Annotated in this window: 47 protein-coding genes, 2 tRNA genes and 1 other RNA gene (1 of these 50 running past the window's edge); 31 read left to right on the forward strand and 19 right to left on the reverse strand. The window is 67.8% G+C overall.

What is annotated here, in order from left to right:
• Positions 1-42: 42 nt before the first annotated feature.
• A complete protein-coding gene (locus tag NN2_RS05070) occupies positions 43-1,185 on the reverse strand; it encodes a DNA cytosine methyltransferase (RefSeq protein WP_063010933.1) in 1,143 nt (380 codons plus the stop codon).
• Positions 1,186-1,544: 359 nt separating this feature from the next.
• Between NN2_RS05070 and NN2_RS05075 the strand changes: the two genes are divergently transcribed.
• The 3 genes from NN2_RS05075 to NN2_RS05085 all read left to right on the forward strand — a co-directional run bounded on the left by NN2_RS05075 (position 1,545) and on the right by NN2_RS05085 (position 6,028).
• Complete coding sequence (locus NN2_RS05075; protein WP_082856749.1) at positions 1,545-3,416, forward strand: ABC transporter ATP-binding protein; 1,872 nt, start codon at positions 1,545-1,547, stop codon at positions 3,414-3,416.
• Entirely contained in the window at positions 3,370-5,343 is a 1,974-nt protein-coding gene (locus NN2_RS05080) for an ABC transporter ATP-binding protein (protein ID WP_082856751.1), read from the forward strand. The genes NN2_RS05075 and NN2_RS05080 overlap by 47 nt, the downstream gene beginning before the upstream one ends.
• Before the next feature lie 64 nt (positions 5,344-5,407).
• Positions 5,408-6,028 (forward strand): putative glycolipid-binding domain-containing protein, encoded by a 621-nt coding sequence (locus NN2_RS05085; RefSeq protein ID WP_030516859.1) that lies wholly within the window; start codon positions 5,408-5,410, stop codon positions 6,026-6,028.
• A 14-nt stretch (positions 6,029-6,042) separates the two neighbouring features.
• Here NN2_RS05085 and NN2_RS05090 read toward each other — a convergent pair whose 3' ends face one another.
• On the reverse strand, positions 6,043-6,993 hold the full coding sequence (locus NN2_RS05090) for a prephenate dehydrogenase (protein WP_063010855.1): 951 nt from the start codon (positions 6,991-6,993) through the stop codon (positions 6,043-6,045).
• A gap of 58 nt (positions 6,994-7,051) precedes the next feature.
• Between NN2_RS05090 and NN2_RS05095 the strand changes: the two genes are divergently transcribed.
• The 3 genes from NN2_RS05095 (at position 7,052) to NN2_RS05105 (ending at position 8,192) form a co-directional block, all read left to right on the forward strand.
• Entirely contained in the window at positions 7,052-7,588 is a 537-nt protein-coding gene (locus NN2_RS05095) for a tRNA adenosine deaminase-associated protein (RefSeq protein WP_030516861.1), read from the forward strand.
• On the forward strand, positions 7,585-8,055 hold the full coding sequence (locus NN2_RS05100; protein ID WP_063010857.1) for a nucleoside deaminase: 471 nt from the start codon (positions 7,585-7,587) through the stop codon (positions 8,053-8,055). Before NN2_RS05095 ends, NN2_RS05100 begins: the two co-directional genes overlap by 4 nt.
• A gap of 46 nt (positions 8,056-8,101) precedes the next feature.
• A tRNA-Ser gene (locus tag NN2_RS05105) sits at positions 8,102-8,192 on the forward strand.
• A 117-nt stretch (positions 8,193-8,309) separates the two neighbouring features.
• On the opposite strand, the gene NN2_RS05110 is transcribed toward NN2_RS05105, so the two are convergent.
• Positions 8,310-8,645 carry a hypothetical protein gene (locus tag NN2_RS05110; RefSeq protein WP_063010859.1) on the reverse strand — a complete coding sequence of 112 codons (336 nt, stop codon included), beginning with the start codon at positions 8,643-8,645 and terminating at the stop codon, positions 8,310-8,312.
• A gap of 84 nt (positions 8,646-8,729) precedes the next feature.
• Between NN2_RS05110 and NN2_RS05115 the strand changes: the two genes are divergently transcribed.
• Complete coding sequence (locus NN2_RS05115; protein WP_063010861.1) at positions 8,730-9,320, forward strand: TetR/AcrR family transcriptional regulator; 591 nt, start codon at positions 8,730-8,732, stop codon at positions 9,318-9,320.
• 17 nt (positions 9,321-9,337) lie between these two features.
• Here the strand turns inward: NN2_RS05115 and NN2_RS05120 are convergent, their stop codons facing one another.
• Positions 9,338-9,745 carry a hypothetical protein gene (locus tag NN2_RS05120; RefSeq protein WP_156511220.1) on the reverse strand — a complete coding sequence of 136 codons (408 nt, stop codon included), beginning with the start codon at positions 9,743-9,745 and terminating at the stop codon, positions 9,338-9,340.
• A gap of 504 nt (positions 9,746-10,249) precedes the next feature.
• On the opposite strand from NN2_RS05120, the gene NN2_RS05130 reads away from it, so the two are divergent.
• From NN2_RS05130 to NN2_RS05145, 4 genes are all read left to right on the forward strand, one after another.
• Positions 10,250-10,846 (forward strand): GNAT family N-acetyltransferase, encoded by a 597-nt coding sequence (locus NN2_RS05130; RefSeq protein WP_245658563.1) that lies wholly within the window; start codon positions 10,250-10,252, stop codon positions 10,844-10,846.
• A gap of 120 nt (positions 10,847-10,966) precedes the next feature.
• Complete coding sequence (locus NN2_RS05135; RefSeq protein ID WP_063010869.1) at positions 10,967-17,293, forward strand: type I polyketide synthase; 6,327 nt, start codon at positions 10,967-10,969, stop codon at positions 17,291-17,293.
• Between the two features lie 40 nt (positions 17,294-17,333).
• The gene (locus NN2_RS05140) at positions 17,334-18,731 is read left to right on the forward strand and encodes an aminotransferase class I/II-fold pyridoxal phosphate-dependent enzyme (RefSeq protein WP_063010871.1); all 1,398 of its coding nucleotides are present in this window, start codon (positions 17,334-17,336) and stop codon (positions 18,729-18,731) included.
• Between the two features lie 113 nt (positions 18,732-18,844).
• Positions 18,845-19,780 (forward strand): LLM class F420-dependent oxidoreductase, encoded by a 936-nt coding sequence (locus tag NN2_RS05145; protein WP_063010939.1) that lies wholly within the window; start codon positions 18,845-18,847, stop codon positions 19,778-19,780.
• A 25-nt stretch (positions 19,781-19,805) separates the two neighbouring features.
• On the opposite strand, the gene NN2_RS05150 is transcribed toward NN2_RS05145, so the two are convergent.
• A complete protein-coding gene (locus NN2_RS05150; protein WP_063010872.1) occupies positions 19,806-22,115 on the reverse strand; it encodes an MMPL family transporter in 2,310 nt (769 codons plus the stop codon).
• 257 nt (positions 22,116-22,372) lie between these two features.
• On the reverse strand, positions 22,373-24,754 hold the full coding sequence (locus tag NN2_RS05155; protein WP_063010874.1) for an MMPL family transporter: 2,382 nt from the start codon (positions 24,752-24,754) through the stop codon (positions 22,373-22,375).
• A gap of 206 nt (positions 24,755-24,960) precedes the next feature.
• Between NN2_RS05155 and NN2_RS05160 the strand changes: the two genes are divergently transcribed.
• The 5 genes from NN2_RS05160 (at position 24,961) to tgt (ending at position 31,287) form a co-directional block, all read left to right on the forward strand.
• On the forward strand, positions 24,961-25,557 hold the full coding sequence (locus NN2_RS05160) for a TetR/AcrR family transcriptional regulator (protein WP_030516871.1): 597 nt from the start codon (positions 24,961-24,963) through the stop codon (positions 25,555-25,557).
• Complete coding sequence (locus NN2_RS05165; protein WP_063010877.1) at positions 25,557-26,042, forward strand: RrF2 family transcriptional regulator; 486 nt, start codon at positions 25,557-25,559, stop codon at positions 26,040-26,042. Before NN2_RS05160 ends, NN2_RS05165 begins: the two co-directional genes overlap by 1 nt.
• Positions 26,043-26,156: 114 nt before the next feature.
• Positions 26,157-27,893, forward strand: coding sequence for an ABC transporter ATP-binding protein (locus tag NN2_RS05170; RefSeq protein ID WP_063010879.1), 1,737 nt, complete (start codon positions 26,157-26,159; stop codon positions 27,891-27,893).
• A gap of 145 nt (positions 27,894-28,038) precedes the next feature.
• Complete coding sequence (locus tag NN2_RS05175) at positions 28,039-29,985, forward strand: ABC transporter ATP-binding protein (RefSeq protein WP_063010881.1); 1,947 nt, start codon at positions 28,039-28,041, stop codon at positions 29,983-29,985.
• 33 nt (positions 29,986-30,018) lie between these two features.
• Positions 30,019-31,287, forward strand: a complete 1,269-nt coding sequence (gene tgt, locus NN2_RS05180) for a tRNA guanosine(34) transglycosylase Tgt (RefSeq protein ID WP_063010883.1) — start codon at positions 30,019-30,021, stop codon at positions 31,285-31,287.
• A gap of 34 nt (positions 31,288-31,321) precedes the next feature.
• On the opposite strand, the gene NN2_RS05185 is transcribed toward tgt, so the two are convergent.
• Positions 31,322-32,095, reverse strand: coding sequence for a queuosine precursor transporter (locus tag NN2_RS05185; protein ID WP_030516876.1), 774 nt, complete (start codon positions 32,093-32,095; stop codon positions 31,322-31,324).
• A gap of 49 nt (positions 32,096-32,144) precedes the next feature.
• Between NN2_RS05185 and NN2_RS05190 the strand changes: the two genes are divergently transcribed.
• Positions 32,145-32,681 (forward strand): DUF4190 domain-containing protein, encoded by a 537-nt coding sequence (locus NN2_RS05190; RefSeq protein WP_030516877.1) that lies wholly within the window; start codon positions 32,145-32,147, stop codon positions 32,679-32,681.
• A 53-nt stretch (positions 32,682-32,734) separates the two neighbouring features.
• Here NN2_RS05190 and gluQRS read toward each other — a convergent pair whose 3' ends face one another.
• Positions 32,735-33,655: a tRNA glutamyl-Q(34) synthetase GluQRS gene (gluQRS, locus tag NN2_RS05195; RefSeq protein ID WP_063010885.1), complete on the reverse strand. Its 921-nt coding sequence runs from the start codon at positions 33,653-33,655 to the stop codon at positions 32,735-32,737.
• Positions 33,652-34,137, reverse strand: a complete 486-nt coding sequence (locus NN2_RS05200) for a DUF309 domain-containing protein (protein ID WP_063010941.1) — start codon at positions 34,135-34,137, stop codon at positions 33,652-33,654. Before NN2_RS05200 ends, gluQRS begins: the two co-directional genes overlap by 4 nt.
• A 381-nt stretch (positions 34,138-34,518) precedes the next feature.
• Here NN2_RS05200 and NN2_RS36080 point away from each other — a divergent pair, with 381 nt between their 5' ends.
• The 3 genes from NN2_RS36080 to helR all read left to right on the forward strand — a co-directional run bounded on the left by NN2_RS36080 (position 34,519) and on the right by helR (position 38,688).
• The gene (locus NN2_RS36080) at positions 34,519-34,728 is read left to right on the forward strand and encodes a DUF397 domain-containing protein (RefSeq protein WP_030516880.1); all 210 of its coding nucleotides are present in this window, start codon (positions 34,519-34,521) and stop codon (positions 34,726-34,728) included.
• 136 nt (positions 34,729-34,864) lie between these two features.
• Positions 34,865-36,292: a WS/DGAT/MGAT family O-acyltransferase gene (locus tag NN2_RS05205; protein WP_156511221.1), complete on the forward strand. Its 1,428-nt coding sequence runs from the start codon at positions 34,865-34,867 to the stop codon at positions 36,290-36,292.
• A gap of 194 nt (positions 36,293-36,486) precedes the next feature.
• A complete protein-coding gene (gene helR, locus NN2_RS05210; RefSeq protein WP_063010889.1) occupies positions 36,487-38,688 on the forward strand; it encodes an RNA polymerase recycling motor ATPase HelR in 2,202 nt (733 codons plus the stop codon).
• 15 nt (positions 38,689-38,703) lie between these two features.
• Here helR and NN2_RS05215 read toward each other — a convergent pair whose 3' ends face one another.
• From NN2_RS05215 to NN2_RS05230, 4 genes are all read right to left on the reverse strand, one after another.
• The gene (locus NN2_RS05215) at positions 38,704-39,039 is read right to left on the reverse strand and encodes a hypothetical protein (protein ID WP_245658564.1); all 336 of its coding nucleotides are present in this window, start codon (positions 39,037-39,039) and stop codon (positions 38,704-38,706) included.
• 63 nt (positions 39,040-39,102) lie between these two features.
• Positions 39,103-40,104 carry a methyltransferase gene (locus NN2_RS05220; protein ID WP_218021995.1) on the reverse strand — a complete coding sequence of 334 codons (1,002 nt, stop codon included), beginning with the start codon at positions 40,102-40,104 and terminating at the stop codon, positions 39,103-39,105.
• 74 nt (positions 40,105-40,178) lie between these two features.
• Positions 40,179-41,069: an RNA polymerase sigma-70 factor gene (locus NN2_RS05225; protein WP_063010891.1), complete on the reverse strand. Its 891-nt coding sequence runs from the start codon at positions 41,067-41,069 to the stop codon at positions 40,179-40,181.
• An 88-nt stretch (positions 41,070-41,157) separates the two neighbouring features.
• Positions 41,158-41,766 (reverse strand): TetR/AcrR family transcriptional regulator, encoded by a 609-nt coding sequence (locus tag NN2_RS05230; protein ID WP_063010947.1) that lies wholly within the window; start codon positions 41,764-41,766, stop codon positions 41,158-41,160.
• Positions 41,767-41,891: 125 nt separating this feature from the next.
• Between NN2_RS05230 and NN2_RS05235 the strand changes: the two genes are divergently transcribed.
• Positions 41,892-42,389: a nitroreductase family deazaflavin-dependent oxidoreductase gene (locus tag NN2_RS05235; protein WP_063010893.1), complete on the forward strand. Its 498-nt coding sequence runs from the start codon at positions 41,892-41,894 to the stop codon at positions 42,387-42,389.
• Between the two features lie 59 nt (positions 42,390-42,448).
• Here NN2_RS05235 and NN2_RS05240 read toward each other — a convergent pair.
• A tRNA-Ser gene (locus NN2_RS05240) sits at positions 42,449-42,536 on the reverse strand.
• A 44-nt stretch (positions 42,537-42,580) separates the two neighbouring features.
• Positions 42,581-43,552, reverse strand: coding sequence for a hypothetical protein (locus NN2_RS05245; RefSeq protein ID WP_146098706.1), 972 nt, complete (start codon positions 43,550-43,552; stop codon positions 42,581-42,583).
• 107 nt (positions 43,553-43,659) lie between these two features.
• On the opposite strand from NN2_RS05245, the gene ffs reads away from it, so the two are divergent.
• An RNA gene (ffs, locus tag NN2_RS05250) (signal recognition particle sRNA small type) lies at positions 43,660-43,754 on the forward strand.
• 129 nt (positions 43,755-43,883) lie between these two features.
• Positions 43,884-45,170, forward strand: coding sequence for an aspartate aminotransferase type Ic (locus NN2_RS05255; protein WP_030516553.1), 1,287 nt, complete (start codon positions 43,884-43,886; stop codon positions 45,168-45,170).
• 99 nt (positions 45,171-45,269) lie between these two features.
• Here the strand turns inward: NN2_RS05255 and NN2_RS05260 are convergent, their stop codons facing one another.
• Positions 45,270-46,109: a methyltransferase domain-containing protein gene (locus tag NN2_RS05260; RefSeq protein ID WP_063010897.1), complete on the reverse strand. Its 840-nt coding sequence runs from the start codon at positions 46,107-46,109 to the stop codon at positions 45,270-45,272.
• A 140-nt stretch (positions 46,110-46,249) separates the two neighbouring features.
• On the opposite strand from NN2_RS05260, the gene NN2_RS05265 reads away from it, so the two are divergent.
• A complete protein-coding gene (locus NN2_RS05265) occupies positions 46,250-46,837 on the forward strand; it encodes an HhH-GPD-type base excision DNA repair protein (RefSeq protein WP_030516551.1) in 588 nt (195 codons plus the stop codon).
• Between the two features lie 21 nt (positions 46,838-46,858).
• Here the strand turns inward: NN2_RS05265 and NN2_RS05270 are convergent, their stop codons facing one another.
• Entirely contained in the window at positions 46,859-47,614 is a 756-nt protein-coding gene (locus NN2_RS05270) for an SDR family NAD(P)-dependent oxidoreductase (protein ID WP_063010948.1), read from the reverse strand.
• Positions 47,615-47,768: 154 nt separating this feature from the next.
• Entirely contained in the window at positions 47,769-48,920 is a 1,152-nt protein-coding gene (locus NN2_RS05275; RefSeq protein WP_063010949.1) for an LLM class flavin-dependent oxidoreductase, read from the reverse strand.
• Positions 48,921-49,094: 174 nt separating this feature from the next.
• Between NN2_RS05275 and NN2_RS05280 the strand changes: the two genes are divergently transcribed.
• Together NN2_RS05280 and NN2_RS05285 are read left to right on the forward strand one after the other, a co-directional pair.
• Entirely contained in the window at positions 49,095-49,790 is a 696-nt protein-coding gene (locus NN2_RS05280; RefSeq protein WP_030516548.1) for a DUF8020 domain-containing protein, read from the forward strand.
• A gap of 234 nt (positions 49,791-50,024) precedes the next feature.
• Positions 50,025-50,738, forward strand: coding sequence for a DUF8020 domain-containing protein (locus NN2_RS05285; RefSeq protein ID WP_104407186.1), 714 nt, complete (start codon positions 50,025-50,027; stop codon positions 50,736-50,738).
• 100 nt (positions 50,739-50,838) lie between these two features.
• Here the strand turns inward: NN2_RS05285 and bla are convergent, their stop codons facing one another.
• A complete protein-coding gene (gene bla / locus NN2_RS05290) occupies positions 50,839-51,789 on the reverse strand; it encodes a class A beta-lactamase (RefSeq protein ID WP_063010950.1) in 951 nt (316 codons plus the stop codon).
• A gap of 127 nt (positions 51,790-51,916) precedes the next feature.
• On the opposite strand from bla, the gene NN2_RS05295 reads away from it, so the two are divergent.
• The 5 genes from NN2_RS05295 to NN2_RS05315 all read left to right on the forward strand — a co-directional run.
• Positions 51,917-52,813 carry a LysR family transcriptional regulator gene (locus tag NN2_RS05295; protein WP_245007257.1) on the forward strand — a complete coding sequence of 299 codons (897 nt, stop codon included), beginning with the start codon at positions 51,917-51,919 and terminating at the stop codon, positions 52,811-52,813.
• 2 nt (positions 52,814-52,815) lie between these two features.
• The gene (locus tag NN2_RS05300) at positions 52,816-53,724 is read left to right on the forward strand and encodes a serine hydrolase (protein WP_063010904.1); all 909 of its coding nucleotides are present in this window, start codon (positions 52,816-52,818) and stop codon (positions 53,722-53,724) included.
• 73 nt (positions 53,725-53,797) lie between these two features.
• Positions 53,798-55,018: an acyl-CoA dehydrogenase family protein gene (locus NN2_RS05305; RefSeq protein WP_063010906.1), complete on the forward strand. Its 1,221-nt coding sequence runs from the start codon at positions 53,798-53,800 to the stop codon at positions 55,016-55,018.
• Complete coding sequence (locus NN2_RS05310) at positions 55,015-56,436, forward strand: LLM class flavin-dependent oxidoreductase (protein WP_063010952.1); 1,422 nt, start codon at positions 55,015-55,017, stop codon at positions 56,434-56,436. Before NN2_RS05305 ends, NN2_RS05310 begins: the two co-directional genes overlap by 4 nt.
• Before the next feature lie 80 nt (positions 56,437-56,516).
• On the forward strand, positions 56,517-57,671 hold the 5' portion of the coding sequence (locus NN2_RS05315; protein ID WP_063010908.1) for a styrene monooxygenase/indole monooxygenase family protein. It continues 225 nt past the right edge of the window; 1,155 of the gene's 1,380 nt are visible here — the first part of the coding sequence; the start codon lies at positions 56,517-56,519; the stop codon falls past the right edge of the window.

A 57,671-nucleotide genomic window follows, 5' to 3' on the forward strand; every position in this document is an offset into this window, starting at 1 on the left:
CCCGCGCCCGGTCGGCCGCGCGAGTGGGCTGCGCATTATCACTCACGCCGCCTCCTGTGGCAGGCCTCCCATGCGGATCAGGTGGTTCTCCACATCGGCGAGGAAACCGGGCGGGAAGCGCAGCGTGCCGCGGGCGGCGCGGCGCAGGAAACCGGCGGTCGCGCGGGCCGACAGCAAGCGGGCGTCGTCGAGGAACCAGCGCAGGTCCTCGTACGGCTCGTGCACCGGCCACGTCGAGACCGGGACCCGATAGGCCGTGCCGGCATGACCCCAGGCCGCCGTCGGCCAGCGATGCGCGGTCAGCGGCGCGTACTCCGCGGCCACGCCGTCGGAGGGAGACGCCAAGCGGGAGCCGATCCACGACGCCATTCGCACACTCACCGCGTTGCCGACCAGCTTCCACCGATGTCCGGGGCGGACCCCGGCGGCGGAGAGTGCGGGCGCGGTCCAATCGTGGGAAAACCCTTGCAGCCGTTCGGCATCGGTGATTCCCGGAGTGACGATCTCACCGGCCGGCAACCGGACCGCGGGCGGACTGGCGATCCCGAGCCCGGACCCGCCTTTCAGCGTCGGCACCGCGTTCACCGCCCAGCCCAGCCCGCGCACCCCCTCGGTCCAGTAGAAGCCGCACGGATCCACCTCCGGATCGCCGATCGTGCGTGGCCCCGCATCGGTTCCGAACAGCACCGGCCGCGGATCCTCCGACCGCGACGCCAGCATCAGCACCCGCTGCCGCCGCTGTGGCAGCCCGAAGGCGCGTGCGTCGACCACCCGGTAGGCCCAGGTGTAGCCCAGCTCCTCCAACGCGGCCGTGATGTGCCGCATCGCCTGTCCACGCCCCAGCTGCAACATGAACGGGACGTTCTCGATCAGCAGCCAGCGCGGGCCGCGTTTGCGCCGGACCAGCCGGAACACCTCGTCGACCAGACCCGAGCGCTCGCCGGTGATGCCCGCCGTCCGTCCCGCCTGCGACAGGTCCTGACAGGGAAATCCGGCGGCGACCAGCTCCGTCCCGGCGGGCAGCCCGCGCAGGCGGGTCACATCGGCGTGGGTCTCGACATCGGGGAAGCGGGCGGAGAGGACCGCGCGTGCGCCCGGGTCGATCTCGCAGAGCAGCTCGGTACGCCAACCGTGGGCGCTGAGCCCGAGCTCCAAACCCCCGATCCCGGCGAACAACCCGACCATCCGCGTGTTGTTCACAGCCGGTGGTCCTTTCGCCCGAATCCCCGTCGGGCACCGGCGCGGTCGCGAAGGGCCCGGGTGTGGAGGTTACTCGAGCAGGTCGAGGGCGTCAGCAATCAGTGGGTGGTGTTCTTCGGATGTGCACGGGCCCGTGGGGAAATGAGAGGCGGAGCGGGCGAGCCCAGCATGCCGGTTCCCAGCTGTGCGGTTCGGAGAGGTCGGGCGGCCCAGCGACCGAAAATCGGTTGGCGGGCGGGGGCGGCGCTGGCAATCTGGAAGGTCGTACGGGCGCTCGGTCGGGGGCCGGGGCGGTGCGGTAGTGAGCGATTCGGCGAAAGACGACCTGGCGAAGGGGGATTGTTGTGTCCGTCGCTACGACGGAGACCGTATCCGATTCGGAGGACGACAGAACCGGAACGGTCGACGAAAATCACACCACCCGAGTGACGGGTGCGGGTTCATTGCGGCGTCTGTGGCCGGAGATCCGGCCCTATCGCGCGGCGCTGTTCGGCAGCGCCGTGCTGTCGGGGCTCGGCATGCTGTGCGATATCGCGTTGCCGTTCGTCACCGCGCGGATCGTCGACGGGCCGGTCGCGCAGCGGGATTTCGGCGGCATCTGGGTGCCGATCGGCCTGGTGGTGGGGCTGGCGGTGCTCAGCACGGTCACCTCGTGGTGGCGGCGGTGGATTATCGCGGCGCCCGCGAGCCGGCTGGAGGTGTCGTTGCGCGGCAAGCTTTTCCAGCGATTGCAGGTGCTGTCGGTCGGCGTGCACGACGGGATGGAGTCCGGCCAGCTCACCTCGCGGGCGATCACCGACATGTCCACCCTGCGGCGCTTCTTCGCCTTTGTCGCGCCGTCGCTGCTGTCGCTGAGTGCGACGCTGGGCGTGGGTGTGGCGCTGCTGTTCGTCTTGAGCTGGCAGATCGGGTTGATCGAACTGCTCATCGCGGTTCCGCTCGTCCTGCTCGCACTGCAATTCGAACAGGGCTACGGTCGCGCCTCCCGTCGCGCGCAGGACCAGTCCGGCCATCTCGCCACCACGGTCGAGGAATCCGCACAGGGCATTCGCGTCCTCAAGGCGTTCGGCCGCGGTCCGTGGTTCGGCCGCCGGTTCCGGGCCGAGGCGCGCGAACTGCGAACCCTCGAGCTGGCCAAGGTGCGGTTGGCGGCGCGGTTGTGGACCGCGCTGAACACGCTGTCCGCGTTGGGTATCGCGGCCGCACTCGCCATCGGCGGATATCTGCTCACCGAACAGGCGATGACGGTCGGCGCCCTGGTCGCCGGCATCACCCTGACCACCTATCTGCAGTGGCCGATCATGGGCTTCGGCTTCCTGCTGGCCGAGATGAACCACGCCCGCACCGCGGCGCAACGGTTCTGGGAGGTGATCGACACCCCCGTCGAGATCACCGACCCGGAGCATCCCGTTCCCGCGCCGCAGCCGCTGCGTGGTGAATTGCGGTTCGAGCGGGTGCGTTTCCGCTTCCCGGACGCCGACCGTGATCTGCTGCACGATATTTCGCTGCACGTGCGTCCCGGGGAGACCGTCGCGGTGGTCGGCGCCACCGGCAGCGGTAAGTCGGCGTTGCTGGGCCTGGTGCCGCGACTGTTCGACGTCGCGGCCGGTGCGGTGACCATCGACGGTATCGACGTGCGCTCGCTACGACTGGCGGATCTGCGGTCACAGGTCTCGGTGGCCTTCGAGGATCCGGTGCTGTTCTCGGCCAGCGTGCGCGAGAACATCACTCTCGGCTACCCCGACGCCGGCGAGGACCGGATCCATGCCGCACTGGATGTGGCCTGCGCCGCGCAGTTCGTCGACGAATTGCCGTGGGGTCTGCGCACCCGGATCGGGGAACAGGGTCTGAGCCTTTCCGGCGGTCAGCGGCAGCGGCTGGCGCTGGCGCGAGCCGTCCTGGACCGGCAGAAACATGCCGGCGGGCACGTCGTGGTTCTGGACGACCCGCTCTCCGCTCTGGATGTGAGCACCGAAGAACAGGTCCAGAAGCGACTGCGAGAGGCGCTGGCCGGTGCCACCGTGCTGCTGGTGGCCCACCGCCCGTCGACCGCGGCCTGGGCGGATCGGGTCGCGGTCCTCGACGGAGGCCGCATCATCGCCGACGGACCTCATGAACGACTGCTCGAAACCTGTTCGCGCTACCGGGAATTGATGGGAGGTGATCTCGATGCCGGAGAACCCGAACGAGGACGCAGCTTCGCGCACGAACACTGACCGGGCGGGCACGAGCAGCGGCCGCCCGGAAACCGCGGCCTACGAGGAGGCCGGCGGCGCCGTGGCCCTCCGCACCGACGCCGAATCCGAGGCCGACTGGCGGGGCGTGGCCGCCGAGGAAGGGGAGCAGACCGAGGCGGTCAACCTCGCCCTGGCGGCACGGTCGCGCCGCCTGCTGTGGTCGCTGATCCGTCCCTACCGCCGGTGGGCGGCCGCCGCGCTGGTGTTGATCGTGATCGACAATGCGGCCCTGGTGGCGACGCCGCTGTTCGTCGCACACGGAGTCGACACCGGTGTCGCACGCGCGCTCGACGGCGACTGGTTGCCGCTGGTGCTGGCCGTGGGCGGCATCCTCGGCTGCACCGCGCTCGGTGGCGTGACGACCTTCCTGTTCCTGCGCGTCTCCGGCAGGTTGAGCCAGCAGGTGCTGTTCGATCTGCGGCTGCGGATCTTCACGCACGTGCAGCGGCTCTCGATCGATTTCCACGAGAACTACACCTCCGGCAAGATCGTCGCGCGGCTCACCAGCGATCTGGAATCGCTCGAGGATCTGCTCGAGCGCGCGCTCAACGACGCGCTGAGCGCCGTGCTGTCGGTGGTGACGATCGCGGGAATTCTGCTGTGGCTGGATATTCCGCTCGCCGCGGTGGTGCTGCTCGGTTTCGTCCCGCTGGTCTTCGTGACCCGCTGGGCACAGCGGCGTCAGCGCGCCGGCTACCGCCGCACCCGAGGCGCGATCGCGAAGGTGGTCGTGCATTTCGTCGAGACCATGGGCGGAATCCGTGCGGTGCAGGCCTTTCGGCGCGAGGAGCGCAACGAGGCCATTCTGGTCGACTCCGATGCCGAGTACCGCTCGGCCAATATCAGTGCGCTGCACGGGATGGCGGCCTACATCGGGCTGGTGCGGTTGATCAGCAATGTGACCAACGTCGTCATCCTGGTCGTCGGTGCGTGGCGAGTGATCCACGGCCACACCGAAATCGGTGTGCTCGCGGCGTTCCTGCTGTACCTGCGGCAGTTCTACGGCCCCTTGGACGAATTGGCCCAGGTGTTCAACTCCTATCAGTCCGCGGCGGCCGCGCTGGAGCGGATCTCGGGCGTGCTGGAGGAGCGGCCGAGCGTGGCCGAACCCGATGCCCCGCGTCCACTCGCGCGGGCGCGAGGTGAACTGCGCCTGAGCGATGTCGTCTTCGGCTACCCGAGCCGGGACGACGTGTCCGGCACCGCGGATCGGCCGGTGCGGTCGGTGCTGCCACGCTTCTCGCTCACCGTCGCGGCCGGCCAGATCGTCGCGCTGGTCGGGGCCACCGGCGCCGGCAAGTCGACCCTGGCCAAGCTGATCGCGCGGTTCTACGATCCCTCGTCGGGCACGGTGTCGCTGGACGGTATCGATCTGCGCACGATCGCCGACGCGGATCTGCGCCGCGCGGTCGCGATGGTGACGCAGGAGTCGTACCTGTTCTCCGGTTCGGTCGCCGACAACATCCGGCTCGGCAGACCCGAGGCCACCGATGCCGAAGTGTTCGCGGCGGCCCGCGCGGTCGGGTTGTACGACTTCGTGATGTCGCTGCCGGACGGATTCGACACCGATGTGCGCAAGCGCGGCGGGCGATTGTCGGCCGGCCAGCGCCAGCTCGTCGCCTTCGCGCGCGTCTTCCTGGCCGATCCCGCGGTGATCGTGCTGGACGAGGCCACCTCGAGCCTGGACATCCCGGGTGAGCGGCAGGTACAGCGGGCGCTCGAGACCGTGCTGCGCGGGCGCACGGCGGTGATCATCGCGCATCGCCTGTCGACCGTCGCCATCGCCGACCGGGTGCTGGTGATGGATTCCGGGCGCATCGTCGAGGACGGGACGCCCGCGGATCTGATCGCATCGACCGGACGTTTCGCCGCTCTGCACACCGCGTGGCGCGAATCGCTGGTGTAGCGCAGGTGAACAACTCGCGTGCCGCGACCACACCGCAAGCCCGGTTGTCACATACGGTAGAGGGGTGAGTAAGCCAGCCCAGGGCAATTCCGAGACCGCCCAGGCGAGCGAGGCCGCAGCGCCCCGCTGGCCGGCGGTGCTCACCTGGCGCGCGCACGACGGATCACGGATGGAATCGGTGCGCGTGGTCCTCACCGGCAACCGGATCCGCGCGTCCGGGCGCATCATCGCCGGCGGCTGCGGTGAACATCCCGCGTTCAGCGCGTCCTACGACCTCGTCACCGACGAGGTGGGACGCACCAAGCGGCTGTCGCTGCGCAGTACGGTCGCCTCGGGCGAACGCCATGCCTCGATCGCCCGGGACGAGGAGAACTACTGGCTCGTCGATGCCGGCGGCACCCACGTGCGGTCCATGTTCGGCGGCGCGCTGGATGTGGACGTGGTGCTGAGCCCGTTCTTCAACACCCTGCCGATTCGCCGTTTCGGGCTGGCGCATGCCACCGAGGACGTGCAGGTTCCGGTGGTCTACGTGCGGGTTCCGGATCTGCTCGTGCAGGAGGCGATCCTCACCTACAGCAGCGGCGCCGACGGGATCCACGTGCTCTCGCCGGTGTCGAGCGCGACCGTCACCGTCGACGACGACGGATTCGTCCTCGACTATCCGGGCCTGGCCGAGCGGGTCTGACGCGGTGCGGTCGCTCAGTCCAGCGAGCGGATCACCCCGCCCTGCCGTCCCGCATCGCGCAACCGTTCCAGCCAATCGTGGTCGCCCGGGCGGATATCGGTGATGTCCCAGCGGCGCAGGGTGTCGTATCGGTCGCGTTCGCTGTAGCCCGCGTCGATCAGTTCGCCGAGGGTGCCCTCGTCACGCAGGCTGTCGCGCGCGGCCGCGAGCAGCCGCAGCGCGTCGTCGATCGCCTCGGTGAGCGCGGCCGCGTTCGGTTCGCAGATCGCGCGCACCAGATCGGGTGCGGTCGCCGCGACCCGGGTGCCGTCGCGAAACGATCCGGCGGCCAGGCCCAGTGCCAGATCGCCGCCCGCGGCCCCCGCGACCGCCAGCGCCTCGGCCAGCACGTGCGGCAGATGCGAGATCCGTGCCACCGCACGGTCGTGTTCGTCCGCCAGGACCGGCACCACGATCGCACCGCAGTCCAGCGCCAGCCGCGCGACCCGGTTCCACGGCTCGGCGCGGGTGCCCGGATCCACGCCGACCGCCCAGGCCGCGTCGCGAAACAGGTCGGGAGACGATGCAGCCCAGCCGGATTCGGCCGTCCCCGCCATCGGATGCCCGCCGACGTAGTACGCGCCCAGTTCCTGCCGGTGCACCTCGACGCGCACCGGTTCCTTCACGCTCACCACATCGGTGAGCGTGCAGTCGGGCGCGAATGTCTTCACATCCGCGAGAACGGTATCGATGGCCGGCATCGGCACCGCCAGCACGATCAGCGCATCGTCGGCGGCGGCCCGGGACAGCACCGCCGCGATGTCGGATTCGACGTCGAATCCGTCGGCCCGGGCGGCCTGCGCACCCGGGGCCGACCGGTTGTAACCCCAGGCCCGGTAGCCGGCCGCGGTCGCCGCGCGCAGCAGCGAACCGCCGATCAAACCCGTACCCAGTACGCACACCGAGGAATTCCGATCGCCCGTCATCGGATCAGATTCGCATACGACTTCAACATTTCCGCCGAAGCCGACTACCGTTGCGGCCATGGCACAGCGCTCGAGCACGAACAGGGCCGCGTCGGACGATTACGACGATGTGGAAGGGTTCGCCGTGGCGGTCGTCCGCGAAGACAGCACGTGGCGCTGCAGCCCGCTCAGTGCCGCGGCACTGTCGAGTCTGTCCGCGGCCGAGAACGAACTGCGCGCGCTGCGCAGTACCGGTGCGGTGTTCGGACTGCTGGACGTCGACGACGAATTCTTCATCGTCCTGCGGCCGGGGCCGACCGGTAGCCGGTTGCTGATCTCGGACGCCACCGCCGCGATCGATTACGACATCGCCGTCGAGGTGCTCGACGCGCTGAATGTCGAAGTCCCCGATATCGATCCGGACGAACTGGACGAGATCGATCCGTGGGAGGAAGGCGATCTGGGTGTGCTGGCGGACCTCGGCCTGCCCGAGCCCGTGCTCAGCGTCATCCTCGCCGAAACCGATCTCTATCCGGACGAGCAGCTGGGCATGGTCGCACAGCGGCTGGGCTTCGCCGACGAGTTCTCCGCGGTCCTGGACAAGCTGCACCGTTGAGCCCGGCGTCACCGCGCGCAGACGAGGACCTCGTCCGGGCCGCCCTCGCCGCGGCGGCGGAGACCGATCCGCGGGACGTCCCGGTCGGCGCGGTCGTCTTCGACGCGGACGGTCGGGAGCTGGCTCGTGCCGGCAATGCGCGAGAGGCGCTCGGCGACCCGACCGCGCATGCCGAGATCCTGGCGCTGCGCCGCGCGGCACAGGTCCACGGTGACGGTTGGCGGCTGGAGGGCACAACGCTGGCCGTGACGTTGGAACCCTGCACGATGTGTGCCGGGGCCCTGGTCTTGGCCCGGGTTCGCCGCGTGGTCTTCGGCGCGTGGGAACCCAAGACCGGTGCGGTCGGCTCGCTGTGGGATGTGGTGCGTGACCGTCGCCTCAACCATCGTCCCGAAGTCCGCGGGGGTGTACTGGAGGCCGAATGCGCGGCCGTGCTGGACGCCTTCTTCCGCACTCAGCGCCCCTGACCACCCGATTTCGGTTTCGCTCCGCCGGTCCGGTAAAGTCACCTGCGGTGGCGTGTCCGAGCGGCCTAAGGAGCACGCCTCGAAAGCGTGTGTGGGGTAACCCCCCACCGAGGGTTCAAATCCCTCCGCCACCGCCACAGCGCCCAGGCCGGGGCTGGCCTTCTGCCAGTCCCGGCCTTCGCGTAGGACGCGTGAAGCGTTCCGTTCCCCCGGTCGGCGCAGAGGGTTGCGCAGTAATCAGCCGGTGAGCATGTTCAGTGCTGTGTGACCGACTCCGAGTGCCGCGGTGGATTCGCCAGGCCCAGAGCGGTATTCAGGCGAAAGGCGCCACCGCACCCGTGGAACACCGCCATGAGCAGAGCGCCGGCCAGCCCACCGATGATGGCTGGGGCGACGTGGGCGGGCATGTCGGCCAGACAGCCGATCGCCACCGCGATGGCGAGACCGAAGGTTCCGGCCACCGCGTTACGCAGTGCGGAATTGCCCCACACGTTCGGAAACTGTTCCCCCACCATGCCTTTGACGAAATGGGGGACCGCGTTCGCACCCATGACGCCGGCCAGCATCGAAAGCAGGATCGTGAGCCACATGGCATATCACCTCTGATTCGGTCAACAATGTAGACCGAGGGTAGCGAGAGTCTCGGTACTCGGTCAACAGCGTAGACTGACCGAGTGAGTTCCCGACCCCTTAATCGTGCCGAGAAACGCCACAGCACACAGGCGCGCATCCTGCAGGCGGCGCGCAGGCTGTTCTCCGAAGAGGGCTACGAAGCGGCCACCATCCGCGCGATCGCGACTGCGGCAGACACCGATCCCGGACTCGTGATGCGCTACTTCGGTTCCAAAGCCGAGCTGTTTGCCCAGGTGGCGGGAATCGAGCCGGACGCCGAGGTGACGGGCACGCCCGAAGAGGCGGCAGAACAACTCCTCGCCGCGCTGGCGGACAAACTCGATCAGCAGCCCATGGACGCCCTTGCCGCGATTCGAGCGATGTTCACACATCCTCAGGCCGCCGACGACATCCGATCCGCCATGGCCGCGCGACAGCATCAGGCCGCGGGCCACATGGTCGACGATGACGCGGTCCTGCGCGCCGGGCTCATCGGCGCAATCACGCTCGGCACCGTCATAGCGCGCCACCTGCTCGGGCTGGATGGTGTGAACACCGCGTCTTCCGAACAGATCACGGCCATACTCCGGCCGGCGTTCCACGAGATCGCGCACGGCACACCGCAAACCGCAGCGGACGTATTCGACCGGTAGGCACCCGCCGCTGCGGCTTATCCGGCCGAACCGGTACGAACCTTCGGCGCGTCCGGATCGTGGTGGACGGCCTTGAAGAAGCTGATCCGGGTCGGCTCCGTCCGCAGCACCGTGGTGTCCGTGCCGCCGATGGTGTCGGGCCGCTCGATCACCAGCGGCAGGCACTCCACACCTTTCACCGGCACCGTCTCGTGCGCTCGCACGACCATGTTGAACGGGGTTTCGGTCTCCGCGGTCCCGCCGACGACCCGGCAGTGCTGCCACGCCTCGATCAGGTAGGTGTCGTCCGTGTCGTTGGTGCAGGTCGTCTCCGAGCACGACACCCCGGCGGGAAACGGCTGAGCGGATGCCGGGGGAGCGATGGCGGCGACCGTGGCACACACCGCGCCCGAAACGATGCCGACGGCCAGAATCCGTGTATTCAAGTTTCCGGTTCCTTTCGACCTCCACGCGGCGATCGCGGTCGAGGCCCAGATTCGCAGCGGTGACGGCGAACTCGCCGTCATCCCGATTGTCCAGATTGTCGCGGGGGCGGACGTCCCGATTTACCGCCATTGGTAAACCGCGAGGCGAGTGCGGTCGCGCGGGCGGTCGCCGCGGTGGTTTGCCTGTATATCGCTGTGCGACCGAGCTTCCCGCGGGGATCGGTGACCGCGCGCGGTGTGAGCTGCCGACCCCGCCGTGTATTTCCTTGCGGAAGGACGTGTTTCACATCGGGCGCCCGGCGATAGCCCGGTGTCGAGGACTGTGGATGTTCATAGCGTCGTGTCGTACCCGCGTGTTCTACTGCACATTACCGACTAGTAGGAAGTGTGGCGGGCTGAGGTAATCTAGCGTCCAGTTGCTTGCCGGATGTCCCGCCGACGTAGTCGGGCAGTGTGCAGATCATGTGAGGGACAACAGCTTTGAACAAACCGGAGAGTCCGGTCGTGCGGACCGCGACGCGCGACGACATCACCGGAATGGTGCGGGTACTGGCCGCGGCCTTCGCCCACGACGATCCGATCGAGGAATACGTCTTTCCGGACGAAGCTGTCCGGCACCGTCGGTCGCCGCGCATGTTGCGGACGATGATCACGCATCGCTTCCTGCCGGCCGGCGGCGCCGAGGTCGCGGAGCTGGACGGCCGGATCGTCGGCGTCCTGCTCTGGTACCCGGACGGTTACCGGCCCGGCGGACTGCGCGAACTCCTCGCCGGCCCGCTGTTTCTCGCGGGAATGGGCACCGCCGTGGGACGGGGAACCGAGGTCGATCGCACCATGGATCGGGCGGCGCCGGCCGAACCCCACTTCTTCCACGTCTACCTCGGCACCGATCCGGAACTGCAGCGCCGCGGCATCGGCCGGGCGTTGTACGCGTCGTTCACCGACAAGGCCGACCGGCAGCGCGTACTCCTGTGCGGAATCTGCAAGGACGAGAACGTCGGGTACTACGAGGCCCTGGGTAACGAACGCACCGGGTCCGTCCGGCTGGGCCGGACGGGGCCGGAATTGAACATCATCATCCGCCGACCGCGTCCGCTCTGATCGGCGGGGCGAAGGCCGCCGCGGAGGGGTCGCCGGTTTCCGGCGAACGCGGAACCAGGCCGATCGCCCGAACTGCTCCGGGGGAGCGAGAAGTATTTCCGAGTCGGCCGAGGAGTCGCTGTGTCTGACATTGCCATCGTCGGAATCGGATGCCGGTATGCCGGCGGCATCGATTCGCCGGAGTCCTTCTGGGACTTCGTGATCAACAAACGGGACGGGGTCACCGAGATCCCGGCCGACCGCTGGGACTGGCGGCGCTATTACGACGCCGACCGCCGCACCCCCGGGCGCATGTACACCAAGCGCGCCGCCTTCATGACCGGCGATCCGTGGGAGTTCGATCCCGACTTCTTCGGCATCTCCCCGCGCGAGGCCGCCGCCATGGACCCGCAGCAGCGACTGGTCCTGGAAGTGGTGTGGGAGGCGCTCGACGACGCGGGCGTCGCGGGACGCAGCGCGGGCTCGGGGCTCGGCGTCTACATCGGCGCCTTCACCCTCGATCAGCTGGCGGTATCGGTCGGCGGACCGGCGCTGCCGCATGTCGACATGCACACCGCCGCCGGCGCGTCGTACACGATGCTCTCCAACCGGATCGCCTACGCGCTCAACCTCACCGGTCCGGCGGTCACCGTCGACACCGCCTGTTCCTCGTCGCTGGTCGCGCTGCATCTGGCCTGCCAGGCCATCGAGAGCGGGGACTGCGAATACGCCCTCGCCGGCGGTGTGACCGTGATGGCGCAGCCGGAGCCGTTCGTCTCCATGTGCAAGGGCGGATTCCTCGCCGCCGACGGCCGCAGCAAACCGTTCGACGCCGCCGCCGACGGTTACGGCCGCGGTGAGGGCGCCGGCATCGTGGTGCTGAAGAAGCTGGCCGATGCCGAACGCGACGGCGACCGCATCTACGCGGTCGTCAAGGCCACCGGATCGAATCAGGACGGCCGCACCACGGCCATCACCGTCCCGAACGCGGATTCCCAGGAAGCACTGGCCAAGACCGTGATCGAGCGTTCCGGAATTCCGGCGCACGAGATCACCTACGTCGAGGCGCACGGCACCGGAACGCCGGTGGGCGACCCGCTGGAACTGCGAGCCATCGGCCGGGCCTACGGCGCTGCCACCGGGCGGCCCGGTCCGGTCGGTGTCGGCTCGGTGAAGGCGACGCTGGGGCACACCGAGGCGGCCTCGGGTATCGCGAGCGTCATCAAATCGGCGCTGGCCATCACGCATCGCACCATCGCGCCGCAGGGCTGGCTGGACACCCCGAATCCCGATATCCCGTTCGAGGAACTGGGAATCCGCCTGCAGACCGAGGCCGAACCGGTGGGCGGCGAGGTCGAGCGGATGACGGTGGCCGTCAACGGTTTCGGATACGGCGGCACCAATGCGCACGCGATTCTGCAGGAGTACCGGGGTGGCTCCGAAAACGACCGGGCGCCACAGCATTTCGGCGTCCTGCCGCTCTCCGCGCGGAGCGAGGCCGCGGTTCGGCAATTGGCTCGCGGCGTCGCCGAACTGATCGCCGAGGGCGCCGATCCCGGCCGGCTGGCCGAAGCCGCGTGGCGGCGCCGCCACCACCACAACCATCGCGCCGCGATCACCTTCGGCGACGACACCGAACTGGTCCGCGGCTTGGTGGATCTGGCGAGTGGGGAGGGCCGGGTCGGTCGCACCGTCGCCAAGCGCACCGCCGAGCCGGTGTACGTCTTCACCGGTATGGGTCCGCAGTGGTGGGGCATGGCACGCGAGCTGCTCGGCACCGAAGGCCCGTTCGCCGACGAGGCGCGCCGCATCGATGCCGTGTTCACCGACATCGCCGGCTGGTCCGTCGTCGAGGAGTTGCTGCGGCCCGAGGAGCAGTCGCGGGTTACCTCGACCGCCATCGCGCAACCGGCGAACTTCCTGGTGCAGGTCGCGCTGTACGCGGCGTTGCGGGAGTACGGAATCGAACCCGCCGTCGTCGTCGGCCACAGCGTCGGCGAGGTATCGGCCGCCTATGTGACCGGAATGCTGTCGCTCCACGACGCGTTGCTGGTCAGCTATCACCGCGCCCGGTTGCAGGCCACGACGGCGGGGACGGGTGGCATGCTGGCGATCGGATTGCCGGCCGATGCCGCTCGCGAGGTCGTCGCCGCCGACGGTTCGGTCGATATCGCGGCGATCAACTCACCCTCGGCCGTCACGCTGGCCGGTGCGGTCGACCGTCTCGACGAGATCGCCGAAAAGCTCACCGCCGACGGTATTTTCGCGCGCCGACTGCAGGTCGAGGTGCCGTACCACAGTCATCTGATGGACCCGATCCTGGATGAACTGCGCGCGGTGCTGGCCGGACTCACCGTCGCCGAACCGCGTATCCCGCTGTACTCCACGGTCACCGGCGAACAGGTCACCGCGGCCGACTGGAATGCCGAGTACTGGTGTGCCAACGTCCGGCAACCGGTGCGGTTCGCCGATGCCATCACCGCGCTGGTCCGGGCCGGCAACCGGGTGTTCGTCGAGGTCGGTCCGCATCCGGTCCTCGGCGCCAACATTCGCGAAATCCTCATCGGCGCAGGCGAAACCGGTACGACGGTAGCCACCCTGCACCGCAAACAGCAGGACGCGGACAGCCTGCGCGAGACCCTGTCCGGTCTGTACGCGGCCGGAGTTCTCGACATCGACGCGCTGTTCGCGGGTGTGCCGGACCCGACGCCGCATATCGATCTGCCGCGCTATCCGTGGCAGCGCACCCGGCTGCGCAACGAACTGCCCGAATTCCGGCTGCTGCGGCACGGCACGCCCGACGCGCATCCGATGCTCGGTGATCAGAATCCCGACGACTCCAACGCCTGGCGGGTGGAACTGTCGCTCGCCGCGCTGCCCTGGCTGGCCGATCACGTCGTGGGCGGCACCCGGATCCTGCCGGGCGCGGGATATCTGGACGCCGCGCTGAGCGCCGCCGCGGTGCGCACCGAATCGGATCAGGTCGCCGTGGAGGGCGTGCGGTTCGTCGCGCCCCTGGTCGTCGAGGAGGGCGAGGCGCCGATCGTCGAACTCCACGTGGAGGATTCGACCGGGCGCTTCACCATCCGCTCCCGGGGCGCGGCCGGAACCATCTGGACCGTCCACGCGATGGGCCGCCTGGTCGAAGGCAGTTACGCGCCGATCACCGCGGACGTGCCCGACACCGAGCAGATGCTCGCGGTCGAGCCCGCCGAGTTCTATGCCGGATTGGCCGCGCGCGGATTGGAATACGGGCCGGCCTTCCGGCGCGCCACCTCGATCCGCATCTCGCCGGACACCGTGGTCGCGCGACTCGACGGCACCATCGGCCAGGGCGAGAGGTATCTCGCACATCCCGCGATCGTCGATGCGGCGCTGCAGAGTGTGGCCGCCCTGCTCGCCGGCCGCGGTGGTGCCCAGGAGGGCGCGATGGTGCCGGTCGGCGTGCGCACCGTCCGCCGCCTCGCGCCCCTGCCGGAGGAGGTCACGGCCGTGGCCCGGTTCGCCGAGGGCGACCGGCCGCTGGCCGATATCGATCTGCTCGATGCCGAGCGCACCGTGGTCATGCAGATCAGGGGGATGGAATTCGGTTCCCTGACCCCCGGCCGCGGCCCGCTGCAGCGCATGACCGACATGTTCTACGAGGAACGGTGGGAGCTGCGCGATCCGGTCGACACGTCCGCGCTTCCCGGCAACGACGGCCTGTACACCCTGGTCCTCGGCTACGGCGAGAACATCGACTCGCGGATCGAGCGGGTGCGCGATGCCGTCGCCGGTGGTGCCGGATCGGAAGTCCTCCGCCTCGATCCCGGCGACGCCGAGCTGGAACCGGAACTGGCACAACGGCTTCGCGACATCTTCGGCACCGAGGGTGTGCAACGGTTGCACGTATGCGTGGTCCCCGGACATTCGCCCGACGGTGATGTGGCGGCGCTGTGGACGCTGCGCCGGATCGCGGTGACGCTGGACGGTTACCTCGAGGAACGGGTCACCGAGCACGAGATCGAAATCCCGCTGACCGGCGACGGATCTATGTACGTGACCGTGGTCAGCGCCCACGCGTACGCCCACCCCGCGGATGGGACGGCACCGGACCCCAGCCAGGCGGCCATCGCCGGCGCTCGTCGCGTGCTGCTCAACGAGCAGTCCCGGCTGCGGTGGCGACTGGTGGATATCGATGCCGACACAACGGTCGCGGACCTGTCCGCCGAACTGGCGATCCCCGGCGGCTTCCAGTACGACCTGGTCGACGAGGCCGTCCTGCGCAACGGCCTGCGCTGGACCACGGTCGTGACCCGGACGCTGCCGGAGCGGCTCGACGCCCTCGACATCGCCGAACCGCTCACCGACCCCGAGGCGAATTTCGAACTGGAACTGCCTCGTTCGCGCACCTTCGCGCGGTTGGGCTGGCGGCGCTGTGATCGGCGCGAACCCGGCCCGGGTGAGGTCGAGGTCCGGATGCGTGCGGTGGGCCTCAACTACAAGGACGCGCTGAAGGTGATCGGCGTCCTCGGCGAACGCGAACTGTCGGAGACCTTCTTCGGCTTGGTGCCGGGGATGGAAGGCGGCGGCGAGGTGGTCCGGGTCGGCCCCGGCGTCACCGACTACGCGGTCGGCGACTCGGTGAGCCTGACCTCCAAGGGCATGGTCGCGCGCTATCACACCACCTCGACCGATTCGCTCACCCACGTCCATCCCGACACCGATGCCGGCCGGTGCAGCAGCGTCACCGCGTTCACCACCGCCGAGTATTCGTTGCTCGAACTGGCGCGGATCCGTGCCGGTGAGACCGTGCTGGTGCACGGTGCGGCGGGCGGTGTCGGCAGCGCGGCGGTGCAGATCGCGAAGTTGCACGGCGCCATCGTGATCGGCACCGCGAGCAGCGAACAGCGACGCGCCTATGTCCTGGCCGAGGGCGCCGATCACGTGGTCGGCTCGCGGTCGCTGAACTTCGTCGACGAGGTGCTCGCCCTCACCGGCGGACGCGGTGTGGACGTGATCATCAGCTCGGCGCCCGGTGAGATCCTGCGCCAGAACTTCGCGGTGATCGCCGAATTCGGCCGCATCGTGGAGATCGGCAAGGCCGATATCTACACCGGCGGCATGCTGGATCTGTCGGCGTTCGACAAGAACGTCTCCTACTTCTCCTTCGATCTGGACCGGATGCTGCGGTTGCGGCACACCGAGGTGATGGAGCTGGGCCGCAAGGTCAACGCCGGCTTCGACGACGGCACCTATCGGCCGCTGCCGTTCCAGAAGTACGGCACGGCGGAGGTGGCCCAGGCCTTCGAGGAGGTGGCCCGCTCGACCCGGATCGGCCGGGTCGCGCTGGATCTGACCGAGGAAGCACCGCTGGTCCGCCCGCAGCTACCGGACATCGAGATCGACCCGGCGGCGCAATACCTGATCACCGGTGGTTTCGGCGCCTTCGGCCTGGCCACCGGACGGTGGCTGGTGGGCCACGGCGCCCGCCGGCTGACGCTGCTCGGCCGCGGCGGTGCCACCACCGAGGCCGCCGTCGCGCAGCTCGCGGCCTGGGAGGCGCAGGGCATCGAGGTCACCGTCGAGCGGGTCGACATCACCGATGCCGATGCCGTCGCGGCGGTCGTCGCTCGCGCCCACCGGCCCGAGCGTCCGCTGCGCGGGGTGTTCCACACGGCCGGCGCCATCGACGACAAGCGCATCACCGTCATGGATGCCGAGAGTCTGGCCAAGGTGTTCCGCGCGAAGGCCGACGGTGCGCGCGCACTCGTCGCCGGCATCCAGGCGGCCGGGGCTCGGCTGGATCAGTTCGCGCTGTGGTCCTCCGGCAGTGCGATGTTCGGCGGTGTCGGCCAATATGCCTATACCGCGGCCAATATCGCGCTCCAGGCCATCGGGGATACGGTGGTCCGCGCGGGCGGTACCGCCCTGGTCGTCGGCTGGGGGCATATGTCCGGCGGCGGTATGGCCGACGACGAACATATCGCGCGGTATCTGCGCAACACCGGCTTCGATTCGATCACCATGGACGAGGGGACCGAATATCTGGAGCAGGCGCTGCGATTGGGCGTCACGCAGGTCTCGATCATTCCGGTCGACTGGGCCAAGGTGAACGCCACCGCGCCGTTCTTCGCCCAGACCGGACGCACCGAGGAACTGATCGCCGCTGCGGCACAGGACGATTCGGCCGCCGCGCGGCTGCGCGTCCAGCTCGCCGAACTCGACGAGGGTAAGCGCAACGAGGTGGTCGCCTTCATGCTGGCCGAGCAACTTGCGCAGGTCATGGGTGTTTCGGCGGATTCGATCGACCTGACGGTTCCGGTGCCCGAACTCGGATTGGACTCGCTGATGGCGGTCGAATTCGGCGCCCTGGTGACGAAGTCGCTGGGCGTGGAACTGATGTCGATGAAGATGGGCCGCTCGTTCAGCCTCGAACAGGCGGGTGCGCGGGTGGCCGAGGCGATCGTGCAGGGGGCGGCGGGATGAGAGGGCCGCAGCTGCCTGCTGCGCCGGGAAAGGATGCGGGATGAGTGAGTCGGCGCGGGATCTGGCGCGGAAGTTGTTGTCCAGCACGGCATCTGGTGCCTCTCCGGCGCCCACACCCATCCCTGCGACGTCCGGAAGCTCGCGCGGTTCGTTCACCGGCGGCAACAGCAAACCGGCCCGCCCGCGCCGGGGCCCCGGACGCCAATTCGCCGACCACCCCGAGGTCGCGGCGATGGTGCAGAAACGCGCGGCGATCGCGGCGGTGCACGAGCACAGCGGCACGCCGAATCCGATGTTCCTCGTGCGGGAGAGCCCGAACGACACCGTCATCCGGTGGCAGGGCCGGGATCTGGTGAATTTCAGCGCCTACAACTATCTCGGCCTGGGCAACCATCCGAAGGTGGTGCAGGCCGCCAAGGACGCGCTGGACACCTACGGCGCGTCCGCCTCGGCCAGCCGCATCGTCGCCGGGGAGATCCCGATCTACGCCGAACTCGAACAGCGCCTGGCGGCGATGTACGACGTCGGTGACGCGATGGTCACCACCAGTGGTTATCTCACCAATGCCGGCGTGATCGGCTTCCTGCTGGGCGCCGACGACGTCGCGATCTGCGATTCGCTCATCCACGGCAGCGTGGTGTCCGGGGTGCAGTGGTCGGGAGCGCGGCGGCTCAACTTCCGCCACAACGATCCGGAGTCGCTGCGTTCGGTGCTGCGCATGTCGCGCGGGAACTTCGATCGGGCGCTGGTCGTGGTCGAAGGGCATTACAGCATGGACGGCACGGTCGGCCGGGTGAGCGAAATAGCCGCCATCGCAAGAGAATTCGACTGCGGGGTCATGGTCGACGAGGCGCATTCGCTCGGCGTCTTCGGCGAACGGGGCCAGGGCATCCGCGAGCACTACGGCATGGCCGGCGACGATGTCGACATCTGGATGGGCACCCTGTCGAAGGCATTGGGCAGCTGCGGCGGTTTCATCGCCGCCGACGCGGACCTGATCGCCGCCATGAAGGCCGCCGCACCGGGTGTGGCCATGCTGACCGGCGGCCCGGCGCCCTCGACCATCGGCGCCGCGCTGGCCGCACTCGACGTCCTCGAGGCGGAACCGCAGCGACTGCGTCGGCTGTGGTCCAACGCCGAGCACTTCCGCACCCTGCTCGGCGAGCGCGGCATCGACCTCGGCATCTCCGAAGGCACCCCGATCTGCCCGGTTATCGTCCCCGGTGAACTGCGCGCCGGCTATGTCGCCACCACACTGCTGCGCAACGGGGTCTACGCGGGCGCGATTTCGTCTCCGGCGGTACCGGCGGGTCAGGAACGACTGCGCTTCTTCCTGACCTCCGAACACGAACACGCGCAACTGGAGGCCACCGCCGATCTGCTGTCCGAGGCCGTCACCGCCGCCGCGCAGTTGCCGGACCTGGGCGTCACCGGCTGACATGCGCGGCCGACCGCCGCGCGAGAGGGCCGTGCCACGACATGTCCGGTCCCCTCGCCGGGCGGTTCGGCAGCTCCGCGGGCCGGCGCAGCCGGCCCGGTACGTTGGTGCTCGTGGAACTACGAATCTTCACCGAGCCCCAGCAAGGGGCTACCTACGACGATCTGCTCCGGGTTGCGAAGGTGACCGAGGAGGCGGGGTTCGACGCATTCTTCCGGTCGGATCACTATCTGAAGATGGGCGGGGTCTCCGGCCTGCCCGGGCCCACCGACGCGTGGATCACCCTGGCCGGGCTCGCGCGCGAGACCTCCCGGATCCGGCTGGGCACACTGGTCACCGCCGCGACGTTCCGGCATCCGTCGGTGCTGGCGATCTCGGTCGCGCAGGTCGACCAGATGTCGGGTGGCCGGGTCGAACTCGGACTCGGTTCGGGGTGGTTCGCCGACGAGCATCGCGCCTACGGCATCGATCTGCCGGAGCTCGGCGAGCGCTTCGATCGCTACGCCGAGCAACTGGCCGTCATCACCGGCCTGTGGCAGACCCCGGTGGGCGAGACCTTCGATTTCACCGGCAAACACTATGTGCTGCAGGGCAGTCCGGCACTGCCCAAGCCGGTGCAGCAGCCCGGCCCGCCCGTGATCATCGGTGGCGCGGGCAAGAAGCGCACACCGGCCCTGGCCGCGCGGTACGCGCACGAGTTCAATCTGCCGTTCACGGATGCGGAAACGGCTGCGGCGCAATTCGATCGGGTTGCCGCGGCCGCGCGCGACATCGGCCGCGATCCCGGTGAGATCGTCCGCTCGGCCGCCCAGGTGCTGTGCGTGGGCCGCGACGAGGCCGAGATCGCCCGCCGCGCCGAGGCGATCGGCCGCGAGGTGCACGAACTGCGCACCAACGGCCTGGCCGGCACCCCGGCCGAGGTGGTCGACAAGATCGGCCGCTACCGCGAGACCACCGGCATTACCCGCCTCTACCTGCAGGTGCTCGACCTGTCCGACCTCGACCACGTGGAATTGGTCGCCGGCGAGGTCGCCGCCCAGCTGGGCTGATGAACCATCCGGTGGCAGCGCCGGCTCAGCCGACCTTCACCGGACTCCTGGGCTCGTCCGGATTGTCGACGTGGAGCGCGCGCAACCGCGCACCCTCCACGTCGATATCCGGCACGATCCGGCTGAGCCACCCCGGAATCCACCAGGCCGCCTTACCCATCAGCACCAGCAGCGACGGGATCAGAACCATCCGCACCAGGAAAGCGTCGAACAGGACGCCCGCGGCGAGCGCGAAACCCATCGACTTGGCGGTCGCATCCGATTCCAGCAGGAACGAACCGAAGACCGAGATCATGATGACGGCGGCCGAGGTCACCACCCGTGCGCCGTGGTGGTAGCCGGAGATCATCGCCTCGGTGGGTGGTTTCCCGTGCACGTATTCCTCGCGCATGCGGGTGACGAGGAAGACCTGGTAGTCCATGGCGAGGCCGAAGACCAAGCCGATCAACATGATCGGCAGGAAGCTCACGATCGGCCGCGGTTCGGAGATGAGACCCAGCGCGCCCTTCTGGAAGATCAGCACCGTGGCGCCGAAGGTCGCCGCCATGGAGAGCAGGAATCCCAGCGCGGCGGTGAAAGGTACCAGCACCGAACGGAATACCGCGATCAGCAACAGGAATGCCGCACCCGCCACGATGGCCAGATAGGGCAGGATCTTACTGAGCAGCGCATGGTCGACATCGGCGTAAATGGCTGTGGTGCCGGTGATTCCGTAGTCGATGCCGTATCTGTCGTGCAGTGCGGCTTCGGCATTGCGCGCGTTGCGCACCAGATCCTTGGTGGCCTGATCGTTGGGCCCGGTGGTGGGTACCGCGGTCATCAACGCGCCGCCGCCGTCCCTGCTCAGCTGCGGTCGGGTCACATAATCCATACCCGGATAGGCGGCCAGTTCGTCGTGTAGCGCGGTCAGCGCCGCCTGCCGCTGATCGGCGGGCACCTGTGACAGATCGGCGACGACTTGCAGCTTGCCGTTACTGCCGGCCCCGAATCCCTCGGTGCGCAGGTCGTAGGCCTTGCGAATGGTGGTGGTCCTGGGCTGGCTGTCCTCACCGGGCAGGCCCAGATTCAAGCTCAGCGCGGGCGCGGCCAGCAGACCCAGCACGATGATGCTCGCGACCAGCGTCAGCCACGGCATCCGCCCGATCACCCGCGCCACCCGCATACCGTTGGTGACCACCGAATCGTCCTCGGGATCGTGTTGCGCGATCGCCGGGAGCTTCGGCTCGAACAGGTACTTGCCGAAGGCGCCGAGCAGTGCCGGCATCAGGGTGATCGCGGTGAGCACCGCGAACGCCGCCGCGATCGCCCCGCCCAGTCCCATGAAGGTCAGGAAGCTGATGTTGACGATGGCCAGGGCGACCAGCGCGATGATCACCGTCGCGCCCGCGAACACGACCGCCGAACCGGCCGTCCCCAGGGCCGTGCCCGCGGCAATCTCCGGCGAATTCTGCACCGCGCGTTCGTGTTTGTAGCGCGAGACGATGAACAGCGCGTAGTCGATCGAGAGCGCGATGCCGATCATCGAGGCCAGGAAGGTGGTGAAACTCGGTACCGACATGAACGATGTGCCGAGGAAGATCACCGACGTCGCCAGTCCGAGTCCGACGATCGCGGTGATGATCGGCACGAAGGCCGCCACGATCGCGCCGAAGGCCACCACCATCACCACCAGCGCCACGGCCATGCCGATCATCTCGGCCCGACCACTGGGCTGTTGTTGTTCCATCGCCAGCGACCCGCTCATCTCAACCTGAAGTCCGGCGGCTCGCGCCTCGTCACCGACCGCGTAGGCGGCCGCGCGATCGGCGGCGGTGATATCGGTGAATTTCTGGATCGTGAACGGAACGGTCAGCACCGCAACGGTATCGGGGTTCTCCTTGTTCAACACGTTGACCGGCGCGGCACTGCAGCGCGAGACGAATTCCGGCGAACTGCGATCGGTCGCGAAGCAGCCCATCTGTTCGGTGGCCGTGATCGGATCCACCAGCGGGGTCTTGTGATCGACGATGTTCAGATCGTTCAGCTTCGAAACCACACCACCGACGGCCGCGCGCTGGGATGCGTCGGTGAGTTTCTGCCCCGGTGCCGCCCCGAAGACATAGGTACCGGTGACCGCCTCGAAACTAAACGCCTGCGACATCCCCGGGAAGTGTTTGTCCATGATCTCGGTGGCGCGTTCCGACGGCAGATTCGGGATCGTGAAGTCGTCGTTCATCGGCTTCTTCAACTGCGTGCCGAGACTGCCGATGATCAGGAACAGGATCAGCCAGACCGGGAGCACGATCCACTTGTGCCGAAAGGCGAACCTTCCCCACCGATACAGATACACGGACACGAGGCGCTCCTAGTGGTCGCGGGCCTCGATTGGCGCTGACTGCGAACCGGGGCCGGTCGCTGATCGAGCTGTGCGGTTGCCGGCACACTCGCCGGTACCGTCGGTCCGCCGAGTGGCCGAGCTGGAGAGCATTAGGTTCGAGTCTGCTGTGTCGTTGCTGCAAGATCAAGATCTTTGCGGTCCGAGATCCCCTGGACCGGATACGGCACGAGCCCCCATCCGCTGTTCGGATGAGGGCTCGTGCCGTGGTTCGCGGATCAGCCGACCGGGACCGGCTCCTTCTCCGCCGCGGTGTCGCGGTCACGCTGCTGCAACTCGCGCAGCTTGGTGCCCTCGACATCGATATCGGGCAGGATCCGGTCCAGCCACTTCGGCATCCACCAGGCCCACTTGCCCAGCAGGACCAGCAGCGACGGAATCAGGACCATCCGGACCAGGAAGGCGTCGAACAGCACGCCGGCCGCCAGTGCGAAGCCCATCGACTTCGCGGTCACGTCGGACTCCAACATGAATCCGCCGAAGACGGAGATCATGATGATGGCCGCGGAGGTGACCACGCGAGCGCCGTGGTGGTAACCGGACACCATGGCCTCCTTCGGGGATTTGCCGTGCACGTATTCCTCGCGCATGCGGGTGACGAGGAAGACCTGGTAGTCCATGGCGAGGCCGAAGACCAAGCCGATCAACATGATCGGCAGGAAGCTCACGATCGGATGCTGATCGCCGATCAGGCCGAGTTTGTCCTGCTGGAAGATCAGCACGGTGGCGCCGAAGGTGGCCGCCATCGACAACAGGAATCCCAATGCGGCGGTCAGCGGCACCAGAACCGAGCGGAACACCAGTACCAGCAGGATGAACGCCGCGATCGCCACGATCGTCATGTACGGGACGATCTTGCCGAGCAGGGCATTGGACACATCGGCGTAGATCGCGGTCGAGCCGGTGATGCCGTACTCCATGCCGTATTTCGCTTGCAGGTCCGACTCTGCGTCCCGGGCATGTTTCACCAGGTCCTGGGTTTCGGAGTTGTTCGGGCCGTGATCGGGTACCGCGGTCAACTGGGCGCCGGTGCTGTTCACATAGTCCGGAGTCTTCTGCGGCGTGAGCTTGTTCGTCGACGGCATGGTCACGAAGTCCATGCCCTGGTAGCCGGCCAGCTTGTCGTGCAGGGCCATGACGGCCTCCTGACGCTGCTCCGGCTTGACCTTGGTCAGATCCGCGACCACCAGCAGGGTGCCGTTGCTGCCCTCGCCGAACCCTTCGGTACGCAGGTCGTAGGCCTTACGAACCGTGGTGGTCTTGGGCTGGCTGTCCTCACCGGGGAGGCCGAGGCTCAGATTCACCGCGGGTGCGGCGAGCAGGCCGAGCACGATCACGCTCGCGCCGAGGGTCACCCACGGCGCCTTGGCGATCAGCCGGGCGAAACGCTTGCCGTTGGTGACGGCGTCGTCGTCCTCGGTGTCGGTCCGCGCGACCAGCGGCAACTTCGGCTTGAACAGGAAGCGGCCGAAGGCGCCCATCATCGCGGGCAGCAGGGTCAGCGCGACCAGGATCGCGAACAGCGCGGCCAGCGCGCCGCCCAGACCCATCCAGGTGAGGAAGCTGACGCCGACGATGCTCAGGCCGCACAGCGCGATGATGACCGTCATACCGGCGAAGACCACCGCGGAACCGGCAGTGCCGATGGCGACGCCCGCAGCCTCTTCCGGCGAATCCTGCACGGCGAGTTCATGTTTGTAGCGCGAGACGATGAACAGCGCGTAGTCGATCGACAGCGCGATACCGATCATCGCCGCCAGCACGGTGGTGAAGTTCGGGATGTTGGCGATCGAGGTGCCGGCCATGATCAGCGAGGATGCCATGCCGACACCCACGATGCCGGTCAGAATCGGCACGAACGCCGCGATCAGCGCGCCGAAGGCGATCATCATCACGATGAAGGCGACGGCGTAACCGATCATTTCCGACTGTCCGCCCGGCGGCGCCTGCTCGGTGGCGATGGTGCCGCTGATCTCCACGTCCAGTCCGGCCGCGCGCGCCTCGTCGGCGACCTTGTATGCCTGGTCCCGATCGGCCTTGGTGATATCGGAGAACGACTTGATCTTGAACGGCACGCTGAAATAGGCGACGGTATCGGCACTGTTGTTCTTGCCGAGCACGTTCAGCGGCGCCAGGCCGCATTTCGCGACGAAGTTCGGGTCGGTGCGATCACCGGAGGTGCAGCCGATCGCCGTCGTCGCGGCGACCGGGTCGGTCAGCACGCCCCGACGTTGCGGGTCGGGGTCCTGCGCATTGATCTTGGACTTGTCGACGATGTCGAGGTTGTTGATCTTCTCGACAAGCGCGGTGAGTGCCTTGTGATTGTCCGGATCGGTGAGCTTGCCGTGGGTGGCCGCGGCGACATATGTGCCGGTCACCGCGTCGAATTTGAAGGCGGCCGATTGTCCAGGAAATTCCCTGTCCAGGATGTCGGTGGCCTTCTGCGAGGGCAGATCCGGCATGTTGAAGTCGTCTTGGCTCTGCTTCTTCAGCCCGACGCCGACGGCGCCCACGATCACGAAGATCAGCAACCAGACCGGTAGCACGATCCATTTTCGGCGGAAGGCGAACTTCCCCCACCGATAGAGGTACACGGACACGCGGTATCTCCTAGCGATAGCTGATTTGCGGTGCTGAGTTCAGGCCCCGTAGACAGCACTACTGCGGACGCCGCACTGCGATCCGCCTCCATCGACGCTTTCTGCCTACCGTGCGGTAGGTAGACTACCCAATCGCTAAGCGGAGGAACAACCTCGATTTTCGGGGCGTGCCCTCCGCTTCGATCGGTTGATGAGAGGATCATCGCATGAGCGCCCGAAGTACCTCAGGAACCGTTGTCGCAGGTCAGAGCACCAAGGACGCGATTCGTGAGGCGGCGATCCGGCTTTTTTCGAACAAGGGTTTCGAGCAGACGAGCCTGCGCGAGGTCGCGGATGCGGTGGGAATCACAAAGGCGTCGCTCTACTATCACTACGCGTCGAAGCTCGATCTGCTGCTCGCGATCATCGAACCGATCTTCGACGACATGAAGCTCGTGGTCGACGAACTCGACGGTGTGACGTACAGCCCGGCGGGCGCTCGGGAGGTGCTGAATCGCCAGCTCCGGACCCTGTTACGACATCGCACCGCGGGCGCGATGTGCGTGCGCGACACCGTGGCCATCCTCAACGCGATCGGAGATCGGCATCCGGACATGTTCGATATGCACCGGCGACTGTGTGTCTGGCTGGCCGGACCCGACCCCTCGCACGAGGCGCAATTGCGTGCCAGCGCCGCCCTGGAGGTGCTGGGCACGGCGCTGTGGTCGAACGAGCTCGTGCCCGATGCCGGTGACGAGGTGATCGAGCGGGTTTTGATCGAGGCCGCTCTCGGCGTGCTGAACGGACCGGGTGGACAGCGCTAGTGCACATCTCGGCGAGGATCGACTACGCGGTCCGCATCCTGTTGGAAATCGCTCGCGCGCAACCGAATTCGGTGAAGGCGGAGACGATCGCCACGGCGCAGGACATTTCCCCGAAGATTCTGGAATCCATTGCGGCGCAACTGCGCCGGGCCGATCTGGTGGTCAGCCGGCGTGGCCCCGACGGCGGGTACCGGCTGGCTCGTGCGGCCGGTGAGATCAGCATCGCCGACGTGATCCGCGCGGTCGAGGGGCCGCTCGCCTCGGTGCGCGGGCAGCGTCCCGAGGATGTGGTGTATTCGGGGGTGGCCGAACCGCTGCAGCGGGTGTGGATCGCGCTGCGGGTCAATATCCGCGCGGTGCTGGAACAGGTCTCGATCGCGGATATCGCCACCGACGAACTGCCGGATTTCATCGCGAACCTGGTGTCCGATCCTGGTGCCTGGACGCGACGGCCCGCGCCCGTCCCGCCCGGCGTCGACGCCTAGGCCGGAGGTGAGGACTGTGCCGGTCGAGCCGGTTTCGCGGGTGTGCGGGCCGGCTTTCGCCGAGCGAAAAATCTTGCCGCCACCGCCCCGGAATGACGGTAGCCTGCACCCATCATGTTGATCAGGTTGCTGCGCGCCTTTCTCGCCCCCTACCGCACCCAGTTGGTGGGGGTTGTTGTGTTGCAGCTCATCTCCGTCATCGCGATGCTCTATCTGCCCAGCCTGAACGCCGACATCATCGACAACGGCGTCACCAAGGGTGATATCGGTTACATCTGGACCACCGGTCTGTGGATGCTGCTGGTGTCGGGCGTGCAGATCATCGCCTCGGCGAGTTCGGTCTATCTGGGCGCACAGGCCGCGATGGGTGCGGGGCGGGAAATGCGCGCGGCACTGCTGCACCGGGTGGGCACCTTCTCCGCCCGTGAGGTGGGCATCTTCGGCGCGCCGTCGCTGATCACCCGCAACACCAACGATGTGCAACAGGTGCAGCTGCTGGTCGTGATGAGCGTGACCATCCTGGTGATGGCGCCGATCATGTGCATCGGCGGCATCGTGATGGCGCTGCGCCAGGACCTCGGACTCTCCTGGATCCTGCTGGTCGCGGTGCCGGTGCTCGGCCTGACGATGGCGCTGATCATCTCCCGGATGGTGCCCGGGTTCCGGCGCGTGCAGGAGCGCATCGACTCGGTGAACCGAGTGCTGCGCGAGCAGATCACCGGTATCCGCGTGGTGCGGGCGTTCGTGCGCGAGCGCTACGAATCGCAGCGCTTCGGCGTGGCCAACGACGAGCTGACCTCGGCCTCGCTGTTCGTGGGCCGGTTGGCCGCGCTGATGTTCCCGGCCGTGATGTTGATCAGCAACGTGACCACGGTCGCGGTGATCTGGTTCGGCGGGCATGCCATCGACTCCGGCAGTATGCAGATCGGTTCGCTGACCGCGCTGCTGTCCTACATCATGCAGATCCTGATGGCGGTCATGATGGCCTCCTTCCTGGCGATGATCGCTCCGCGCGCGGCGGTCTCGGCCGAACGCATCGCCGAGGTCCTGGAAACCGACTCCTCGGTGCTGCCGCCGGCACAGCCGCAGACCTTCGTCGCCGATCCGGGGACGGTCGAGCTGGCCGGCGCCGAATTCGCGTTTCCGGGCGCCGCGGAACCGGTGCTGCGGGATATCAGCTTCCGGGTCTCGCCCGGGCAGACCACCGCGATCGTCGGTTCCACCGGATCCGGTAAGACCACGCTGATCAATCTGATTCCGCGGCTGATCGACGTCACCTCCGGCGTGGTGCGGGTCGGCGGCACCGATGTGCGGCAGGTGGATATGGATCTGCTGCGCTCGCAGATCGGGCTGGTGCCGCAGAAGGCCTATCTGTTCTCCGGGACCATCGCGGAGAACCTGCGCTACGGCGATCCCGAGGCGACCGACGAACAGCTGTGGCACGCACTGGAAATCGCGCAGGCCGCCGACTTCGTGCGGGCCATGCCCGAAGGGTTGCGGACCCCGGTCGCCCAGGGTGGCACCACCGTCTCGGGCGGCCAGCGGCAGCGGCTCGCCATCGCGCGCGCCCTGGTGAAGAAGCCCAAGATCTATCTGTTCGACGACTGCTTCTCCGCACTCGACGTCGCCACCGACGCCCGGGTGCGCGACGCGCTGCGGCCGGAGACGCGCGAATCCGCGGTGATCACCGTAGCCCAGCGCGTGTCGACCATCCGCGACGCCGACCAGATCGTCGTCCTCGAGGACGGTGCCATGGTCGGCCTCGGCACCCACGAACAGCTGTTGCGCGAATGCGAGGAGTACCGGGAGATCGTGGAATCGCAGTTCAGTCCGGAAGAGGCGGCGCGATGAGCTACCTTGGCGCAGCCGCTCATCGGGCCGCCCCGGGTGCGGGTGTCCCGCAGAACACAGCAGGCGGCGCGATGAGCTACCTTGGCGCAGCTGCTCATCGGGCCGCCCGGGTGCGGGTGTCCCGCAAGACACAGGAGGCGGCGCGATGAGGCCAGGGGCGCCGATGCCGGGTGCTCCCGGGCAGAAAGCGAGATCGTTCGGCCCGACGCTGAAGCGGCTGTTGCGCCGGCTGGCTCCGGATCGGACGGCCGTGGTGGCCATCCTGGTGCTGGCCGTCGCCTCGGTCGTCATGAACACCCTGGGGCCGCAGATCCTCGGTAAGGCGACCAACCTCATCTTCGACGGCGTCGTCAGCAAGCAGTTGCCGGCGGGGCTGACCAAGGATCAGGCGGTGGCGTCCCTGCGTGCGCAGGGCCAGGACCGGCTCGCGGACATGATGTCCTCGATGAACATCAACCCCGGCCACGGCGTCGACTTCGGCGCGGTGGGCCAGGTGCTGACGCTGGTTCTGGTGCTGTACGTGCTGGCCTCGCTGTTCAACTGGCTGCAGGCGTATCTGCTGGCCACGGTGATCAACCGCGCGGTGCAGCGGCTGCGCAGCGAGGTGGAGGACAAGATCCACCGGCTGCCGCTGAGTTATTTCGACACCAACGCCCGCGGCGATGTGCTCTCCCGCGTGACCAACGACGTCGACAACGTGGCGCAGAGCCTGCAGCAGACCATGAGCCAGCTGGTCATGTCGGTGCTGTCGGTGATCGGCATCCTGATCATGATGTTCTGGATCTCGCCGCTGCTGGCGGTGATCGCGCTGCTCACGGTCCCGGCCGCGGTGGTCGTCACGGCCCAGATCGCGAAGCGGTCGAAACCGCATTTCGTCGATCAGTGGAAGTACACCGGCCTGCTCAACGCGCAGGTCGAGGAGGCCTTCACCGGCCACGAGGTGGTCACGGCGTTCGGCCGCATTCGCGAGGTCGGCGAGGAATTCGACAAGCGCAACGACAAGCTCTATCAGGCCAGCTTCAAGGCGCAGTTCATCTCCGGGCTGATCATGCCGGTGATGATGTTCATCGGAAACCTGAACTACGTGCTGATCGCCGTGGTCGGCGGTCTGCGCGTGGCCTCGGGCAGCCTGTCGCTGGGTGAGGTGCAGGCCTTCATCCAGTACTCGCGCCAGTTCAGCCAGCCGCTCACGCAGATCGGTTCGATGATCAATCTGCTGCAGTCGGGCGTCGCGTCGGCCGAGCGGATCTTCGAAATCCTCGACGCCGACGAGCAGGTTCCCGATCCGCGCGAGGAGGATCCGCGCCCGATCGATCGCGGCCGGGTCGAATTCGACGCGGTGTCGTTCCGCTACGAGCCCGACAAGCCGGTGATCGACGATCTGTCGCTGGTCGCCGAGCCCGGCCACGTGGTCGCCATCGTGGGCCCGACGGGTGCCGGTAAGACGACGCTGGTCAATCTGCTCGAGCGGTTCTACGAGCTGGATTCCGGCGCGATCACCATCGACGGGGTCGACATCACCGGCATCGGCCGCGACCGGCTGCGCTCGCGGATCGGCATGGTGCTGCAGGACACCTGGTTGTTCGGCGGCACGATCCGCGAGAACATCGCCTACGGCAACCCGGAGGCGAGCGAAGAGGAGATCCTCGCGGCCGCCCGCGCCGCCTACGTGGACCGCTTCGTCCATTCGCTGCCGCTGGGTTACGACACGGTGATCGACGAGGAGGGCTCCGGAGTCAGCGCCGGTGAGAAGCAGCTGATCACCATCGCCCGCGCCTTCCTGGCCAAGCCGACCATCCTGATCCTCGACGAGGCCACCAGTTCGGTCGACACCCGCACGGAGTTGCTGGTGCAGCAGGCGATGGCCGCGCTGCGCCGTGACCGCACCAGTTTCGTTATCGCGCACCGTCTTTCGACGATCCGCGATGCCGATCTGATCGTGGTGATGGAAGGTGGCCGCATCGTCGAGCAGGGCACCCACGAGCGGCTGCTGGCCGCGCGCGGCGCCTACTTCCGCCTTTACAACGCGCAGTTCACCGGCGCGGCGGTCGATCAGGATCTGGTCGACGAGGAGACGCTGGACGTGGTGTAAGGGCCGTGGTCACCGGCCTGGCAGGATAGCGGCGTGTCCGATCCCGACCAGTTCTCCTTCACCGTCGGTACGTCGCTACCGGGGCGTCGCGACGGCGGGCCGTCTGTCAGGCACGGCCGCACCGGTGTGATCACCACGCCGCACGGGCAGATCGCCACTCCGGCGTTCATTCCGGTCGGCACCAAGGCCACGGTCAAGGCGGTCCTCCCGGAGGCGATGGCCGAGATCGGCGCGCAGGCCCTGCTCGCCAATGCCTACCACCTGTATCTGCAGCCGGGATCCGACATCGTCGACGAGGCGGGCGGCCTGAGCCGGTTCATGAACTGGCCGGGTCCCACCTTCACCGACAGCGGCGGCTTCCAGGTGATGTCGCTCGGCGTCGGCTTCAAGAAGGTGCTGGCCATGGAGGCCGTCGGCGTGCAGAGCGACGAGGTGATCGCGAAGGGTAAGGAGCGGCTGGCCGTGGTCGACGACGACGGCGTCACCTTCCGCTCCCATCTGGACGGATCCAGCCATCGGTTCACCCCCGAGGTGTCGATGGGGATCCAGCACCGCCTCGGCGCCGACATCATGTTCGCCTTCGACGAACTGACCACGCTGTTCAACACCCGTGGCTATCAGGAGAAGTCGCTGCGCCGCACGCACGAGTGGGCGCAGCGCTGCATCGACGAACACGAGCGGCTCACCGCCGCACGCGCGCACCGGCCGTATCAGGCGCTGTTCGCGGTGATCCAGGGTGCGCAGTACGAAGACCTGCGCCGCAAGGCCTGCCGCGATCTGGACGCGATGCGGGGAAGCGGCGGAACGGGTTTCGACGGTTACGGCATCGGCGGCGCGCTGGAGAAGGCCAATCTCGGCACCATCGTGGGCTGGTGCTGCGACGAACTGCCGGCGGAGAAACCGCGGCATCTGCTGGGTATCAGCGAACCCGAGGACTTCTTCGTGGCGATCGAGAACGGCGCCGACACCTTCGACTGCGTCAATCCGTCCCGCGTCGCGCGCAATGCCGCGATCTATGTGGCGGCCGGCCGATTCAACATCAACACCAGCCGGTTCCGCCGCGATTTCACCCCGATCGACGACACCTGCGACTGCTACACCTGCGCTCACTACACCCGTGCCTACATCCATCACCTGTTCAAGGCGAAGGAGATGCTCGCCGCGACGCTGTGCACGATTCACAACGAGCGCTTCACGATTCGGCTCGTGGACGATATCCGCGCGAGCATCGAGGGCGGCTACTACGACGACTTCAAGGCGGAGTTCCTGGGACGGTGGCAGGGCCGGATCCGCTTCGACTGAAACGAAACGGCCCCGCCTCGCGCCCGGTTCCGCGTCAGCTGTAGAGCGCCGGCTTGTCCAGCGGTGCGTAGCTGGGTTCGTGCTTCTTCAGATAGGCGATGCAGCGGTAGCTGATCGGCATGATCAGCACCTCGCACAGCGTCTTCCACACGAAGCCGACGATCACGTAGTTGATGAACGCGCCCCACGTGTTGATCCCGATGGCCGTCGCCGCGATCGAGCAGAACACCAGCGTGTCACCGAATTCACCGGCGACGGTCGAGCCCAGCAGCCGCGCCCACAGATGCTTCTCCTTGGTGCGCTCCTTGATCAGCACCAGCGTCATCGAGTTCAGGAACTGGCCCACCACATAACCGGCGAGCCCGGCCGCGACGAGTTGCGGCGTGGTCCCGGCGACGGTGCGGAACGCGTCCTGATTGTCGTAGAACCCGGCCGCCGGCAGGCCGATCGCGATCCAGAAGCAGACCACCATCAGAATCAGCATGCCGAAGCCGTAGTAGATGGTGCGGCGGGCGGCCTTGAAGCCGTACACCTCGCTCAGCACGTCGCCGATCACATAGGCGAGGGGGAACAGGAAAAATGCTCCGTCGGTGGTGATCGGCAGGATTTCGATGGGTCCGAGGGACACCTCGTGGCCGGTGAAGAACTGCACGCCCTTGGTCGCGCAGATGTTGGAAATCATCAGCGTCGCCGTGAACAAGGTCACGATCAACGTGAAGGGACCCCCCGCGGCCTGCGCGAATGCTGCGTGTTCGACCGCGGGGCGTCCAGACTCCCCGGTCGGTGTCGTTTCTTGTGTCTCACTCACGACCTGTGCACGATACCGGCAACCCGGCCCGGTGGAATAGGCTGGACCGATGACGAATCCCGGCGATTCCGACGAATGGTGGAAACAGTACGGCGGCGAAGGTGTCTCGTCCGATTCGGGCGGCCACCAGTCGGTTCCGCCGACCCCGCCGCAGCAGCCCACCCCGCCGCCCAATCCGCAGGCCGGATACTCCTCGGCCCCGCATCAGCAGTCGTCTCCCTACCAGCAGCCGACCCCGCCGCCGCAACAGCAGCAGTCCTACCCGAGCTATCCGCAGCAGCAGCCCTACGGTCAGCCCGGCTACGGCTATCCGGCCGCGACGCCGTATCAGCCCTACGGCTACGCGGCGCCGCAACAGGGCACCAACGGCCTGGCGATCGGTTCGCTGATCGCGTCGATCCTGGGACTGTGCACCTGTATCGGATCGATCGTCGGGATCATCCTGGGTGTGATCGCGCTGAACCAGATCAAGGAGCGCGGCGGTCAGGGCCGCGGTATGGCGCTCGGCGGAATCTGGGTCGGTGCCGTCGGCATCGTGCTCACCATCGTGTGGGTGATCGTCAACGTCGCGGCCGCGAACTGGTAGTTCCCGGGCGGGAACAGCAGTGCGTCCGGATCGCCGGACGCACCGTCGCCGGATCAGCTGTGGCGCAGCGGATCCGGATGTTCGGGGTCCAGAATCCACGGTTCGTGCGGCACCGTCGCCGGAGTGAACTGATCCAGTAGCGCGCGCGGCGTCTCACCCCGCAGGCCGAGCGAGGCCGCGAGCAAGGTGAAAACCTGACGCGGCGTCTCACCGAGAGCGGTTCTGTCGCGCAGGGTTACGGCACCGTCGCGCTTGGCCAGCCGCGCGCCCTCGGTGTTGAGCACCAGCGGGACGTGCGCGTAGGAGGGTACGGCGAGTCCGAGGACCGTGGCCAGATAGGCCTGCCGCGGTGTCGAGGGCAGCAGATCGTCACCGCGAACGATCTGGTCGAAGCCCTGGGCCGCATCGTCCACCACAACCGCGAGGTTGTAGGCCGCCGTTCCGTCGCCGCGACGCAGCACGAAATCGTCGACCAGCCCGCGATACCGGCCGTGGATTTCGTCGACGATCTCGAATTCCGTGGTCTGCGAGCGCAGCCGCAGTGCGGCGGGGCGACCCTCGGCGCGCTTGGCCGCCCGCTGTCCCTCGCTCAGGTCGCGGCAGGTTCCCGGATAGGCGCCCATCGGCCCGTGCGGTGCGGAGACGGCCTTCTGAATCTCCTTTCGCGTGCAATAGCACTCGTAGGTCATGCCGGCCGCGCCGAGCCGCTCGATCGCCGCCGCATACTGCGGGGTGCGATCCGATTGCCGGACCACCTGGCCGTCCCAGTCCAGCCCGATCGCGGCCAGATCTTCGAGCTGACGCTGCTCCGCACCCGGCCGCACCCGGTCCAGGTCCTCGATCCGCAGCCGGAAATTGCGTGCGGTGCTGCGGGCGAACAACCACGCCAGCAGGGCGGTGCGGAGATTGCCCAGGTGCAGTTCACCGGAGGGGCTGGGGGCGAAGCGACCCGCCCCGGCGGTATGCGGGATCATCCGCGCAGCCGGGGGCACAGCGCGTCCTCCGGAATGTCGCGGCCGGCATCCAGATCCGCCAGCAGACCCTCGGCATGTGCGACGAGCCCGGTCGAATCGATGCCGTACGGCGGCGGCGGCGCCGCCGACAACCGGCCGATCGCCCGCTCGAGCAGGGTGCGAGCACCCTTCGGATTACCGCGCTGGATGTGGGTGATGCCGACGGCGTACTGCGCCAGCCCCTGCCACAGCATCCTTTCCGCGAACGGTCCGTTCTTCCATGCGGCCTCCAGCACCTCGTGTGCGTTGAAGGCCAGTCCCTCGTTGAGGAGGCGCTGGGCATAGTCCAGGGTTTCGTCCGGTGGGAGGTCGAGATCATCCGGAATCCGGGCGACGCCGACGCTACCGGGCGGTAGTGGTCGCCCGAACCGGTCTCGAGGACGGGCATTTCGGGCGTGTCCGGCATCGTCGCGATCTCGTTCCACCACTACTCCATGATCCATACCGAGCAACCGCACGGTTTATCCGGGGCGTAGTGCGGCCGTGCCCGAGCGAATTTCGCGACCTGGTTTTGTTTAGCGGATCATTCTCCTGTCATTTGGCAATTCCCCCGCTATTAGTGAACGGGAATTATTTAGCGCAATTCGAGTGGTTGAAAGTGAAAAGACGCGGGACATGGATTGTGGGTGCTGCTAGGGTGCTCTCCCGGGGTCAACGCGAGCGAGCACCATGGCGGTGTGTACCTCGTGGCCCATTCTGTTCATCGAGTAGTTCGTGCCTATGACCAGGCGCATCGTGGAGCCGTCGAGTCTCGAGAAACCCGGGTCCGGCGACGAGGGAAGCATGATTGTCGCGTTATCTACGGCGGTAAAGGAGAGGTTGAGGTGAAGGTTGATTCGACCGGTGCGGTGTGGCGCAAGAGTAAATACAGCGGTCCCGATGGAAACTGTGTCGAGGTAGCTTTTCTGAGTGACGGCAATGTCGGGGTTCGCGATACCAAAGACTGCGGCAGCGGGCCGATTCTGGCTTTCACACCCGGCGAGTGGGATGCGTTCGTCTCGGGCGTGACCGACGGGAAGTTAGGTCCCGCCTGACCCCGGGCGATCAGGTGATGGGCCCCGAGTCGATGCGACTCGGGGCCTTGTTGTGCCGGTCGATGCGGCCGATCCCGGGTGCCGATGGATCTCGGTGGGTGCGGGATATGTGGACGGTTGTGGATATCGTCGGCGGGTGGATCTACTGACCCCGCAGGATGCCACCAGGTTCTGGCTGTCGCGCCGGGCCTGCAACGACCTGTTCCTGCTCTACTGCTTCGACGACGCCGGATGGTCCGCCGACGCGCTGCGGGCGGCGGTGATCGCGCGCAGCGCCGAAATCCCGGAGTTGAACGTCCGTATCCGGGAGCACCGTTTCGCTTATCCGGCCTGGGAGCCTGCGGATTTCGACGAGGCGCAGGTCGTGGTCCACACGTCCGAGGAGCCGCTGTGGACGACTGTGGAAGCCTCGCTGGGGGAGATTCTGGCGCACTCGGTCCCGGCGCGGCGATACACCTGGCGGATCCATCTGTATCGCGGCGTGCGAGACGCGCCGGGCGGATCGGGGCCCGCACTCGTTGTGGTGCTGCAGCTTTCGCATGCCCTGGCGGACGGAAAACGGGCCGCGCAGATCGCGCGCGAGTTGTTGCGGGGCTTGGACGCGGCAGCTCGCGGGATCGCCGAACCGGGTGACGGTTCGGATCGCGTCGGATCGTCCATCGGCGCGATGGTCGATCGGCATCACGGCCGCCGGGCGCGAGCCCGGTTCGCGTCATCTGTGGAAACCCTTGCGGTCGAAGCCCTGGCGCTTCTTTCGTTCCTGCCCGGCATGGCCCGCACGGTGCGGCGGGGATTCGTCGCGGCAGGTGCGGACAGGGAATTGAACAGCCTCGCCGAGGCGGGAGAGATTCCCCCCGCGGCACCGAATTTCGCGCCGACCCGGCTGAACCGCCCGCCGGCGCCGGAGCATCGGGCCGTCCGTGTGATCGCGGGGGAGAGCCTGCACGTTCCCGGCTATACGGTCACGGTCGTCGCGCTGACCGCGATCTCCGTCGCGATGAGTCGATACCTCGCCGCCCGCGGCGAATCCGCCGACCCGTTGGGCGCGCAGGTCTCGATGGCCCTGCCTGTGGTGACCGATCGAAAAGCTGTCCCGCACAACAACTATCGCGACCTCGGTGTCGATCTGTGTGTCGCTGAACCGGACCTGCGGCTGCGGGCGCGCCGCATCGCCGCGGCGCTGGCCGAACGACGGATCCGCGCCACCCATCCGCTGCAGTCCGCGCGTGACCGCGTCACCGACGCGATCCCGGCCCCGGTTCTCCGTCGCGATATCGCCGGCTATCCCTTGGATCTGGTTCCCGACCGGATCTCGGGCCACACCGTGCTCTCCAGCGTCCACCGGGGCGAGGCGGATCTGTCGATCGCCGGCGGCGCGGTCCGCTTCACCGCCGGTTTCCCCGCCCTCGGCGCGGTGATGCATCTGACCCACGGCCTGCACGGCCTCGGAACGACGGTGACCCTGTCGGTCCACGCCGATCCCCAGGTGGTGGATGTGGACGATTACGTCCGCCTCTTGCGTGGCGCGGTCCGTGAGGTCGGTACGCGGCTGACCGCCGACTGATCGCGGAAGAGGCTGGTGCACCTCTTTCCATATTCAATATATAGCGGGGTGGGGGGCTTGCGGCAAGGCCCCGGTCGTGCCGCACAATGGCCCGCCGAGGCCGTGTACCTGCGAAAACGAGAGGAGACCCGCAGCGGCCGAGACGGACACGGGTGTCCACATGAACCATGTCGAGCCAGGGAAATGAGGGACACATGTCGGAACCGGGGTATCAGGACGAGTTGCGGGCCGAACAGGACTACGTGTCCGGGCTCTACGCACGCCTCGACGGCGAGCGCGTCGAGGCGAAGGGCCGCTACAGCGCGGCGTTGCGCGGCAACGGTGGTGCGCTGGTGGACCGCGATGTGGAGGTGCGCACGCTGGCGCGTGAGGTGAAGCGCTTGGATGTAGCCGACAACGGGCTGTGTTTCGGCCGATTGGACAGCGATTCCGGCGAGCGGTCCTATATCGGCCGGATCGGGCTCTTCGACCGGAGCAACGACTTCGAGCCGTTGCTGCTGGACTGGAGGGCTCCGGCGGCACGGGCCTTCTACACCGCCACCGCCGCCAGCCCGGAGCGGATGCGGCGGCGCCGGCAGTTCCATTCCCGCGGCCGCCGCGTCGTCGACTACACCGACGAGATCTTCGGCCGTCCGGGCGCCGGGGAACGCGGGGATGCGGCGCTGCTCGCGGCCGTCGACGCGCCTCGCGGCGAGGGCATGCGCGACATCGTGGCCACCATCCAGGCCGAACAGGACGAGATAATCCGGTTCGATCATCCCGGCGTGCTGGTGGTCGAGGGCGGACCCGGTACCGGCAAGACGGTGGTGGCGCTGCATCGTGTCGCCTATCTGCTCTACACCCAGCGCGAGCAGATGGAGCGCCACGGCGTTCTCGTGGTCGGACCCAATCCGGCCTTTCTGCGTCATATCGACCGGGTGCTGCCGTCGCTCGGCGAAACCAACGTCGTCTTCACCACCACGGGCGATCTGGTGCCGGGCCTGCACGTCACCGCCGAGGACACTCCGGACGCGGTGCGCATCAAGGGTTCGCTGCGCATGCTGGATGTGCTCGCCGCCGCGGTCGCGGACCGGCAGTGCTTGCCGGCGGAACCGCTGACCATCGAATTGACCGATGTCACCGCGCGCATCGATGCGGCGACCGGGGAATGGGCGCGCGAGGAGGCGCGCACCAGCGGACTGCCGCACAACGAGGCGCGTGCGGTGTTCCGCGAGATCGTCACCTACGTGATCACCGAGCGCGCGATCGCGCGGATCGGCAAGGGCTGGATCACCCGCGACGACCGGGAGGCGTGGGAGAACCTGCGCGCCGACCTCGTCGCCGAGCTCGCCGAGAGTGAGCAGTTCGGTGCCGCGCTCGACCAGCTCTGGCCGGTGCTCACCCCGGAAAAGCTACTGGCCGAGCTGTATTCGTCGCCCGAGCGGTTACGAGCGGCAGGCGCCGACCCGGCCCTCCGGCGTGCCGACGGCGCCGCGTGGACGGTGTCGGATGTACCGCTGCTCGACGAACTGGTCGATCTGCTGGGCCGGGAGAAGCCGGCGGACGACACCGTGGAACGTGAACGTGCGGCCGAAGCCCGATATGCCGCAGGGGTTTTGGAGCTCATGACCGGCCGCGAGGATTCGATGGACGACGAGGACCACCTCTTCGCCACCGACCTGCTCTACGCCGAGGACCTCGCCGACCGATTCGCCGATCGCGATACCCGTGATCTGGCCGAACGCGCCGCCGCCGACCGGGATTGGACCTATCGCCACATCGTGGTCGACGAGGCGCAGGAGCTCTCCGAGATGGACTGGCGGGTGCTGATGCGGCGGTGTCCGGGCCGCTCCTTCACCGTGGTCGGCGACCTCGCCCAGCGTCGTTCGACCGCCGGCGCGACATCGTGGGACGCCGTGCTCGAGCCCTATGTTCCCGGCCGGTGGCGCTATCGCTCCCTGACGGTGAACTACCGGACGCCGGCCGAGATCATGGCGGTCGCGGCGGCGGTTCTCGCCGAATTCGCGCCGGATGCGCGGTCACCCGAGTCGGTGCGTGCCTGTGGCGTGCGGCCGTGGTCGCGCCGCGTCGACGAAAGCGAATTGACCTCCGCCATCGCGGATTTCGTTCGCGACGAGGAGGGTCGCGAGGGCACCGCCGTCGTGATCGGCCCGCCCGGCGTGCCCGGCACGGTTGCGGCATCGGAGACGAAGGGCCTCGAGTTCGATGCCGTACTCGTCGTCGAACCGGAGCGCATCCTGTCCGATGGGCCGCGGGGCGCGGCCGAACTCTACGTGGCCCTCACCCGCGCCACCCAGCGCCTCGGAGTTCTGCACCGAGACCCGCTGCCCACGGCACTCGCCGGTCTGGTCCCGGTCGCCGAGCCCGCGGCGGCCGGAAATCGCCGCTCCGCGTAGCGATGTGGCGGGCCGCTAATCCGGCGGCCCGCACCCGCCCCGCATGATCAACGCATGCGCCGGACACCATTGGGTCACCGGTAGCCGACTGCGCCCGTTCCCGGTGCGCAACTCGAATTCCACCAGCCCCAGCCATGTTCCGTCCGCCGCCCGCGCCCAGGCGTGCAGCCGCCCCGGAATTCGCCCGGTGATCTCGAGCCCGCCCGCCCGCACCTGCCCCGCCACCGCGTCGTGATCGGCCATCCGTGGATACGTGGGGATAGCGGCAGCCACGTCCACCAGCACCGGCATCGGCGGAGCCACCACCCGATGCAGTGCGAACTCCCCCTTCTCCGGCCAATGTTCGAACATGTGTTCGATCATAAACCGAAGCGCCGACAAATAGCTCGCGGATTTGCCGGCCGCGTCGCAGTGTCACCGACTTTGGAACTCCAGTGCGGTCCGCCCGTCCGCCACCGGCCTCACAGCACGCAGCATCAGACCGCACGTCTCACCCAGCGCCCCCAACTCGGTCACCGTCCGCTCCCGCCCGCCGAAGCACATCGCCATGAACAGGTCGATCGCCGTATCGGCCCCCCGCCCCAGAATCGGCTCGATCACCACAACCGCCCCGTAAGCCCCTGCGGCGCGGGCGCATTCGGCGAGGATGGCTGCGGCGAGTTCGTCGTCCCAGTCGTGCAGGATGTCGGACAGAAGGTAGGCATCGGCACCGGTGGGGAGCGGATCGAAGAAGCTGCCCGCAACGGCGGATGCGCGGTCACTCAGGCCGGTCGCCGTGAATCGCTCGGTGGCGGCGGCCGTCGGCGCCAGGTCCAGCACTCGTCCGCGCACGCCGGGATGCGCGCGGAGAATCGCCGTCAGTAGGGTGCCGTCGCCGCCGCCGACGTCGAGAACGTCGGGGAAGCGACTCCAGTCGAACCGCGCCGCGATCTGGTCCGCGTAAACCCGGAAGCGGCAATTCATCTGGGCGTCGAAGGACGTGCGCAGCGCGGGCTCGGCTTCCAGATCGGCCCAGAAATCACGTCCATACCTGCGCGGATAGGCGGGCCGGCCGGAAGTGATCGTGCTCAGCAGTTCCACGAAGGCCAGTTCGGCGCGCCCGCCCGCGCTGCCGATATCGAGCAGCAGCAGCGCGAACGGGTCGGGGGAGTCCGCGCTCATCTGGTTGCCGAGGCTCGTGGGCCGGTAGCGGCCGGACGCCGCTTCGTCGTCGAAGACGCCGATGGTGACCAGATGGTCGAGCAGTCGACGGAGCGCGGGAGCGGAGGTTCCCGTGCGAGCCGCCAGTTCTTCGGCGGTCGCGCCCGTGCTGCCCGCGTGGTCCACCAGCCGCAGCGTCGCGGCCACGCGGACGGCCATCGGTGTGGCCAGATCGGCCAGGGCGAGGATCGAGGCGGGTTGCTCCGGCGAATTCACCGGCCCAGACTATCCGGCAGACTCCCGGTGGCCATCGAATATCGTTGTGGCGCAGTGGTTGTGGGCCTCGTCGTTCAGCGGCTGACGGTGGTCTGCTGTTCGACGCGGGAGAGTTTCTCCGGGTTGCGGACCACGTAGAGGCCGGTGATCAGGCCGTCGTCGAGGCGCATTGCCACCACGTCGTCGATTCGTCCGTCGATCCGGACGATCAGTGCGGGGCAGCCGTTGATCTGGACCGCCTCGACGGTTGCCTCGGTGCGCAGTCGGGGCAGGCCGGTACGCAGGGCGCGGGCGACCCGGTCGGCGCCCGCGATCGGCCGCAGGACCGCCTGGACCACGCCGCCGCCGTCGCCGAGCAGCACCACGTCGGGAGCCAGCATGTCGACCAGATGCTGCAGGTCGCCGGTTTCGATGGCGTGCTGGAAGGCTTCGACGGCGCGGCGGGATTCGTCGGCGGACACCACGCCGCGGGGTCGGCGCGCGGCGACGTGAGCCCGTGCGCGATGGGCGATCTGGCGTACCGCGGCGGGCGTTTTGTCGACGGCCGCGGCGATCTCGTCGTAGCTCAGGTCGAACACCTCGCGCAGCACGAACACCGCTCGTTCCGTCGGTGCGAGCGTTTCCAGCACCAGGAGCATCGCCATCGACACGCTGTCGGCCAGTTCGACGTCCTCGGCCACATCGGGCGCGGTCAGCAGCGGTTCCGGCAGCCACGGACCGACGTAGGACTCCTTGCGGCGGCCGAGCGTCCGGAGCCGGGTCAACGCCTGGCGGGTGACGATCCGGACCAGGTAGGCGCGCTGATCACGGACGTCGTCGAGGTCCACGTCCACCCAACGCAACCAGGTCTCCTGCAGGACGTCCTCGGCGTCGGCCGCCGAACCGAGCATCTCGTAGGCAACCGTGAACAGCAGATTGCGATGGGTGACGAACGCTTCCGTGGCGCCGTCGATGCGCTCGCTCATGGGGGCTCCTGTCCGTGCTGTCTCGACTCCGGCACACACGAGACGCTCGCCGGATCCGCCGTGTGACACCTCCTGCAAGTGATACGCGTCACTGCAGTGGTGATCTCGCGGCGATGGCCGGGGCGACCCACGCCGTGAGGTAGCGGCGCAGTTCCGGGCCACGCCGAGGCGGACGGCCCGGATCGACGACGAACGATTGCACGATGCGAAGCATATGTTCGACGAGTTCGTCCAGATCGGCGCCGGACACTCCGGCCGCGGTCCAGTCGACGGCGAAGCGTTGCAGGATCGATCGTCCGAATGCCAGTGCGGTGTCGGAGGTTACGCCGGCGGAGAAGGCCCCGGCCCGCCCCGGAGTGAGCAGTAGGTTGAGGTACCGCTCGTGCGGCAGCCGCTCGAGGGTGTAGGCGATGCCCTCGACCACCGCCGTGGCGGGGTCGCGGATTCCGCTCAGATGTTCGGCCAGAACGTCGAGGAACTGCCCGGTCTGCGCGACGGCGGTCGCGGTCAGCAGGCTCTCGGCACTGGGAAAGTAGCGGTACACGGTCTGACGGGTGACGCCGAGGTCCCGGGCGACCTCGGCGATGCTGAAATCGCTGCCGGACCGGTCGATCGCGGTGCGGGCGGCGGCGAGGATCCGTGCGACGGCTTCGTCGTCGTCCGCGGGCGTCGCCCCCGCCCAGCCATGCGTGCGCACCGAATGCCATCCTTCCTCGAAGCGTCGACGGTACCGATCCTGCCGAGAGGGCAGCACTCGGCTCTTGACCATACATATGGAACCAACTGTATGGTCGTCCGGAAGTACCGGAGAGAAGGAAGACCATGCCAGCCACGACGCCGCCCCGTCCGAAACAACTCGATTCCCCGCTGCTGCCCAAGATCTTCAAGATCGTGGGCCGTGCGCAGGTGTGGACCTATCGGCGCACCAGCGGCCGCATCGGCGGCAAGTGGCGCATCGGGGCCGGCTTCCGCAAACCGGTGCCGACCCTGCTGCTCGAACATCGCGGCCGGAAGTCGGGCGTGCTCTACACGACGCCGCTGCTCTACATCACCGACGGTCCGAATACGGTCATCGTCGCCTCACAGGGCGGCCTTCCCAAACATCCGCAGTGGTATCTCAATCTGCGCGCCGAGCCCGACACGCACATCCAGATCGGACGGGACCGCCGTCCGGTTCACGCCGTCACCGCCGACCCGCAGGAACGGGCCCGCCTGTGGCCGTTGCTCGTCGACGCCTATGCCGACTTCGACACCTATCAAGCGTGGACCGAACGCGAAATCCCCGTGGTCGTCCTGCGTCCCCGCCCGGACGGCCGCTGACGAGAAGTGCGACGGACGAAACAGAAACGCCCGCTACCACTGAGGTAGCGGGCGTTTCGTGGCGGAGGATAGGGGATTTGAACCCCTGAGGGCGTTAACCCAACCCGCGTTCCAGGCGAGCGCCATAGGCCACTAGGCGAATCCTCCGCAGAGGAATATACCGGGTGGACCCCCCGGAACAGCAAACCGGGCTATTTGTGCAGGCCGGCGAGGGCCTTCTTCAATTGCTCCTTGCAGGTGGTGCCGACGTCGGCGCTGTCGATGCTGCCCTCGGCCTGGATCCGCAGTTCCACTTTCACCGAGACGTTGGAGTCCAGGGCCGCGCAGGTGTAGTCGAGCGTCACGAAGCTCGAGTAGTTCTGCTGGTAGGCGGCGTAGTAGGCCTGGCTGCCGATGCCCGCGATATCGCCGGAGGTGCGGCCGCTGCCGGTGGTCTTGGTGTCGTAGTTCTTCCAGCTGTTGAACTGCGGATCGCTGTATTTGCTCTGGAAGTCGGCCTCGAGGTCGATATCGGAACCGTCGGTGCCGTACTTGCCGGCGCCGTCGTACCGGGCGCGGCAGGTCAGGTTGCCACCACCGAAGCTGGAGTCGGGTGCGCGTTCGGTGTGCTCGGGCGCGTCCTTGGGTGTGGGCGCCCACTTGCGCAGCACCGTGGCATCGATCAGCGAGCAGGCGTCGCTGACATTGGCCATCGAATAGTTGCCGTCGACACCCTTCTTGTCGCCGAGCGGTCCCTTACTTCCGCCCCCGCCACCGCCGGTGAGCGCGATCACGCCGATCACGATGCCGATCACCACGACCAGGCCGACCACGCCGCCGACGATCCACGGTGCGTTGTTCTTCTTGGGCGGCTGTGGATAGGCCGGCTGTTGCGCATAAGGCGGCGGGAACTGCTGCTGTGGATAACTCGGCACGGACGGTGGTGGCTGCTGTGCGTAGGGCTGCTGCGGGGCGCCACCGTGATAGGCGTCGAAACCCGCCCCCAGAACGGTCGGATCCGTGCCGGTCACCGGCCCGGGACGCCCACCCATGACGGTCGGATCGGTACCGGTGAGCGGCTGCTCCGGAGCCGCCGGCGTCGACCACCAGTGCACGGTTTCGTTGGGCGGATTGCCTTGCCCCGGATACTCGGGCCCACCGTGCGGTGGATTACTGCCTGTCACGTCTTTCCTCCGGTCCTGGCGCGGAAGCCCCCTCGAAAAATGTCGCAGGTGATCGTATCGACTCCGCCCGGATTCCACTCGAGTGGACAGTTGTGACTACACTGGCCGACGGATCCCGCGCGGCGCGCATCCTGTGAACTCCCCCAGGGCCGGAAGGCAGCAAGGGTCAACGGGCTCTGCCGGGTGCGCGGGGTCCCCTTTCTTTCCCGGGGGAAATATTCTTATCTGCCACGCGGCGCATCCGGCGAGTAACGTGGTCGGCTGGGTCGGCGCCAGAAGCGCACGATCCGTCCGTCAACCTGTTACCTCGCTGCTTGAAAGGCTGCTCAGGATGCCCCGGCAAACGCAGATCGGTTTGATGAGCCATGCGGAACTCGTATCGGAACACGAGACGCAGACCGCGAACTACGCGAAGCTCCAGACCGAGAAGCTCACGCTGGATCTGACGAGGGGTAAGCCCTCGCCGGAGCAACTCGACCTCTCCACCGGCCTGCTCGCCCTGCCGGGCGCCGACGACTACCGTGACGGCACCGGCACCGACTGCCGCAACTACGGCGGCCTGCACGGACTGCCGGAGCTGCGTGCGATCTTCGGTGAACTGCTGGGCATTCCGGTCGAGAACCTGCTCGCCGGCAACAACGCCAGCCTGGAGCTGATGCACGACGTGATCGTGTTCGCGATGCTGCACGGTACGGCCGACTCGCAGCGCCGCTGGGCCGACGAGCCGATCAAATTCCTGTGCCCGAGCCCGGGATACGATCGCCACTTCGGGATCACCGAATCGCTGGGCGTGCAGATGATTCCGATCGCCATCAACCATGACGGCCCGGACGTGCACGCCATCGCGGAGCTGGTCGCCGCCGACCCGCTGATCAAGGGTCTGTGGGCGGTCCCCAACTACTCCAACCCGACCGGCGTGAACTTTTCCGAAGAGGTTGTGCGCGAACTCGTTTCGATGCCCACCGCGGCGCCGGACTTCCGCCTGTTCTGGGACAACGCCTACGCGGTGCACCCGCTGACCGATACCGCCGCCCCGGTGTTCGACGTGCTCGGAATGGCGGCTGCGGCCGGAAACCCCAACCGACCCTTCGTGTTCGCCTCCACCTCGAAGATCACCTTCGCCGGTTCCGGAGTCAGTTTCTTCGGCTCGTCCACCGAGAACCTCACGTGGTACCTGAAGTACGCCGCCAAGAAGAGCATCGGCCCGGACAAGGTGAACCAGCTGCGTCACCTGCGCTTCTTCGGTGATGCCGAGGGTGTGCGCCGGCATATGCAGGCCCACCGTGCGGTGCTGGAGCCGAAATTCAAACTGGTGTTGCGCATTCTGGAGGATCGCCTGGGCGCCTCGAAGGTCGCCTCTTGGACCGAGCCCAAGGGCGGCTACTTCATCAGCCTGGATGTGGTCGAGGGCACGGCCGCGCGCGTGGTGGCGCTGGCCAAGGAGGCCGGCATCGCCCTGACGCCCGCCGGTTCGGCGTTCCCCTACGGAAAAGATCCGGAGGACAAGAACATTCGCATCGCCCCCAGCTTCCCGTCGCTCGCCGACCTGGAGAAGGCGATGGACGGTCTGGCGACCTGCGTCCTGCTCGCGGCGACCGAGAAGCTGCTGGAGAAGTAGGGGCGGCGCGACCCGCCACGGAGTCGGAAGACCGGTTCGCGAGCCCCTGTTCGGGGACCGCGAACCGGTCTTTGCCTCGCGTTGTCCGGTCGGAACCGGTTACTGCGGCTTGTGCGCCAGTACCGCGAACATCGTCACGGAGAGGTGGATGTCACCCGTGCGCGCGCCGGCTTCCAGTTCCGCCAGCAACTCCCGCCGCTGCGCCTCGGTGATCGCCCCGCGCGCCTCCGCCATCTCGGCGATGCGGGCCACCAGCGCACCCGCGCCGGCGCTCGCGTCCTGGACCAGCGCATGCGAGCCGATATCGTCGACGACCAGTCCGGCCCCGGAGAGCAGGCCCGGCAGCCGCCGTCCCGAGAACGGGTTGGTGGTGTTGGTGATCAGGGTCTCGATCACCTCGTGCACGACTCGCCGGTCGCCGGGGTGCACGATGGCGGTGCCCCAGTCACTGTCCATGACGACGACGCGGCCGCCCGGCTTCAGTACCCGGGCGATCTCGCGGGCGGCGCGCGCCGGGGCGGTCAAATGCTGAAAGACCCGCTCGCACAGCGCGACATCGAAGGTGTCACCGCCGAACGGCAGTCCGTAGGCATCACCGGGTACGAACCGGGCCGGCGAATTGTGCTGGGCGGCACGGCGTTCTGCCCCGGCCAGCAGATTCGGATCGGGTTCGACGCCGACCGCGTCACCGGTCGGGCCGACCGCGTCGGCGAAGACCAGCACCTCCGAGCCGGTGCCGGATCCGATGTCGACCGCACTTTCGCCCGGAGCGACGGCCAGGGCGTCGTGCGCCCAGCGGCGTAGTCCGCGAATTCCGGGAAGTGCAGCCTGCAGATCGTTGACGTCGATGAGTTGGTCGCGGCCCGCGCGATCGAAACGGTCCGGCCTCAGCCCTGAGGGCGAGGAATTGTCTGCCGAGGAGCTGTGTGTGGGCGCCATATCTTCCACCGTGGGTGTTGCCAAAGTGTCGGGCATGAAGATTCACCCTACGCGCGCAGAAAAGCTACGGGTGGGTAGGCATGTGAGTCCGGTCACGTCCGTCGGTAGGCGGAGATCCGGCCGTCTGCCATGATCGATACATGGTGAGCCGCAAAGTGTGCCTCGCGCAGGAACCGGAGGCGGACAAGCTGTTGTCGGAGGACGACTTCGCCCTCTTGACCGGGATGCTGCTGGATCAGCAGTTTCCCCTCGAACACGCTTTCCGCGGTCCGAAGAAGATCGCCGACCGCATGAACGGTTTCGATATCCACCGGATCGCCGAGGCCGATCCGGAGGAATTCGAGGAATTGGGCGCGACCCCGCCCGCCATTCACCGCTACGGCCGGTCGATGGCCCGGCGCACCCAGGAACTGGCCCGATACGTCGTCGAACACTACGACGGCACCACCTCCGAGATCTGGACCCGCGACGATCCCGACGGCAAGGAAGTGCTGCGCCGGCTGAAGGAGCTGCCCGGCTACGGGGACCAGAAGGCACGCATTTTCCTGGCGTTGCTCGGCAAACAACTCGGTGTGCGCCCGGCGGGGTGGGAGAAGGCGGCCGGCGCCTACTCGGAGCCGAATTCGCGCCGCTCCGCTGCCGATATCGTCGACAACGAGTCACTGCTCGAGGTGCGGGCCTTCAAGAAGCAGATGAAGGCCGCCGCGAAGGAAGCCAAGGCGAAATAGCCCGCGCCTGCGGCGATCCGGCTACTGCGCGGTGTAGCCGCCGTCGACCAGGTGGTAGCTCCCGGTGATGAACGTGGCCGCATCGCTGACCAGGAATGCGACCAGCCCCGCGACCTCCTCGGGTGTACCGAGCCTGCCCAGAGCGTGTTTCTGTGCCAGGAAGGCCTGTGTTTCCTCGTCGAGGTTGGCGCCGAGCAGCGGAGTGTGGATGAAGCCGGGCCCGACGGCGGTGACCCGCACGCCCTGGGCCGCGTATTCCAGGGCCGCGTTCTGGGTGAGGCCGAGCAGGCCGTGTTTGGCCGTCACGTACGCCGAGGAATTCGCGAATCCCACGCTGCCGAGGATCGACGCCATATTCACGATGGCGCCGCCGCCGGCCGCCGCGACCGCCGGAAGCTGTTCGTGCAGTGCGTAGAACACGCCGTCGAGGTTCACCGACAAGACCTTGCGCCAGCCCTCCAGCGAATAGTCGCCGATCAGCGCGCTCTCCCCGCTGATACCGGCATTGTTGACCGCGATCCGCAGCGGTCCGAGTTCAGCGGCCGCCGCGACGCTGCGCTGGACGGTCTCCGGATCGGAGGCGTCGCCGGCGAAGGCCGCCGCCTGTCCGCCCGCCCCGCGAATTTCCTCGACCACCGTATGCGCGTTGTCCTCGTCGAGATCGAACACCAGGACCGCGGCGCCGCTGCGCGCGAGTTCGTGCGCGACCGCACATCCGATCCCGGAACCGCCGCCACTGACTATTGCCGCACGGTTGCTTACGTCATAAACGGCCATGATCGACACCCTCTCCGAGACATCGGTTAGCTCATGTACGGGGTCCTGATCGCTCGACGCCGAGTGTAGCTACGAGTTAGCGGTTATGGGGCGGGTGGTGCCGAATCGGTGCTGTCCGCACCGCGGCCGTGCGTACGCCGGACTGCGCGCCCGGTCAGCTGCTGCTCGCCGCCGCGGTGGCGAAAGGCGTTGTGGTGACGCGGGTTTCGCGATGGGCGGGCGGCTGCCACAGTCCGCGACGCTGCAGGATCGGCAGGACTCCCTCACCGAACCAGTACGCCTCCTCCACATGCGGATAACCGGAGAGAATGAACTGCGTGATGCCGAGGCGGGAGTACTCGATCAGCCGCTCGGCCACCTCTTCGTGCGAGCCGACCAGCGCCGTTCCCGCGCCGCCGCGCACCAGTCCGACACCCGCCCACAGGTTGGGCGCGATCTCGAGCCGATCGGTGTTGCCGCCGTGCAGTTCCAGCATGCGCCGCTGGCCCTCGGATTCGCTCTGCGCCAGATTCGCCTGCACCCGTTCGATATCCGCCGGATCGACCGCCGACAGCAACCGGTCCGCCTCGGCCCAGGCCTGTTCGGAAGTGTCGCGGGAGATGACGTGGATGCGCAGGCCGTAGTCGAGAATCCGCCCCTGATCGACCGCGAGGCGGCGGATCCACTCCAGCTTCTTGCTCACCGCGAACAGCGGCTCGCCCCAGGTGAGATACGTGTCGGCATAGCGGGCGGCCACGGGTCCGGCGGCGGCCGAGGAGCCACCGAAGAACACCGGCGGAATCGGATCGGGCCGATTGTTCAGTTGCGCGTTGCGCACCTGCAGGTGCTTGCCCTCGAACGTCACCGGAGCACCGGACGCCCACAGCTCCCGCACGATGTGCAGGAATTCGCCGGTGCGCTCGTACCGCTGTTCCTTGTCCAGGAAGTCGCCGTAGGCCTGCTGTTCGTGCGGTTCGCCGCCGGTCACGACGTTGAGGAGCAGACGTCCCCGCGAATGCCGCTGGAATGTTCCGGCCATCTGCGCGGCGAGCGTGGGACTCACCACCCCGGGGCGGAACGCGACCAGGAATTTGAGGGTTTCGGTGGTCTCCACCAGCATCGCCGTCGTCAGCCAGGCGTCCTCACACCATGCCCCCGTCGGCGTCAGCACCGCCTCGAAGCCGTTCTCCTCCGCGGCACCCGCGATCTGATTCAGATAGCGCAGCGACGCCGGACGGTCGCCCGACATCGAGGTGCCGTGACCGCCCGCGACCAGATTGCGGGAATCGCCATAGGTGGGAAGAAACCAGTGGAACGAAAGGCTCATTTCGGACATGATGGCCGACGACCGGAAGTGAGTCACCGGTTGTAATCGGGCTGGTTCTTAATCTGGCCCATCCGCATCGAACGCCCGCAAACTCCACCGATGCCGTGTGTCTGTGCCGGACACGGCAACCTGTGCTGCCGCGTGCCGGCAGTCGGAAAGTCGAGGAATCAAGCAGTGAAGATGAGGAAATTCGCCGTGCTCACGGCGCTGGTCGCGACGACGTTGGGTGCGCTGGCGGGGACGGTTCAGGCCGCTCCGGCCGCCGACGACGGTGTGGTGAACTACCAGGCGAGGTCCACCGAGAACGCGGCCGTCATTTCGACCGATGCCGGGTCGATGGATGTCGAGGACGGCGTATTCAAGATCAAGGCCGCCGATGGGACCACCGTCGCCGGAACGCAATTGACGTTCCGGGTCGACGATTTCGAGTTCCCGATCGCCGCCGATATCTCCGGTCGTACCGCGACGCTGACTCCGCAATTCGATCTGCAGCATGCGGTCTACAAGCCGGTCGCGCTCCCGTTCGAGGACAGCGCGCCGTGGAAGACCCCGTATGAGCGCGAGGTCGCCGCCTTCACTCGTCTCAAGGACACCATCGCTACCGGCGCTGCCATCGGCACCGCGGCCGGTGGTATCGGCGGCGCGGTCATCGGCTGCATCGCCGGCGCTGCCCTCGGTGTCGTCGCCACCGGCGCGCTGGCCACCCTGTTCGGCCTCGGCCCGCTCGGCGGCTGTGTCGCGGGTGCCGCCGCCGTCGGCTTCCTGGGCGTGCTCGCCGGCCAGATCTTCGTGACCGCTCCGGTCGCCATCGCCGCCGTGATCCAGTACTTCTCCACCATCAACGAGCCGTTCAAGGCCCCGGCCAAATGAAGCGGTTACCGGCCCCACCCCTGAGCCGGTAATTATTTCAGCGGTCGAATTGAAGGACCCCCGCACTTTCGAGTGCGGGGGTTCTTTTTTAATTTGTGAGATTCGATTTATTTTTCCCTGTGGAGCTATTCGGATCGACCTGGTTATTAACCTCGTCGCTTTTTCGCATTCACCACAAACTGGATAAAGCCGATGCGGCCGAATGCAATGAGTGATGAGGGAAAAACAGTGAAGATGAGGAATTTTGCCGTGGTCGCGGCCACGGTGGCCGCCGCCGTCGGCGTGACGGCCGGCACCGTGAATGCCGCGCCCGACACGCCCGACGAAGGTGTCGTCAATTATCAGGCATCGACGAACGAGAAGTCGACGATCATATCCACCGACGCCGGTTCGCTGGATGTGGAAAATGGTGTCTTCAAGATCAAGGCCGCCAATGGGACGACTCTGGCCGGAACGCAATTGACGTTCCGGGTCGACGATTTCGAATTTCCGATCGCCGCCGATATCGCCGGTCGCACCGCCACCCTGACTCCGCAGTTCGATCTGCAGCACGCGGTCTACAAGCCGGTCGCGCTCCCGTTCGAGGACCAGGCGCCGTGGAAGACGCCCTATGACCGGGAAGTAGCGGCGTGGACCCGCCTGACCAGCACCATCACCGCGGGCGCCACGATCGGCACGCTGGTCGGTGGCATCACCGGCGGAGCCGTGGGCTGCTTGCTCGGCGGTATCGCGGGTGCGACCGTCGCCGCGGCCGCGATCGTCGGACTGTTCGGCGCCTTCCTGCCGGCGGCCGTGATCGGCTGCTTCGGCGGCATCATCGCGGTCGGTGCGCTGGGCACGCTGGCGGGCCAGTTGCTGGTCACCGCACCGGTGGCGATCCTGGCTGTCGCCCAGTACTTCACCACCGTCAATGCGCCGTTCAACCCTGCTCCGGCTCCGGCCAAGTAGGGCAGAGCGGTATCCCGCCGGGTGCCCCGGGTCGATCGGCACCGACCCGGGGTACTCGGTTCTCGCGAAACACCCTGTAGTACAGGGTGTTTCGGCACAATCAGCGTGGAACAGGGGTGCCGTCCAAGGTGGCGATCGCGATCGTGGCGGCACGGGCGATCGTCGCATTGTCGTATTCGGCGTCCGGCCGGTCGCGGGTGGACAGGATCGTCAGCACGATCGGCGCACGTCCCGGCGGCCACGCCACGGCGATGTCGTTGCGCGTTCCGTAGCTGCCCGCGCCGGTCTTGTCGCCGACCTGCCAGCCCGCCGGCACCCCGGCCCGGATCAGCGCACCGCCGGTGGTGTTGGCCCGCAGCAGTCCGGTGAGCACGTCGCGATCATCGGCGGCGACCGCCGGGTCGAGCACGTAGTGCCGCAGATCGGCGGCCAGCGCGCGCGGCGTACTGGTGTCGCGCTCGTCGCCGGGCAGGGCCTCGTTCAGCGTGGTCTCGGTGCGGTCCATCCGCGTGGTGGTATCGCCGATGGCGCGCAGCCGCTGCTGCAACCCCTGCGGGCCGCCGAGTTCGGCGAACATCAGATTGCCGGCGGTGTTGTCGCTGAACCGCACCGCGGCGTCCATGATCTCGCGCAGAGTCAGACCTTGGTCGACATGTTGTTCGGTGACCGGGGAATTGGGCAACAGATCGGCCCGGGTGTAGGTGATGCGACGGTCGAGTTCGGCGGGTGGGAGGGTGCTCAGCAGCGCTCCCGCGGCCAGCGCCTTGAACGTCGAGCAATACGGAAACCGCTCGTCCGAGCGATATTCCACGACCCGTCCGGTGCCGGTGTCGAGCGCGTATACGCCGAGCCGGCCGTGCAGGCGAGCCTCCAGATCGTGGAATTCGGCCAGCGATTCGGCGGCGAGTGGAACCGTCGATGTGGGCGCCGCGGTCGATACGGGCGCGCTCGATACGGGCGCGGCGCTTCGATCGGCACCGCAGGCGCTCAGCGGGATGAGCGTGGCAGCGGCCGCGAGCAGCACGGCCGAGCGGGTGAAGCGAGGGGGCATCATATGCGTTCCTTGTGGATGGATGGCTGTGAGCGCTCGCAGCAAGAGTGGCAGCCCTCGCGCATGCTGTCCAAGACACCTGTGGCGGTATCCATGCTGTTTCGGCATAGACTGCGCGATCGTGGACATGGTCGCCGCCTGCAAGGCGTTCGTCGCGGTGAGCGGGCTCGGTAGCTTCACCGCGGGTGCGGCCGCCGCGCAGATCCCGCAGTCGGTCGCGAGTCGCCGGATCGCGGCGCTGGAACGGCACTTCGGCGCGCGATTGCTCGAACGAACCTCGCGCACGGCCACATTGACCTCGTTCGGCCGCGATATGCTGCCGTCGGCGCGGCGGCTGGTCGAGGCCGCCGAGGCTCTGGCCGAACATGCCGAGCGGGCCCGGCAACGCCCGTTCCGGTTGGCTCTGCCCGCCACCTGCGGGCCGGTGCCGCTGGCCGCGCTGATCGCCGAATGCCGCGCCGCGCAACTTCGGCTCGAACCGGAGCCGGCCGATCCGGCGCGGCGCGCGGAACTCACCCGCACCCACGAGGTGCGTGCCGCGATCCTGGCTGTCCCCGCCGATCGCGGCGTCTGGCGCGTACCGCTGGGCCTGGCCGACACCACCGGCCCGCACAGCGCGCCGATCTTTCTGGAAACCCTTCGGGTACTCCGCCTTTCGGGAGGGCAACGTCGGCGCGGCGTATGGATACAGCCGGAGGACGATGTGCCGCACATCCGCGATCGGATCACCCGGCTGCGCGATTCGCTCGGCTTGCGCCCGGCTCAGGTGGAGGTCGCGCCGTCGCTGGTCACCGCGGTCGCCGAGGTACTCGACGGCACCGATCTGCTGTTGTGCTCGCCCGCCCAGGCCGCCGAACTGGGCCTGCACTGGCGGCCGATCGGGGAGGTGGAGCTCGCCCGGGGCTACGACATCGCGGCCGGATCGCGCGAGGACGCGGAACGCGTGCGCGCCCTGGGCGCCGAACCGATCGGCCGCTGTCTCGGCGTGCCGGACAACGACGTCGCACGCGACGAGCGGAGCTGAGCATGGGCGTTTCGACCGCACTGCGCCGCGCGCGCACGGAACTGCACGACGCCGGACTGGACGGCTCGATTCTGGTGCGCGATCTCGACACCGGCGACGAGCTGGGCCTCGACGCCGAACTGGAATTGCCGATCGCTTCGCTGGTGAAGGTGCCGCTCGTACTGGCGACGATGGAACGGGTGATGCGCGGCGAGATCGATCCGGCGGCTCCGATCCGGGTGCTGCCCGGCCGCAGCACGGTGGCCGGCCCGACCGGGTTGAGCAGATTTCGCCATCCGGCCACGGTCGCGGTCGAGGACCTGATGTATCTGAGCATCGCGATCAGCGACGGCGGGGCCACCGACGCCCTGTTCGAGCTGACTCCGCCCGCCGCGGTGACCGCCGAACTGCGGCGCCTGGGCCACGAGGGCATCGCGGTGCGGCATCTGGCCGACGATCTGGTGCGGACCCCGGCCGAGCAGTTCGCCCCGGCCGACGGTCATCTCGCCCATGCCCTGGCCATCGAGGCCGCCACGGCCGGACGCGGACATCCGGTGACGCAACTCGACATCAGCCATGCCAACACCGGCACCGCACGAGCGTTCGTCGATCTGCTCGCCGAAGTGTGGCGGCCGGCGCGGGCCCACCGCGACGCCGCCGCGAGAGTGCGAGAGTTCCTGTCGGGCAACCTGTTACGTCAACGCCTCGCCCCCGATTTCAGCTCCGACGCCACCCGCTGGTCGTCGAAGACCGGCACGCTGCTGAATCTGCGGCACGAGGCGGGCGTAGCCGAACACGCCGACGGGCAAACCCTGGCCGTCGCCGTGCTGACCCGTTCGCGGGTACCCGCCGTGGTGCAGCCCGGCGCGGAGGCCGCGATGGCCACCGCCGCGCGGATCCTCCACGACGAACTACGGATGCGCCCCTCCTGAGCATGTGACGGATAGTTATGTTCCCGCTGCGTGTAACGGGTGAGCGAATCGCGTTGCCGGGTCATCGTCGGGTATGGCCTCCACAGCACCGCAGCAGATCTCCGATCGCGACCTCGACGACATCTTCGGCCCCGTATTCGACCGCATCGCCGCCGGGGCGGTGGCGCGCGAGATCGATCGCCGCTTGGCCTACGAGGAGGTCGACTGGCTGCGGCAAGCCGGATTCGGGGCGCTCCGGGTGCCGGCCGAATACGGCGGCTTCGGCGTCAGCGTGCGACAGCTGTTCCGGCTGCTGATCGACCTCGCCGCCGCGGAATCCAATCTGCCGCAGGCACTTCGGGTGCACTTCTCGTTCGTCGAGGATCAGCTGCTGGCCGAGCCCGGTCCCGCGCGCGAGCACTGGCTGCGCGCGGCCGGCTCCGGTGTGCTGGTCGGTAACGCCATCACCGAACCGGGCGTCGGCGCGGTAGACCGCTACCGCACCCGGCTGACTCGTGGCACCGACAACGACTGGCTGCTGAACGGCACCAAGTACTACAGCACCGGTTCGCTGTACGCCGACCATATTCTGGTGGCGGCAGACCGTGACGGGGAACGGGTGTCGGTGCTGGTCGACGCGAATGCCGACGGTGTGCGCCAGAGCGACGACTGGGACGGTTTCGGGCAGCGGCTGACCGCCAGCGGCACAACGGAATTCAACGATGTGCGGATCCCCGAAGAGCGGGTGCTCGGCCCGGGTTACGGCGCGCCCGGCCGTACCTACGCCACCTCGTATCTGCAGTTGGTGCAGTTGGCGGTGCTGGCCGGTATCGCCCAGCGGGCGGAATCCGACGTTCGGGCCTGGGTCGCCGACCGCACCCGCAGCTACAGCCATTCGGTCGCCGATCTACCCCGCCACGACCCGCTGGTACAGCAGGTGATCGGGAAGCTGTCGGCCGCGGCGTTCGGAGCGCGAGCCAGTGTGCTGGCCGTGGCCGACCTGCTGGACGGCGTGCTGGCCGCCGGAGCACAGGACGAGGCCGCGCTGGACGCGGTCGAATTGGCCTCGGCCCAGGCGCAACTCGGTGTGATCGACACCGTCCTGACCGCCACCACCCAGCTGTTCGAGGTCGGTGGCGCCTCGATCACCTCCGAAGATCTGCGGCTGGACCGGCATTGGCGCAACGCCCGCACCATCTCGGTGCACAATCCCGCGGTTCAGAAGGCGCGAGCCATCGGTGACCACCTGCTCAACGGATCCGAACTCCCGTACGCGTGGAGCGCGGGCAGCCGCGAGGGTCGGGTGCGGCGATGACCCGGCGCATCCGTTTCAACGCCTTCGATATGAACTGTGTGGCGCACCAGTCCCCGGGGCTGTGGCGCCACCCCGAGGACCAGTCGCATCGCTACAAGGAGCTGAGCTACTGGACCGAATTGGCGAAACTGCTGGAACGCGGCCGTTTCGACGGTATCTTCATCGCCGACGTGCTGGGTATCTACGACGTGTACGGCGGTAACGACATCGCCGCGTTGCGGCAGGGCGCGCAGGTACCGGTCGCCGATCCGCTGCTGCTGGTTTCGGCGATGGCGGCGGTGACCGAGCATCTGGGGTTCGGCATCACGACCGGCACCGGGTTCGAGCATCCCTTCCCGTTCGCCCGGCGGCTGTCGACCCTGGACCATCTGACCAACGGCCGGTTGGGCTGGAACGTGGTCACCGGATATCTACCGTCGGCCGCCGCCAATATGGGTGAGTCCGAGCACCTCGACCACGACGAACGCTACAACCACGCCGACGAATATCTCGAGGTGCTGTACAAGCTCTGGGAAGGTTCCTGGGAGGACGACGCGGTCGTGCGCGACCGGGCGCAGGGCATCTACGTCGATCCGGCGAAGGTGCATCACATCGGGCACGCCGGAAAGCACTTCACGGTGCCGGGTATCCACCTGTCGGAGCCCTCGCCGCAGCGGACCCCGGTGATCTATCAGGCGGGCGCCTCACCCCGCGGCGTGGCCTTCGCCGCCGAGGCGATCTTCGTCGCCGCGCCGTCGAAACGAGTTCTGGCACAGACGGTTACCCGCATCCGCGATGCGCTGGAGGCGGCCGGTCGCGACCGCTGTGCCGCCCGGGTCTACGCGCTCGCCACCATCATCACCGACGCCACCGACGAAGCGGCGCAACGCAAATACGACGAATACCGCTCGTACGCGAGCGTCGAGGGCGGCCTGGTGTTCATGTCCGGCTGGATGGGCATCGACCTGTCCCGGTACGACCTCGACGACCCGATCGGCGAGGTGAACAGCAATGCGATCCTGTCCGCCGTGGCCGCGTTCCAGGAATTCGACGACGACGGCCGGGAATGGACCGTGCGGGATATCGCGGCCTGGGCCGGCATCGGCGGAATGGGGCCCGTATTCGTCGGATCGGGTACGTCGGTGGCGGACCGGCTCCAGGAATGGGTCGACGAGACCGATATCGACGGCTACAACCTGGCCTACGCGATCACCCCGGGAACATTCGAAGATATTGTGCGGCACGTGATTCCGGTTCTCACCGAGCGCGGCGCCTATCCGCGGGAGTATGTCCCGGGCACCCTGCGCAACGCGCTGTTCGGCGCGGGCGACCGGTTGCCGGACGACCATCGCGGCGCCCGCTACCGGCTCGGCGGGCCGGGTTCGACGGCGCTGCCGGACGAACAGGTGCGACCGCAGGCGGGCATCACGGCGACGTGACCGATCGGCGGTGCGGGTACATCGATTCCCGGTGATTGCAACTGTCAACGAAAGCGGCTGGCAAGCGAAGTATTTCGGCTATGACGAACCAGAATTCGAAACGCACCGCCGCCATCGTCGGCGCCGGCATCGCCGGTGTCACCGCCGCTCTCGGACTGCAACAAGCCGGGTTCGACGTCACGATCCACAGCGATCGCGACCAACGCGGTCTGCGTGACGACATCCCCGCCACCGGAACCGCGCTCATCTTCGGTGAGGCCCAGGCCGCCGAAACCGCCCTCGGACTCGACACCTACGTGAATCGGGCCCCGCAGCACACCGGACTCAGCGTGCGCATCGCGGGTCCCGGGCCGGAACGGCCCGAATTGATCGGATTCGACGGCGATTTCGACGGGTTCGTCGGCATCGCGGTCGACACCCGGCTCAAGGTCGACGAGCGACTGACAGCGTTCGTCGAGGCCGGTGGTCGCTTCGTGGTCGAGAAGGTGACTCCCGAGAGCCTGGACGCTATCGCCGCCGCGAACGATCTGGTACTGGTCGCGACCGGCAAGGCGGGTTTGGCGGAGCTGTTCCCGATCGACACCGAACGGACCGTCTACGACGCGCCGCAGCGCAGTCTGCTCACCGTCACCGTGACCGGATTGGGGTACGACCCCGAGGTTTTCGCGCACCGCAGCACGTCCGGCGGGCAGCACAGCGGATTCTCCATCTTCGCCGAGCAGGGCGAGGCGTGGTGGGGTCCGTATCTGCACAAGGACGCCGGGCCGAGCTGGGCCTTCCTCGGCTGGGCGCGGCCGGGCAGCGAATGGGAGAGCCGGTTCGCCGCCGCGGATTCCGCCGAGTCGGCGCACCGCATCGTGACCGAGCTCTACCGCGACTACATCGACTGGGATCTGCCGGAGGTGCTGGCCACCAAGGTGATCGCCGAGGACCCGCACTCCTGGCTGAAGGGCGCGGTGCGGCCGGTGGTTCGGCACGGTGTCGGCCGCACGGCGGGCGGGCACGTCGTGGCGGCGCTCGGGGACACCGCGGTCGCCTACGACCCGATCGCCGGCCAGGGCGCGCAGAGCGGACTCATTCAGGCGCAGCGGCTCGTCGCGGCCGCCTCCGCGCACGAGGGCCCCTTCGACGCCGAGTGGATCGAGGAGCAGTACACCGCGTTCCTGCTGGCCCGCTCCGATGCCGCCGCCAAGGTGACCCGCCTGTTCCTCGGCGATCCGGAGCTGGCCGAGATC

It is taken from the genome of Nocardia nova NBRC 15556, assembly GCF_001613005.1.
GTDB classification, from domain to species: Bacteria; Actinomycetota; Actinomycetes; order Mycobacteriales; family Mycobacteriaceae; genus Nocardia; species Nocardia nova.

Excerpts from the sequence above, each read along its gene's own strand:
- NN2_RS05310 (WP_063010952.1), top strand. The coding sequence starts at position 55,015 with ATGACCCGGCGCATCCGTTTCAACGCCTTCGATATGAACTGTGTGGCG.
- NN2_RS05300 (WP_063010904.1), top strand. The coding sequence starts at position 52,816 with ATGGGCGTTTCGACCGCACTGCGCCGCGCGCGCACGGAACTGCACGAC.
- NN2_RS05270 (WP_063010948.1), bottom strand. The coding sequence starts at position 47,614 with ATGGCCGTTTATGACGTAAGCAACCGTGCGGCAATAGTCAGTGGCGGC.
- NN2_RS05080 (WP_082856751.1), top strand. The coding sequence starts at position 3,370 with ATGCCGGAGAACCCGAACGAGGACGCAGCTTCGCGCACGAACACTGAC.
- NN2_RS05285 (WP_104407186.1), top strand. The coding sequence starts at position 50,025 with ATGAGGAATTTTGCCGTGGTCGCGGCCACGGTGGCCGCCGCCGTCGGC.
- NN2_RS05095 (WP_030516861.1), top strand. The coding sequence starts at position 7,052 with ATGGCACAGCGCTCGAGCACGAACAGGGCCGCGTCGGACGATTACGAC.
- NN2_RS05275 (WP_063010949.1), bottom strand. The coding sequence starts at position 48,920 with ATGAGCCTTTCGTTCCACTGGTTTCTTCCCACCTATGGCGATTCCCGC.
- bla (WP_063010950.1), bottom strand. The coding sequence starts at position 51,789 with ATGCCCCCTCGCTTCACCCGCTCGGCCGTGCTGCTCGCGGCCGCTGCC.
- NN2_RS05175 (WP_063010881.1), top strand. The coding sequence starts at position 28,039 with ATGAGGCCAGGGGCGCCGATGCCGGGTGCTCCCGGGCAGAAAGCGAGA.
- NN2_RS05190 (WP_030516877.1), top strand. The coding sequence starts at position 32,145 with ATGACGAATCCCGGCGATTCCGACGAATGGTGGAAACAGTACGGCGGC.
- NN2_RS05305 (WP_063010906.1), top strand. The coding sequence starts at position 53,798 with ATGGCCTCCACAGCACCGCAGCAGATCTCCGATCGCGACCTCGACGAC.
- NN2_RS05110 (WP_063010859.1), bottom strand. The coding sequence starts at position 8,645 with ATGTGGCTCACGATCCTGCTTTCGATGCTGGCCGGCGTCATGGGTGCG.
- NN2_RS05090 (WP_063010855.1), bottom strand. The coding sequence starts at position 6,993 with ATGACGGGCGATCGGAATTCCTCGGTGTGCGTACTGGGTACGGGTTTG.
- NN2_RS05160 (WP_030516871.1), top strand. The coding sequence starts at position 24,961 with ATGAGCGCCCGAAGTACCTCAGGAACCGTTGTCGCAGGTCAGAGCACC.
- NN2_RS05140 (WP_063010871.1), top strand. The coding sequence starts at position 17,334 with ATGAGTGAGTCGGCGCGGGATCTGGCGCGGAAGTTGTTGTCCAGCACG.
- NN2_RS05225 (WP_063010891.1), bottom strand. The coding sequence starts at position 41,069 with ATGAGCGAGCGCATCGACGGCGCCACGGAAGCGTTCGTCACCCATCGC.
- NN2_RS05200 (WP_063010941.1), bottom strand. The coding sequence starts at position 34,137 with ATGGATCATGGAGTAGTGGTGGAACGAGATCGCGACGATGCCGGACAC.
- NN2_RS05255 (WP_030516553.1), top strand. The coding sequence starts at position 43,884 with ATGCCCCGGCAAACGCAGATCGGTTTGATGAGCCATGCGGAACTCGTA.
- NN2_RS05235 (WP_063010893.1), top strand. The coding sequence starts at position 41,892 with ATGCCAGCCACGACGCCGCCCCGTCCGAAACAACTCGATTCCCCGCTG.
- NN2_RS05295 (WP_245007257.1), top strand. The coding sequence starts at position 51,917 with ATGGTCGCCGCCTGCAAGGCGTTCGTCGCGGTGAGCGGGCTCGGTAGC.
- NN2_RS05265 (WP_030516551.1), top strand. The coding sequence starts at position 46,250 with ATGGTGAGCCGCAAAGTGTGCCTCGCGCAGGAACCGGAGGCGGACAAG.
- NN2_RS05260 (WP_063010897.1), bottom strand. The coding sequence starts at position 46,109 with ATGGCGCCCACACACAGCTCCTCGGCAGACAATTCCTCGCCCTCAGGG.
- NN2_RS05070 (WP_063010933.1), bottom strand. The coding sequence starts at position 1,185 with ATGGTCGGGTTGTTCGCCGGGATCGGGGGTTTGGAGCTCGGGCTCAGC.
- helR (WP_063010889.1), top strand. The coding sequence starts at position 36,487 with ATGTCGGAACCGGGGTATCAGGACGAGTTGCGGGCCGAACAGGACTAC.
- NN2_RS05170 (WP_063010879.1), top strand. The coding sequence starts at position 26,157 with ATGTTGATCAGGTTGCTGCGCGCCTTTCTCGCCCCCTACCGCACCCAG.
- gluQRS (WP_063010885.1), bottom strand. The coding sequence starts at position 33,655 with ATGATCCCGCATACCGCCGGGGCGGGTCGCTTCGCCCCCAGCCCCTCC.
- NN2_RS05215 (WP_245658564.1), bottom strand. The coding sequence starts at position 39,039 with ATGTTCGAACATTGGCCGGAGAAGGGGGAGTTCGCACTGCATCGGGTG.